Annotated in this window: 49 protein-coding genes, 1 pseudogene and 1 riboswitch (1 of these 51 only partly in view); of the genes and pseudogenes, 28 read left to right on the top strand and 22 right to left on the bottom strand. The window is 73.0% G+C overall.

Annotated features, from left to right (window positions below):
* On the top strand, positions 1-640 hold a 640-nt coding region (locus tag K7854_RS13150; protein WP_226026626.1), incomplete at its 5' end, for a DUF4328 domain-containing protein.
* A 2-nt stretch (positions 641-642) separates the two neighbouring features.
* Here the strand turns inward: K7854_RS13150 and K7854_RS13145 are convergent.
* Positions 643-1,242, bottom strand: a complete 600-nt coding sequence (locus K7854_RS13145; RefSeq protein ID WP_226026625.1) for a TetR/AcrR family transcriptional regulator — start codon at positions 1,240-1,242, stop codon at positions 643-645.
* A gap of 108 nt (positions 1,243-1,350) precedes the next feature.
* Between K7854_RS13145 and K7854_RS13140 the strand changes: the two genes are divergently transcribed.
* The gene (locus tag K7854_RS13140) at positions 1,351-2,445 is read left to right on the top strand and encodes an NAD(P)-dependent alcohol dehydrogenase (RefSeq protein WP_226026624.1); all 1,095 of its coding nucleotides are present in this window, start codon (positions 1,351-1,353) and stop codon (positions 2,443-2,445) included.
* A gap of 9 nt (positions 2,446-2,454) precedes the next feature.
* On the top strand, positions 2,455-3,426 hold the full coding sequence (locus K7854_RS13135) for a bifunctional GNAT family N-acetyltransferase/NUDIX hydrolase (protein ID WP_226026623.1): 972 nt from the start codon (positions 2,455-2,457) through the stop codon (positions 3,424-3,426).
* A 24-nt stretch (positions 3,427-3,450) separates the two neighbouring features.
* On the opposite strand, the gene K7854_RS13130 is transcribed toward K7854_RS13135, so the two are convergent.
* Entirely contained in the window at positions 3,451-4,866 is a 1,416-nt protein-coding gene (locus K7854_RS13130) for a M1 family metallopeptidase (RefSeq protein WP_226026622.1), read from the bottom strand.
* Between the two features lie 77 nt (positions 4,867-4,943).
* A complete protein-coding gene (locus K7854_RS13125; RefSeq protein WP_226026621.1) occupies positions 4,944-5,513 on the bottom strand; it encodes a GlcG/HbpS family heme-binding protein in 570 nt (189 codons plus the stop codon).
* 253 nt (positions 5,514-5,766) lie between these two features.
* Here K7854_RS13125 and K7854_RS13120 point away from each other — a divergent pair, with 253 nt between their 5' ends.
* The gene (locus K7854_RS13120) at positions 5,767-7,023 is read left to right on the top strand and encodes a sensor histidine kinase (RefSeq protein WP_226026620.1); all 1,257 of its coding nucleotides are present in this window, start codon (positions 5,767-5,769) and stop codon (positions 7,021-7,023) included.
* Entirely contained in the window at positions 7,020-7,703 is a 684-nt protein-coding gene (locus K7854_RS13115) for a response regulator (RefSeq protein ID WP_226026619.1), read from the top strand. The genes K7854_RS13120 and K7854_RS13115 overlap by 4 nt, the downstream gene beginning before the upstream one ends.
* Before the next feature lie 100 nt (positions 7,704-7,803).
* Here the strand turns inward: K7854_RS13115 and K7854_RS13110 are convergent, their stop codons facing one another.
* Positions 7,804-8,379, bottom strand: a complete 576-nt coding sequence (locus K7854_RS13110) for a TerD family protein (protein ID WP_030191275.1) — start codon at positions 8,377-8,379, stop codon at positions 7,804-7,806.
* Between the two features lie 157 nt (positions 8,380-8,536).
* On the opposite strand from K7854_RS13110, the gene arfB reads away from it, so the two are divergent.
* Positions 8,537-8,974 (top strand): alternative ribosome rescue aminoacyl-tRNA hydrolase ArfB, encoded by a 438-nt coding sequence (arfB, locus tag K7854_RS13105; RefSeq protein WP_226026618.1) that lies wholly within the window; start codon positions 8,537-8,539, stop codon positions 8,972-8,974.
* Positions 8,975-8,991: 17 nt separating this feature from the next.
* Here the strand turns inward: arfB and K7854_RS13100 are convergent, their stop codons facing one another.
* Positions 8,992-9,462 carry a GNAT family N-acetyltransferase gene (locus K7854_RS13100; RefSeq protein WP_226026617.1) on the bottom strand — a complete coding sequence of 157 codons (471 nt, stop codon included), beginning with the start codon at positions 9,460-9,462 and terminating at the stop codon, positions 8,992-8,994.
* Between the two features lie 177 nt (positions 9,463-9,639).
* The gene (locus K7854_RS13095; protein ID WP_372481028.1) at positions 9,640-10,248 is read right to left on the bottom strand and encodes a flavin reductase family protein; all 609 of its coding nucleotides are present in this window, start codon (positions 10,246-10,248) and stop codon (positions 9,640-9,642) included.
* A gap of 325 nt (positions 10,249-10,573) precedes the next feature.
* Between K7854_RS13095 and cdgB the strand changes: the two are divergent.
* Positions 10,574-12,239: pseudogene (gene cdgB / locus K7854_RS13090) on the top strand (diguanylate cyclase CdgB).
* A gap of 121 nt (positions 12,240-12,360) precedes the next feature.
* Complete coding sequence (locus tag K7854_RS13085) at positions 12,361-13,344, top strand: carbohydrate-binding protein (protein ID WP_226026616.1); 984 nt, start codon at positions 12,361-12,363, stop codon at positions 13,342-13,344.
* Between the two features lie 33 nt (positions 13,345-13,377).
* Here K7854_RS13085 and K7854_RS13080 read toward each other — a convergent pair whose 3' ends face one another.
* The 3 genes from K7854_RS13080 to K7854_RS13070 form a co-directional block, all read right to left on the bottom strand.
* A complete protein-coding gene (locus tag K7854_RS13080; RefSeq protein ID WP_226026633.1) occupies positions 13,378-14,310 on the bottom strand; it encodes a 1-phosphofructokinase family hexose kinase in 933 nt (310 codons plus the stop codon).
* A gap of 167 nt (positions 14,311-14,477) precedes the next feature.
* Positions 14,478-15,623: an N-acetylglucosamine-6-phosphate deacetylase gene (gene nagA / locus K7854_RS13075; protein WP_226026615.1), complete on the bottom strand. Its 1,146-nt coding sequence runs from the start codon at positions 15,621-15,623 to the stop codon at positions 14,478-14,480.
* Positions 15,623-16,567, bottom strand: coding sequence for an ROK family protein (locus K7854_RS13070; RefSeq protein ID WP_372481029.1), 945 nt, complete (start codon positions 16,565-16,567; stop codon positions 15,623-15,625). The genes nagA and K7854_RS13070 overlap by 1 nt, the downstream gene beginning before the upstream one ends.
* 178 nt (positions 16,568-16,745) lie before the next feature.
* Between K7854_RS13070 and K7854_RS13065 the strand changes: the two genes are divergently transcribed.
* The 4 genes from K7854_RS13065 to K7854_RS13050 all read left to right on the top strand — a co-directional run bounded on the left by K7854_RS13065 (position 16,746) and on the right by K7854_RS13050 (position 19,817).
* A complete protein-coding gene (locus K7854_RS13065) occupies positions 16,746-18,011 on the top strand; it encodes an ABC transporter substrate-binding protein (RefSeq protein WP_443732434.1) in 1,266 nt (421 codons plus the stop codon).
* Between the two features lie 36 nt (positions 18,012-18,047).
* Entirely contained in the window at positions 18,048-18,281 is a 234-nt protein-coding gene (locus tag K7854_RS13060) for a DUF3263 domain-containing protein (protein ID WP_197924545.1), read from the top strand.
* Between the two features lie 35 nt (positions 18,282-18,316).
* Complete coding sequence (gene otsB / locus K7854_RS13055) at positions 18,317-19,186, top strand: trehalose-phosphatase (RefSeq protein ID WP_226026613.1); 870 nt, start codon at positions 18,317-18,319, stop codon at positions 19,184-19,186.
* Between the two features lie 136 nt (positions 19,187-19,322).
* The gene (locus K7854_RS13050; protein WP_226026612.1) at positions 19,323-19,817 is read left to right on the top strand and encodes a hypothetical protein; all 495 of its coding nucleotides are present in this window, start codon (positions 19,323-19,325) and stop codon (positions 19,815-19,817) included.
* Positions 19,818-19,836: 19 nt separating this feature from the next.
* On the opposite strand, the gene K7854_RS13045 is transcribed toward K7854_RS13050, so the two are convergent.
* A complete protein-coding gene (locus tag K7854_RS13045) occupies positions 19,837-21,225 on the bottom strand; it encodes an alpha,alpha-trehalose-phosphate synthase (UDP-forming) (protein ID WP_226026611.1) in 1,389 nt (462 codons plus the stop codon).
* Between the two features lie 146 nt (positions 21,226-21,371).
* Between K7854_RS13045 and K7854_RS13040 the strand changes: the two genes are divergently transcribed.
* Positions 21,372-22,088 carry a hypothetical protein gene (locus K7854_RS13040; protein ID WP_226026610.1) on the top strand — a complete coding sequence of 239 codons (717 nt, stop codon included), beginning with the start codon at positions 21,372-21,374 and terminating at the stop codon, positions 22,086-22,088.
* Positions 22,089-22,133: 45 nt separating this feature from the next.
* On the opposite strand, the gene K7854_RS13035 is transcribed toward K7854_RS13040, so the two are convergent.
* Positions 22,134-23,078, bottom strand: coding sequence for a glucosyl-3-phosphoglycerate synthase (locus K7854_RS13035; RefSeq protein WP_226026609.1), 945 nt, complete (start codon positions 23,076-23,078; stop codon positions 22,134-22,136).
* 162 nt (positions 23,079-23,240) lie between these two features.
* Positions 23,241-23,388, top strand: a riboswitch (SAM riboswitch).
* 17 nt (positions 23,389-23,405) lie between these two features.
* Between K7854_RS13035 and thrC the strand changes: the two genes are divergently transcribed.
* The 7 genes from thrC (at position 23,406) to K7854_RS13000 (ending at position 30,792) form a co-directional block, all read left to right on the top strand.
* Positions 23,406-24,698 (top strand): threonine synthase, encoded by a 1,293-nt coding sequence (gene thrC / locus K7854_RS13030; protein ID WP_226026608.1) that lies wholly within the window; start codon positions 23,406-23,408, stop codon positions 24,696-24,698.
* Positions 24,695-24,970, top strand: coding sequence for a MoaD/ThiS family protein (locus K7854_RS13025; RefSeq protein ID WP_061444066.1), 276 nt, complete (start codon positions 24,695-24,697; stop codon positions 24,968-24,970). The genes thrC and K7854_RS13025 overlap by 4 nt, the downstream gene beginning before the upstream one ends.
* Positions 24,971-25,389: 419 nt before the next feature.
* Complete coding sequence (locus K7854_RS13020; protein WP_004929928.1) at positions 25,390-25,593, top strand: cold-shock protein; 204 nt, start codon at positions 25,390-25,392, stop codon at positions 25,591-25,593.
* Between the two features lie 303 nt (positions 25,594-25,896).
* On the top strand, positions 25,897-27,522 hold the full coding sequence (gene groL, locus K7854_RS13015; RefSeq protein WP_061444067.1) for a chaperonin GroEL: 1,626 nt from the start codon (positions 25,897-25,899) through the stop codon (positions 27,520-27,522).
* Between the two features lie 220 nt (positions 27,523-27,742).
* Positions 27,743-28,873, top strand: coding sequence for an NADH:flavin oxidoreductase (locus K7854_RS13010; protein ID WP_226026607.1), 1,131 nt, complete (start codon positions 27,743-27,745; stop codon positions 28,871-28,873).
* Positions 28,874-28,906: 33 nt separating this feature from the next.
* Positions 28,907-30,448 (top strand): carboxylesterase/lipase family protein, encoded by a 1,542-nt coding sequence (locus tag K7854_RS13005; protein WP_226026606.1) that lies wholly within the window; start codon positions 28,907-28,909, stop codon positions 30,446-30,448.
* On the top strand, positions 30,445-30,792 hold the full coding sequence (locus K7854_RS13000; RefSeq protein ID WP_226026605.1) for a hypothetical protein: 348 nt from the start codon (positions 30,445-30,447) through the stop codon (positions 30,790-30,792). The genes K7854_RS13005 and K7854_RS13000 overlap by 4 nt, the downstream gene beginning before the upstream one ends.
* Here K7854_RS13000 and K7854_RS12995 read toward each other — a convergent pair.
* Together K7854_RS12995 and K7854_RS12990 are read right to left on the bottom strand one after the other, a co-directional pair.
* Positions 30,755-31,024, bottom strand: coding sequence for a DUF397 domain-containing protein (locus tag K7854_RS12995; RefSeq protein WP_226026604.1), 270 nt, complete (start codon positions 31,022-31,024; stop codon positions 30,755-30,757). The genes K7854_RS13000 and K7854_RS12995 overlap by 38 nt on opposite strands.
* Positions 31,008-31,847: a helix-turn-helix domain-containing protein gene (locus K7854_RS12990; RefSeq protein ID WP_226026603.1), complete on the bottom strand. Its 840-nt coding sequence runs from the start codon at positions 31,845-31,847 to the stop codon at positions 31,008-31,010. Before K7854_RS12990 ends, K7854_RS12995 begins: the two co-directional genes overlap by 17 nt.
* Before the next feature lie 118 nt (positions 31,848-31,965).
* Between K7854_RS12990 and K7854_RS12985 the strand changes: the two genes are divergently transcribed.
* A complete protein-coding gene (locus K7854_RS12985; protein ID WP_226026602.1) occupies positions 31,966-32,355 on the top strand; it encodes a hypothetical protein in 390 nt (129 codons plus the stop codon).
* Between the two features lie 7 nt (positions 32,356-32,362).
* Here K7854_RS12985 and K7854_RS12980 read toward each other — a convergent pair whose 3' ends face one another.
* Positions 32,363-32,971, bottom strand: coding sequence for a TetR/AcrR family transcriptional regulator (locus tag K7854_RS12980; protein WP_226026601.1), 609 nt, complete (start codon positions 32,969-32,971; stop codon positions 32,363-32,365).
* Positions 32,972-33,067: 96 nt separating this feature from the next.
* On the opposite strand from K7854_RS12980, the gene K7854_RS12975 reads away from it, so the two are divergent.
* A complete protein-coding gene (locus K7854_RS12975) occupies positions 33,068-33,817 on the top strand; it encodes an SDR family NAD(P)-dependent oxidoreductase (protein WP_226026600.1) in 750 nt (249 codons plus the stop codon).
* A 13-nt stretch (positions 33,818-33,830) separates the two neighbouring features.
* On the opposite strand, the gene K7854_RS12970 is transcribed toward K7854_RS12975, so the two are convergent.
* From K7854_RS12970 to K7854_RS12955, 4 genes are all read right to left on the bottom strand, one after another.
* Positions 33,831-34,424 (bottom strand): TetR/AcrR family transcriptional regulator, encoded by a 594-nt coding sequence (locus K7854_RS12970; RefSeq protein WP_226026599.1) that lies wholly within the window; start codon positions 34,422-34,424, stop codon positions 33,831-33,833.
* Position 34,425: 1 nt separating this feature from the next.
* Complete coding sequence (locus K7854_RS12965; RefSeq protein ID WP_226026598.1) at positions 34,426-34,995, bottom strand: hypothetical protein; 570 nt, start codon at positions 34,993-34,995, stop codon at positions 34,426-34,428.
* Positions 34,996-35,064: 69 nt separating this feature from the next.
* A complete protein-coding gene (gene murQ, locus K7854_RS12960) occupies positions 35,065-36,000 on the bottom strand; it encodes an N-acetylmuramic acid 6-phosphate etherase (RefSeq protein WP_226026597.1) in 936 nt (311 codons plus the stop codon).
* A 109-nt stretch (positions 36,001-36,109) separates the two neighbouring features.
* The gene (locus K7854_RS12955; protein ID WP_372481027.1) at positions 36,110-37,072 is read right to left on the bottom strand and encodes a MurR/RpiR family transcriptional regulator; all 963 of its coding nucleotides are present in this window, start codon (positions 37,070-37,072) and stop codon (positions 36,110-36,112) included.
* 55 nt (positions 37,073-37,127) lie between these two features.
* Between K7854_RS12955 and K7854_RS12950 the strand changes: the two genes are divergently transcribed.
* Both K7854_RS12950 and K7854_RS12945 read left to right on the top strand, forming a co-directional pair.
* Entirely contained in the window at positions 37,128-37,505 is a 378-nt protein-coding gene (locus K7854_RS12950; RefSeq protein ID WP_226026596.1) for a DUF8819 family protein, read from the top strand.
* 10 nt (positions 37,506-37,515) lie between these two features.
* Positions 37,516-37,818 carry a DUF4031 domain-containing protein gene (locus K7854_RS12945; RefSeq protein ID WP_226026595.1) on the top strand — a complete coding sequence of 101 codons (303 nt, stop codon included), beginning with the start codon at positions 37,516-37,518 and terminating at the stop codon, positions 37,816-37,818.
* Here the strand turns inward: K7854_RS12945 and K7854_RS12940 are convergent.
* Positions 37,800-38,915 carry a GNAT family N-acetyltransferase gene (locus tag K7854_RS12940; RefSeq protein WP_226026594.1) on the bottom strand — a complete coding sequence of 372 codons (1,116 nt, stop codon included), beginning with the start codon at positions 38,913-38,915 and terminating at the stop codon, positions 37,800-37,802. The two genes, K7854_RS12945 and K7854_RS12940, sit on opposite strands and share 19 nt — an antisense overlap.
* 10 nt (positions 38,916-38,925) lie before the next feature.
* Positions 38,926-39,609, bottom strand: coding sequence for an HD domain-containing protein (locus tag K7854_RS12935; protein WP_226026593.1), 684 nt, complete (start codon positions 39,607-39,609; stop codon positions 38,926-38,928).
* Positions 39,610-39,708: 99 nt separating this feature from the next.
* Here K7854_RS12935 and K7854_RS12930 point away from each other — a divergent pair, with 99 nt between their 5' ends.
* From K7854_RS12930 to K7854_RS12920, 3 genes are all read left to right on the top strand, one after another.
* The gene (locus K7854_RS12930; protein WP_226026592.1) at positions 39,709-40,368 is read left to right on the top strand and encodes a TetR/AcrR family transcriptional regulator; all 660 of its coding nucleotides are present in this window, start codon (positions 39,709-39,711) and stop codon (positions 40,366-40,368) included.
* 9 nt (positions 40,369-40,377) lie between these two features.
* The gene (locus K7854_RS12925; RefSeq protein ID WP_226026591.1) at positions 40,378-41,061 is read left to right on the top strand and encodes a maleylpyruvate isomerase family mycothiol-dependent enzyme; all 684 of its coding nucleotides are present in this window, start codon (positions 40,378-40,380) and stop codon (positions 41,059-41,061) included.
* Positions 41,062-41,146: 85 nt separating this feature from the next.
* Positions 41,147-41,836: a copper homeostasis protein CutC gene (locus K7854_RS12920; protein ID WP_226026590.1), complete on the top strand. Its 690-nt coding sequence runs from the start codon at positions 41,147-41,149 to the stop codon at positions 41,834-41,836.
* 114 nt (positions 41,837-41,950) lie between these two features.
* On the opposite strand, the gene K7854_RS12915 is transcribed toward K7854_RS12920, so the two are convergent.
* Positions 41,951-43,996 carry a HelD family protein gene (locus tag K7854_RS12915; protein WP_226026589.1) on the bottom strand — a complete coding sequence of 682 codons (2,046 nt, stop codon included), beginning with the start codon at positions 43,994-43,996 and terminating at the stop codon, positions 41,951-41,953.
* A gap of 301 nt (positions 43,997-44,297) precedes the next feature.
* Between K7854_RS12915 and K7854_RS12910 the strand changes: the two genes are divergently transcribed.
* The gene (locus tag K7854_RS12910; protein ID WP_007390268.1) at positions 44,298-44,483 is read left to right on the top strand and encodes a hypothetical protein; all 186 of its coding nucleotides are present in this window, start codon (positions 44,298-44,300) and stop codon (positions 44,481-44,483) included.
* An 11-nt stretch (positions 44,484-44,494) separates the two neighbouring features.
* Here K7854_RS12910 and K7854_RS12905 read toward each other — a convergent pair whose 3' ends face one another.
* A protein-coding gene (locus K7854_RS12905; protein ID WP_226026588.1) for a DNA repair helicase XPB crosses the window boundary here: on the bottom strand, positions 44,495-45,636 show its 3' portion. The gene runs 505 nt beyond the window's last position; only the last 1,142 of its 1,647 coding nucleotides appear in the window; the start codon falls outside the window, past its right edge; its stop codon occupies positions 44,495-44,497.

Below are 45,636 nucleotides of genomic sequence, written 5' to 3'. Positions count from 1 at the left end.
GGCGAAGGGGCCGGCCACGGCGCTGAACGTGCTGCTCATCCTGTTCGTCGTGCCGGTGCTGTGCGGTTTCACCGTCCTCCTGACCGTCTACGGCGAGCTGGGCGGGCGGCCCGGTTCCTCGTCCCCCAGGGGCATCGACGACTTCAGGGCGCTGCAGGTGACGGGTTTCCTGGCCGAGGGCCTGGGCCTGCTGGTGCTGCTCGCGGCGGCGGTCGTGTGGGTGTGCTGGTTCCGCCGGATGCGGCAGAACGCCGAGTCGTTCGCGCCGGGCCGCATCCGGTACCGGCCGGGCCTTGCGGTGGGCTCCTGGTTCATCCCGGTCGTCAACTTCTTCCTGCCCAAGCAGATCGCCAACGACATCTGGACGGCGACGACCGGACGCCCGGCGGGTGCCCGACGGTGGCTGATGCACACCTGGTGGTGGCTGTGGGTGGCCCACCTCGCGACGGAGCTGAGCGCCTACAAGACCTGGGACGAGGAGAAGACCGCCGCGGACGCCAGGGAGACCGTCCTCAACGCCCTCGGCGGCGACGTCGTCGCCGTCGTGAGCACCGTGTTCGCCGTGCTCTTCGTCTCCCGGCTCACCAGGCTCCAGGGGGAGCGCGCCGAGGGGAGCGGCGGAGCCGGCCGGGTCCGCTGAGGTCAGGCCGGCGACGTGGCCCGGCGGACCGCGTCGCGGAGCAGGGCGCGGCGGCGTTCGTGCGCCTCCTCGGGCTCGTCGGCGGTCGCCGCGTAGACGTTGCTGACCGGTGACCAGGCCATGGACATGGCGATGACGAGGGCCAGCACGTCGAACGGGTCGCCCGGCCGCACCCGCCCCGCCGCCTGGGCCTCGGCGATGGCCCGGAGCTTGGCGTCGTCGCGGCGGTCGGCGTCCTCGACCAGGTGCCCCGCCGGGCGCCGCTCCAGCCGCGCCCAGGTGGCCAGCCGGATGAGGTCGGGGCGGCGCAGGTACTCGTCGTAGAGGCGCACGGCCCAGTCCGCGAGGTCGTCGGCGTCGATCGGCACGACGTTCACGATGCGGTCCAGCGAGCCGAAGAAGATCGCGTCGAACAGCCCGTCCTTGCTGCCGAAGTACGCGTAGAGCTGCGCCTTGTTGGTGCGGGCGGCGGCCACGATCCGCTCGACGCGCGCCCCGGCGATCCCGTGTTCGGCGAACTCCCGGGTCGCGACGTCCAGGATGCGCCGGTGGGTGGCGGCTCCGCGCGAGGTCAGGGGCTGGTCGGGCGTGCGGTCGGGCATGGCCCCAGGGTATCCCACGGCCAAACAGAACAGTTGGTTTGCCTGACGCCGCGCATGCGTCTACGCTCAAATAGACCGAACAGTCTGTTTGAGGAGCTGGGGAGAACCATGAGGACCACCGTGGGCTGGCAGGCGGAGCCCGGGAACGGCGCCGCGACGACCCCGGCCCTGCGCCGCGCCCCGCTGGAACGGCGCGACCTGCGCCCCGACGACATCGCCGTCCGGGTCGACTACTGCGGCGTCTGTCACACCGACCTGCACGCCGTCCGGGCCCGGGGCGCCGACGGGGGCGGCCCCGACCCCCTCGTGCCGGGCCACGAGTTCACGGGCGTGGTGACCGAGACCGGTACCGGGGTCACCCGCTTCCGGGCCGGGGACCCGGTCGCGGTCGGCAACATCGTCGACTCCTGCGGCACCTGCGCCATGTGCCGGACGGGCCGGGAGAACTTCTGCCACGCCTTCCCCACCCTGACCTACGGCGGCACCGACCGCGTCGACGGATCGGCCACCCTCGGCGGCTACAGCCGCGAGTACGTGCTCGGCGAGCGGTTCGCGTACGCCCTCCCCGCCGGCCTGGACCCGGCGGCCGCGGCACCGCTGCTGTGCGCGGGGATCACCGTCTGGGAGCCGCTGCGCGCCCTGGGCGCCGGACCCGGCACCAGCGTCGCCGTGGCCGGTCTCGGCGGACTCGGCCACCTCGCCGTGAAGTTCGCCGTCGCGCTCGGCGCCGACACCACGGTGATCAGCCGGTCGCCGGACAAGGCGGAGGACGCCCGCCGCCTGGGCGCCCGCGGGTTCGTCGTCTCCACGGACCCCGGGCAACTGGCCGCCGCCCGCGACCGGTTCGACATCCTCGTCGACACCGTCTCCGTCCCGCACGACCTCGGCCCCTACCTCCGCCTGGTCGCCGTGGACGGCACCCTCAGCCACCTCGGACACCTCGGGCCGCTCACCCTGGACACCCTCGACCTGCTCATCGGCCGCAAGAAGCTCAGCTCGGCCGGCAGCGGCGGCCGCACGGGCACCGCCGAGATGCTGGCCTTCTGCGCCGCGCACGGCATCACCGCCGACATCGAACTCCTCCCCTCCGCCCGGGTGAACGAGGCCCTCGACCGCCTGGACCGGGGCGACGTCCGCCACCGCTTCGTCCTCGACCTCTCCGACCTGGACCGGCCCGGGCCGCAGGCCCCGGCGGCTCGATAGGTTGCCCCGGTGATCCTCACCCCGCTGCCCCTCACCCCCGACCACGACATCCCGGGACCGGTGCTCACCGAACTCACCGCCCTCTACGCCTCCCAGCGCGTCTTCCACGCGCTCAGCGGCGACTTCCCCGATCCGGACGACATCCGTCCGGAGCAGGTGGCGGCCGCGCTCGCCGACGAGCTGGCGCGGCCCGGCGCCGAGGTGCTGCTCGCCAGGGACGCGGGGCGGCTGGTCGGGCTCGCGGTGACGCTCGCCCGGCACCCCGACCGGTCCGACCCGGACCCGTGGATCGGGCTGCTGATGGTCGACGCCGGGCTGACCCGGCAGGGACGCGGCAGGAAGCTCGCCTCCCTCGTCGAGGACCACCTCCGGGCCGCGGGCCGCACCGCGGTACGGCTGGCCGTCCTGGACGGCAACACCGCCGGGCTCGCCTTCTGGACCGCCCTCGGCTACACCGTCCTGGACCACCGCCGCGACCTCGGCGCCGACCGCCCGTGCACGGTGCTGCGCAGGGAACTGCCCAGCGACCGGCCGCGCACCCCGCGCCGCGCCGCCCGCGTCGCCGTACTCGACCCCGAGGGCGCGGTCTTCCTGCTGCGCTACGACAACGTCGAGGTCGGCGTGCACTGGGCGATGCCCGGCGGCGGCCTGGAGGCCGACGAGAACCCCCGCGAGGGCGCCCTGCGCGAGGTGCGCGAGGAGACCGGCTGGACCGACCTGGAACCCGGCCCGCTGCTCTGCACCTGGGAACACGACTTCACCCACCTGGGCGTGGGCCCCGTCCGCCAGTACGAGCACGTCTACGTCGCCCGCGGCCCCCGCCGCGAGCCCACCGGCCCCGACCTCGCCGCCGCGCACGCCGCCGATGGCATCCTCACCTGGCGCTGGTGGACCCCGGCCGAACTCGCCACCGCGCCCGAGCCGTTGTGGCCGCCGGACCTGGCCCTGCTGCTGGAGACCTTCGGGGCCGGCGAAGGGTGAGGCGGCGGTGGCCGCGCGGCCGGCTCACGGGGAGTCCGGTCTGCCGTCCCCGCGCAGCCAGTCCGCCCAGATCTCCGAGAAGTCCTCGTCCGGCGCCGACTTCTCCACGTACGCGGTGAAGTCCGCGGTGTCCGCGTTGCCGTGGCGGTGGGCGGCGGCCCAGCCGGTCAGCAGGTCCCAGAAGGCGTCGTCGCCGACCGTCTGGCGGATCTTGTGCAGGACCATCGCGCCGCGCTGGTAGACCGGGCTGTCGGAGATGTGCGCCGCGTCGGGCGGGTCGGCGGGCGGGAACGCCCAGATCGACTCGTTCGCGGCGGCGTCCTCGTAGTACGTCCCGTCGTAGAGGGCCTCGAAGGTCTCCTCGGCGGAGTCGCCGCCGTGGTCCTCCTCCCACAGCCATTCGGCGTAGGTGGCGAAGCCCTCGTTGAGCCACATGTCCCGCCAGGTCTTCGGGCTGACCGAGTTCCCGTACCACTGGTGGGCGAGTTCGTGGACGAGCAGCACGGTGTCCGGGGCGCCCGGGAAGTAGGGCCGGTTCTGGGTCTCCAGGGCGTACCCGGCGTCCTCGTCGCGGTCGACGATCGCGCCGGTGGAGGAGAAGGGGTAGGGGCCGAAGTTCTCCTGCGCCCAGTCCATGATCTCGGGGATCTGCTTCAGGACCTTCCGGCTCGCGTCGGCCTGCGTCGGGTCGACGGCCGTGTACACCGGTAGGCCGTCCTCCGTGGTGGAGCGGTCGGTCTCCCACTCGCCGACGGCGACGGTGACGACATGGCTCGCCATCGGCTCGGCGGTGTGCCAGGTGAACGTCGTCCGGCCGTCCCGGGTCCGCTCCTCGCGCAACTCGCCGTTGGAGACCACGCCGAGGCCCTTGGGCACGGTCATCGCCAGGTCGTACGTCGCCTTGTCGGAGGGGTGGTGGCTGCCCGGGAACCAGGCCATCGAGCCCGTCGGTTCACCCAGTGCGACCGCACCGTCGGCGGTGGGCAGCCAGCCCTCCTCGGAGTCGTCGGGGTCGGTGATCGTCTCCGGCTCGCCGGAGTACCGGACGGTCACGCGGAACGTCTCCCCGTCGTTCAGCTCCTCGGCCGGGCGGACGGTCAGTTCCTGTCCGGCCCGGTTGAAGCGGGCGTCCCGGCCCTCGACCGTGACCCCCTCGACGTCCAGGCCCTTGAGGTCGAGGTCGAAGGCGGACAGGTCGCGGGTCGCGCGAGCGGTGATCGTCGCGCTGCCGGTGAGGTGACCGGCCTCGGCGTCGGTGCCGGGGTCGTAGTCCAGGGTCAGGTCGTAGTGGCCGATGTCGTAGCCGCCGTTGCCCGCCTTGGGGAAGTACGGGTCGCGTACGCCCGAGCCGCCGGGGGTGCCGTCGACCGCGCCACCGCCACTGCATGCCGCGAGGGCGAGGACGGTGGCGGCGGCTACGAGCAGACGGGAGGTGCGCACCTCGTGATCCTATGGGGTGTTTCACGTGAAACGCCCGCTGGGAGCGGCTGTTGGGACCCGGAGGGCGCCAGGGGTGCCTAGTTCAGCGCCGCCGCACCGGCCCGGGCGAACTTCTCGTCCAGGGTGCCGGACGGCGCACCCGCGACCCCGATACCGGCGATCGGCGCCTTGCCCGCGGTGACCGGGACTCCGCCGCCCAGGAACAGCGTGCCGGGGATGTCCTTCAGGTTCGGGGCGTTCTCCAGCCGGCCCTCCAGCTCGCTGGTCGGGGCGTTCCAGGAGACGGCCGTGTACGCCTTCCGCTCGGCCGACTCGTAGGACTGCGGCCCGGCGCCGTCCCCGCGCATGGTGAGGATGGTGTTGCCGTTGCGGTCCACGACCGCGACCGTGACCCGCTGGCCCTCCTGCTCGGCGGCCTTCAGCGCGGCCCGCGCGGCCTCGGTGGCGGCGTCGGCGGTCAGGTGCGTGGAGGTGGTGGTGTCGCGCTTGCCGGCCGCGGCGGCGGGGGCGGCGGACACCGCGGAGTCCTGGGCGGCCTCGGGCGCGGAGGCGTTCGCGGCCACCGTGCCGAAGGTGCCGGCGGCGACGGCGGCGAGCACGGCACCGCCGGTGGCGAGCCGGGCGCGGCGGGAGAGGGTCTTCTTCATGGTGGTCTGCTCCTCGCAGTGGTGAGGGGGGCGGTTCGTCGCTCTCCACCCTCCGTCCCGCACCGGGGGCGCACCGTCGCCGTTCCGGCTGCCGGTGGGTGACGGAACGGGCGACGGCGGGGTCGTCCGATCGGTTGACCCACGGGACCTCCGAAGAGGGCACCATGGGAGTGTTCGCGCAGCTCAGCGAAGTTCTGCGGCAGCTTGGAGAGCAGCGCGCCGACAGAGACGGTCGTAAGGAGGCGGGTGACGGATGCCGAAGCCGTACGACCACCCGGACACCCGGTGGCTCGGGGCCGTCATGCACGTGGCGTTCTTCCTGCTGCTCGGCGGCGCCCTGGCCCGCTTCCTGCTGCGCCACCCCGGGGAGCCCCGCACCCCGTGGATCCTCGCCCTGTCCCTCGCGCTCGCCGTGCTGCACCTGCTCGGACCCGTGCTGAGCGGGCCGGAGCCGTCGTCCGGTCCCGCTCTCCCGCCCGCCCGGCGGCGCCTGGCCTGGCTGGGCCCGGTCGTCGTGGTGTGGATGGTGCTGGTCGTGCTGGCGCCCAGCTTCGCCTGGTGCGCGGTGCCCCTCTTCTACACCGGACTGCGCACCCTGCCCGCCCGGGCGGCGCTGGTCCTGGTGACCGTCCTGACGGCGTTCGTGGTCGCCGCGCAGCTGCGGCTCGCCGGGAGCTTCGACCCCAACCTGCTGCTCGCCCCGCCCGCCGTCGCCGCCCTCGCCACCGCCGTGTTCCTGCACACCGAACGGCAGGCGGCCCGGCAGCGCGCCCTGATCGACGATCTGATCCGCACCCGGCGCGAACTCGCCGCCTCCGAACGCCGCGCGGGCACCCTCGCCGAGCGCCAGCGGCTCTCCATGGAGATCCACGACAGTCTCGCCCAGGGCCTGTCCAGCCAGCGGATGCTGCTCCAGGCCGCCGAGCGGGTCTGGGAGTCCGACCAGGACAAGGCCCGCACCCACGTCCGGGGCGCCGCCACCGTCGCCGAGCACAACCTGGCCGAGGCCCGCCGCTTCGTCCACGACCTGGCCCCGGCCGACCTCGCCCGCGGCGGCGGCCTGGAGGCGGCGCTGCGGGCCCTGGCCGCGCGGGAGTCCGGCGACCACCTCACCGTCCGCGTCCACGTCGACGACGGCGCCCGCGTCCCGGCGCTGCCCGACCGCGTCCAGTCGGCGCTGCTGCGCATCGCCCAGGGAGCGCTGTCCAACGTCCGCGAGCACGCGGGCGCGTCCACCGCCGTGCTCAGTCTCACCCTCCTCGACGACGAGGTCGTCCTGGACGTCACCGACGACGGCCACGGCTTCGACCCGGCCGAGCCGTCCGGCGCCCCCGCCGGGCTGCGCGGACACGGCCTGCCCGCCATGCAGGCCCGGTTGCGCCAGCTCGGCGGCACCCTGACCGTCGAGTCCGCACCCGGCGAGGGCACCGCCCTGTCCGCCGCCGTGCCCCTGGACCCGCCCCGAACCGACCCGCCGGCCCCGGCCGACCCGCAGGAGGCACCCCGATGACCGACCCGGCAGACGGCGGGCCCGACCCCGTGCGCATCCTGGTCTGCGACGACCACGTGGTCGTACGCGCCGGGCTGCTCGCCCTGCTCGACAGCGCCCCCGGCATCGAGGTGGTCGGCGAGGCGGGCACCGGCGAGGAAGCGCTCGCGCTCGCCGCCCGGCTGGCGCCGGACGTCGTGCTGATGGACCTTCAGCTCGGCGCGGGCATCGACGGCGTGGAGACCACCCGCCGCCTCACCGCGGACACCGGCACCACGGGCACCGGCACCACGGGCACCGGCCGTGCGCCGCACGTCCTCGTCCTGACCACGTACGACACCGACGCCGACATCACCCGCGCCATCGAGGCGGGCGCGACCGGCTACCTGCTGAAGGCCGAACGCCCCGAGGAGCTGTTCGCGGCCATCCACGCCGCCGCCCGGGGCCGTACGGCGCTGTCCGGGCCGGTCGCCGGCCGGGTCATGGCCAACCTGCGCAGGCCGCGCCCCGCCCTCACCGACCGCGAGCGCGACATCCTGGCCCAGCTCGCCACCGGACTGGGAAACCGGGAGATCGCCCGCGCCCTGTTCATCAGCGAGGCCACGGTGAAGACGCATCTGCGCCGCATCTACGACAAGCTCGGCGTCGACACCCGCGCGGGCGCGGTCGCGGTGGCGAAGGAACAGCGCCTGCTGCCCTGACGGGACGTGCCGGGACGTACCGGGACGTGCCGGGACGTACGAAGGCCCCCCGGCCGGACGTCCGGGGGGCCTTCGCGTCGCGGCGAAGCGACGGGGAACGTCAGACGTTCACGCCGAAGTCCTGGGCGATGCCCACCAGGCCCGAGGCGTAGCCCTGGCCGACGGCGCGGAACTTCCACTCGGCGCCGTTGCGGTACAGCTCGCCGAAGACCATGGCGGTCTCGGTGGCCGCGTCCTCGGACAGGTCGTAGCGGGCGATCTCGGCGCCGCCGGCCTGGTTGACGATGCGGATGTAGGCGTTGCGCACCTGGCCGAAGTTCTGCGAGCGGTTCTCGGCGTCGTAGATCGAGACCGGGAAGACGATCTTGTCGATGTCGGCCGGGAGACCGGCCAGGTTGACGTTGATCGCCTCGTCGTCGCCGGCGCCCTCGCCGGTGCGGTTGTCACCGGTGTGGACGATCGTGTTGTCCGGCGTCTGCTTGTTGTTGAAGAAGACGAAGTGGGCGTCGGAGTAGACCTTGCCCTGCGTGTTGACCGCGATCGCGGAGGCGTCGAGGTCGAAGTCGGTGCCGGTGGTGGTGCGGACGTCCCAGCCGAGCCCCACGGTGACTTCGGTCAGGCCCGGAGCCTCCTTGGTGAGCGAGACGTTGCCACCCTTGGACAGGCTTACAGCCATTGTTGGGAGTCCCTTCCCTCGTTTACGTACGGCAAGAAAGCTACAGCTACCACCATGAACGTCGAGAGGGGTCCACAAGGTTCCGCCTCTCTTTACTTTCTTTACCTGGAGCGTGATCAGGATATTCGGGTGACGCGGGCCGCTCGCGGGCGGGAACATGGAGGACATGTCCGGTCCCCATGTCATACGCGGCTCCGTCTCCCTGCCCGAGGCCGAGCTGGTCTGGCGTTTCTCGCGCTCCTCGGGGCCCGGCGGACAGCACGTCAACACCACGGACACGGCGGTGGAGCTGCGCTTCGACCTGGCGCGCACCGACGCCCTGCCCGAGGTCTGGAAGCAGCGGGCGCTGGAGCGGCTGGCCGGGCGGCTGACCGACGGGGTCGTCACCGTCCGCGCCTCCGAGCACCGCTCCCAGTGGCGCAACCGCGAGGCCGCCGCCGTGCGCCTGGCCGCCCTCCTCGCCGAGGCCACCGCGCCGCCGCCCAGGCCGCGCAGGCCGACCCGCATCCCGCGCGGCATCAACGAACGCCGGCTGCGGGAGAAGAAGCAGCGCTCGGAGACCAAGCGGGGGCGCTCCGCGCGCGGCTGGGACTGACCGGGCGGGGCCTTGCCTCAGTCCAGCGCCAGCACGCCGACCGTCTCCGCCTCGGCCTTCTCCCCGTTGGGGCGGAAGCCGAGGCGCAGGTAGAAGTCCTCGGGGCCGTGCTCGCCGGGGTGCCAGGTGACGAAGCACTCCGTGCCGCCGCGGCGCCGGATCTCGGCGGCCACCGACTCCACGGCGAAGCGGCCGTAGCCCCGGCCCTGCTCCCCGGCGGCGATGTTCAGCCGCCACAGTCCGGAGCGCAGCGCGCTGCCGTCGTCGTACCAGTCGATGCCGAAGAAGCCCATGAGGAAGCCGACGGGGCGGTCGCCGTCGAGGATCAGGCGCGGCCAGGCCGTCTCGGGGTGGACGTAGGCCTCGGCGAGGGACTTCACCACCGGGTCGACGGCGAACTCCTGCTCGGGGTGCACCCGTAGGGCGAGGGCGGCCTCGATGTTCGCGGGTGTGATCTTCTCCAGGCGGAGCCCGGTGCCGGTCGTCATGCGCGCACCCTAGGCGGGCGCCCCCGCGCCGGGCGAGCCGGATTCCGCTGAGCCCAGCTGTCCGGTGCCGGGCGGGCGGGCCGGATTCGCTCAGCCCAGCTGTCCGGTGCCGGGCCGGGTGATCCGGATTCGCTCTGCCCAGCCGTCCGGTGCCGGGCCGGGCGAGCCGGGTTCCGCTCAGCCCAGCTGTCGGTACCGGCCCCGGAAGTAGGTCAGCGGGCCGCCGTCCGCGCTGGGCAGCGCGGCGGTCAGGACCCGGCCGATCACGAGGGTGTGGTCGCCGGCCGGCACCCGCTGCTCGGTGCGGCACTCCAGGGTCGCCAGGGCGCCGCCCGCCAGGGGCGCCCCGGTCGCCTCGCCCCGTACGTAGGGGATGTCCGCGAACAGCAGGCGGTCGCTGACCCGGCCCTTCATCGCGAAGCGGCCCGCGATGTGCCGCTGGCTCTCGGCGAGCACGGAGACCGCCCACAGGGGCTGCTCGTCCAGCAGGTCGTCCATGCGGGAGCCCTCGCGCAGGCTGACCAGGACCAGCGGCGGGTCCAGGGAGACCGACATGAAGGCGGTGGCCGTCATGCCGACGTCCTCGCCGCGCGGCGCCAGCGGGTCGTCGGGGTCCAGCGGCGGCTCCTGCGCGGTCACCAGGACCACGCCCGAGGCCAGCCGGGACATGGCGGCACGGAACTCCTCGTTGCTCACCCCCTCAGCATGCCCGGAGGCGGACGGGGGCAACGGGGTAGCGGGGGCGGCGGGAGCCCCGGGATACGTGAGAGGCGGAGTGTTCGGCACCCCGTCACGCTAATCTCCGGGGCGTGGGCGGGGCATCGGCCCCCGGTCCGAACCGGGACCTAGGACCACGGAAGGAGACGTGCGCATTCCCACAAACTTTGCGATCGGTAAACGCACCGGGAAAACACAGAAACCCCACTCAATTGTTCATGTTTCGCTGTGACTTGAGTCACAAGAAGCGGTAATTGTTGACCCTGTGTACCGAGTGCGGAGCGCACTGTGATTCAGTGGCGGGGAACCTGCAAGAGCACGATCCAGGGCACCATCAGTAAAGGCGCCGAAGAGCACCCTTGATTCACTGCGAGGTCTCGGGGGGAGGGCGAGCATGGAGACCGACTCGGAGCCCTATGTCCGCCTGGCGTCCCTGCGGCAACTGCACCAGGCCATGGCCGACATGAACAAGGCCCGCAGCCTGGCCGACACCCTGCAGGCCGTCGCCGACGGCGTCGTCCAGGCCCTCGGGTACGAGCTGGCGTGTGTCAACCTGGTCGGCCCCGACGGCGATCTCGTCGTCGCCGCCTTCGCCGGGAACCCGGCCGCCGAGGCGCTCATCACCGGCCGCTCGGGCTCCCGCGCGTCCTGGGACCGGCGCCTGAACATGGGCGAGCAGTGGGGCGACCTGATCTTCATACCCCACACCGAGGGCTGGGTCCTCGACGACGACGACGTCCCGCAGTGGTACACCGACGGGCCCGCGCCCCGCTTCGAGGACGAGTGGCACCCCTCGGACCGGCTCTTCGCCCCGATGTACGCCCCCGGCCCGCAGGGCGGCGGCAGCAGCGGCGAGCTGATCGGCGTGCTGTCCGTGGACCGGCCGCGCAACGGCCGCCGCCCCGGCGCCTGGGGGCCGCGAGGCTTTGCAGATGTATGCGTTCCAGGCCGCCATCGCGATCAGCAACGCCCGGCTCCGCTCCAACATGCAGCGCGCCCTGGTCCGCCTGGAACGCGACCAGCAGGCGCTCAGGGCCAGCGAGGAGAGCTTCCGCCAGGCCTTCGAGTACGCCCCCTCCGGCATGGCCATCGCCGAGATGGGCGGCGACCAGCACGGCCGCATCCTGCGCACCAACGACGCGCTGTGCCGCCTGCTGGGCCGCCGCGCCTCCGCGATGCGCCGCTACGCCTTCTCCGACCTCGTGCACCCCGAGGACATCGGCACCCTGCTGCGCACCTCCGCCGAGGGCGGCCGGGCCGAGCTGCGCCTGGGCCGCCGCGACGGCACCTACGTCTGGGTCTCGCTGCGCAACAGCGTGGTGGCCGACGCCGCCGACGGGCCGCGTTTCCTGCTCACCCACGTCGAGGACATAGAGGAGCGCAAGCGCCGCGAGCTGCAGCTCGCCCACCGCGCCTCCCACGACTCCCTGACCGGCCTGCCGAACAGCGCCGAGCTGCGCTCCCGGCTGGCCGCCCGGCTGTGCCAGCGCCCGCAGTCCCCGCACGCCGGCGTGGCCGACGCCATGGACGCCGCCTACGGGCACTCCGCCGTGTTCGACTCCGGCGGCCACACCTTCGACTTCGGCGCCGCCGTGGAGCCGTACGGCGCCTTCGACCACCATGTGCACGCCGTGGCCCCCGAGGACGGGCGCGACGACGGCACCAAGGGGCTCGCGGTCCTCTTCTGCGACCTGGACGGCTTCAAGTCGATCAACGACCGGTTCGGGCACAACGCGGGCGACGCCGTGCTGATCGAGGTCGCCCGGCGGCTCAGCGGCGGCGTCCGCGACGGCGACACCGTCGCCCGGCTCGGCGGCGACGAGTTCGTGATCCTCGCCAACGGACTGGGCCGGGCCGACGCCCAGGACCTCGCCGTACGGCTGCGCAACGAGATCATCCAGCCGATCCGGGCCGAGGGCCGGGCGGTCCGGGTGGGCGCCAGCTTCGGCATCGGCTGGGCCCACTGCGGCATGACGGCGGACGAAGTGTTGAAGTCGGCTGACGAGCGGATGTACGTCGAGAAACGATCTCGTCCCAAACAGCACCGCCGAGCCGGATGATCAGCAGGTCAGTGCGCTGATGCGGTCTGAGTCACCCGTTTGGGTCAGTGGGAGCGGGTAGGCTCGCTCTCTCACACACCCGTACCGCACCACGCACCGCATCTGGTTAGGAGACCTAGGGATGACGCCCGGCAACAACGGCGCGAGCACGCCCGAGGACGACGACCCCTTCGGCTACCTCTACGCCGACGGGCAGGCCAACGGGGCCCAGCCGCCGTCCGGTGGCTACGGCTACCCGAACTCGGTCAACCGGGTGCGTCCCGTCGGGACACGGCAGTACGGGGCACCGCAGGGCCAGGCCGCCCCGCCCCAGCAGGGCGCCTACGGGCAGCCGCAGGGGGCGTACGGCCAGCCGCAGGGGGCGTACGGGCAGCCGAACGCGCACTACGCCGCGCCGGAGACCCTCCCCGGCGGTGGCGGCCCCGGGGCCCCGCAGCAGCCGTCGGGACACGGCGGGGGCGGCGGACGCCGCGGCCCGAACACCAAGGGTCTGCTGATCGGCGCGGTGGCGGTGGTCGCCGCCGTGGTCATCGGCATCGCCGTGGCCATGACGAGCAGCGGCTCCGACGACGACAAGGGCGGCACCGAGGCGGGCGGCGACCCCGCCCCCACCCAGTCCGCGAGCACCGAGCCGAGCCCGTCGGCGAGCGACGACGCGGAGAAGGAGGAGGCCGAGCTGCCCTCCGTCGACGCGAAGGCGATGCGGCTGGCCGGTTCGGCCTCCCTCGCCTCGGACGTGGAGGGCGCCCAGTCGGACGGCGGCGTCTACGTGGCCAACCTGAACCAGCCGGGTGCCTCGGTCACCTGGACGGTGGACGGCATCCCCGAGGACGGCCTCTACACCCTCTTCACCACCTACAGCGCGGCCGGCGAGGACCAGTCGATGACCCTCACGGTCAACGGCAAGGAGTTCGGCAGCAAGCTGAACCTGGGCAACTTCGCGGGCGCCAAGGACAACGACTTCGCCAAGGGCTGGACCAAGACCTACGCCTGGCCCACCCTCAACAAGGGCACCAACACCATCACGCTGTCCTGCGCCGACGGCGACAAGTGCAACGTCCTGCTGGACCAGTTCTCCCTGAAGAAGGGCCAGGTCAAGGACTAGCCCGCGCGCGGCGGACCGGGTGGCCGCGGCGGGTCAGGCCGCGCCCGCCTCCGCGGTCACCGCGACCCCGCGCCCGAGCAGCTCCTCGTACGCCGCCCGGTCGAACTCGCCCGCCACCGGCGCCAGCACCGTCGCCGCCGACAGGGCGACCGCGCGGGCCAGCCGGTCCGGCCAGGACAGGTGCTCCACCAGGCCGGAGAGCAGGCCCGCCACCGCGGAGTCGCCCGCGCCGGTCGGATTGCCCCGGACCTGGGCCGGCGGGGCGGCGCGCCAGCGGCCCTCCGGGGTCACCGCGAGCAGCCCCTCGGCGCCCAGCGAGGCGACCACCGAGCCGGCCCCGCGGCGCCGGGCGGCCTGCGCGGCCCGCAGCGGCTCGTGCGAGCCGGTCAGCTCGGCCAGCTCGTCGGCGTTCGGCTTGATCAGGTCGGGGCGGGCGGCAAGACCCCGGCGCAGCGGCTCCCCGCTGGTGTCCAGCAGCACCGGCACGCCCGCGGCCCGCGCGGCCCGCACCAGCCCGGCGTAGGCGCCCACCGGGACGCCCGGCGGCAGGCTGCCGCACAGGGCCACCGCGGCGGCGCCGGTCAGCAGGTCCGCGTACGCCTCCTGGAAGGCGTTCCACTCGGCGGGTGCCACGGCCGGGCCCGGCTCGTTGAGCTGGGTGGTGTCGCCGGTGCGGTCGTCGACGACGGCGACGGTGCGCCGGGTCGCCCCCGTGACCCGGACCAGTGCGTCGGTCACCCCGGGCACGCCGGTCAGCCCCGCGCGCACGACGCCGCCGGTGGTGCCGCCCGCGAAGCCGGTGACCGTCACCTCGTGCCCGAGGGCCGCCAGCACCCGGGCCACGTTCAGCCCCTTGCCGCCGGGGCGCTCGGTCACCTCGGTCACCCGGTGCGAGGCGTGCGGCCTGAGGCCCGGGACGCGGTAGGTGATGTCGAGCGCGGTGTTGAGAGTGACGGTGAGGATCACCGTGCCGACCTCCCCCGATCGTGTGCGGCTGGGCGTGCCCGCGGAGCTGTGCTCCACGACACGATCATGCCAAAAGGCGGGCGGTCGGCCCAGCCCCCGGGTCGGCCGTCGTGCCCGGACCGGGACCGGGCCGCTCCGGCCGGCCCCGGAGCGGACTCGGGGACGGCTCAGGCCAGTTGGGGCTCGACCACCCACGCGCCCCGGCGCATCACGCCCACCAGGTCGAAGGCGTCGTCCAGGACCACCAGGTCGGCGTCCTTGCCCGGTTCCAGGGAGCCGATCCGGTCGTCGAGGCCCAGCAGCCGCGCGGGGTTGGCGGAGATCGCGGCGACGACGTCCCCGACGGGCAGCCGGTCCACCGTCACCGCCCGCTTGAAGGCGCGGTCCAGGGTGAGCGTGGAGCCGGCGATCGAGCCGCCCTCCACCAGCCGGGCCACCCCGTCCGCGACCTCGACCTCCAGCGGGCCGAGCAGGTAGCGGCCGTCGCCGAAACCGGCCGCGTCCATCGCGTCGGTGATGAAGGCGACCCGGGCGGCACCCGCGTGGTGGAAGGCCAGCTGGAGCGCGGCCGGGTGCAGGTGCGTGCCGTCGTTGATCAGCTCGACGGTGATCCGCTCGTCCTCCAGCAGCGCCGTGATCGGGCCCGGGGCGCGGTGGCCGACCGGCGGCATCGCGTTGAACAGGTGGGTGGCGACGGTGGCGCCCGCGTCGATGGCCTGAACCGTCTGCTCGTAGCTCGCGTCGGTGTGCCCGACGGCCGCGATCACGCCGTGCTCGACCAGCAGCCGAACGGAGTCCAGGCCGCCGGGCAGCTCGGTCGCCAGCGTCATCATCTTCGCGTGGCCGTGCGCCGCGTCGACCAGCTTGCGCACCTCGGCCGGGTCCGGGGCGCGCAGCAGCTGCTCGTCGTGCGCGCCCTTGCGGCACGGGGAGATGAACGGCCCCTCGAAGTGGATGCCGGCGATGTCGCCCTGCTGGGCCAGCTCGGCGAGCACCCCGGCCCGCCGGGCGAGGAAGTCCAGCTCACCGGTGACGGCGGAGGCGACCGTCGTGGTGGTGCCGTGCCTGCGGTGGGTCTCGACGCCCTGGAGGATCTCCTCGGGCGTACCGCTGGTGAAGGAGGCGCCGCCGCCGCCGTGGTTGTGGATGTCGACGAAGCCGGGGACCACCCAGTGGCCCGTCAGGTCGACGGTCTCGGCCTCGGGGGAAGCCGTGTCCGCGATCCGCGTGCCGTCGACGATCACGCGGCCGTCGTCCACGGTCCCGGTGGGCAGTACCACCCGGGCACCGGCGAGAACCTTGCTTGGGGCCATCAGGTGGTTACCTCCGGGTCAGTCGCGGCCGTGGCGGCCGGGGAAGCTGTGGGAGCCGCAGAAGCGGTGTCGAGCAGGTCCCAGGCCATCAGCCCGGCACCCAGGCAGCCGGCGGTGTCCCCGAGTGCGGCGGGGACGATCTCCGGCAGTTTCTGGAAGGTGACGCGCTGCCGGACGGCGTCCCGCAGCGGTGAGAACAAGGTTTCCCCCGCCTCGGCGAGGCCGCCACCGATGATCAGGACGCGTGGGTCCAGCAGGGTGAGCGCGGTGACCAGCCCGTCGGCGAGCGCGTCCACGGCGTCCCGCCACACGGCGAGCGCGCGGGCGTCCCCGGACTCGACGGCCTTGGCGCAGTCGGCGGCGTCCGCCGCCGGGTCGCCCGAGGCCTCGGCCCACGCCTGGCTGACCGCCGACGCGGACGCGAACCGCTCCAGGCAGCCGCGCTGTCCGCACGGGCAGGGGATGCCGCCGGGACGCACGACGACGTGGCCGATCTCGCCCGCGAAGCCGTGGGCGCCCGCCTCGACCCGGCCGTCGATGCCGATGGCGCCCGCGATCCCGGTGCCCAGCGGCACGAACAGGAACCGGTCGGCCCCCTGTCCGGCGCCGATCCGGCCCTCGGCGAGCCCGCCGGTGCGCACGTCGTGGCCGAGGGCGACCGGGATACCGCCGAGCCGCTCGCCGAGCAGCGTCCGCAGCGGTACGTCGCGCCAGCCGAGGTTGGCCGCGTACACGGCGACGCCCCGCTCGGCGTCGACGATGCCGGGAACGGCGACGCCGGCGGCGCCGGCCGGCTCGCCGAACCGTTCCGCGCCCAACGCGCGCAGTTCGGCGGCGAAGTCCAGGATGCCCGCGACGACCGCCTCCGGTCCCCGCTCGCGACCGGTGGCCCGGCGTGCCTGGTGCAGCAGTTCGCCCCCAGGTCCCGCCAGGGCGGCCTTCATCCCGGTGCCGCCCACATCGAGGGCGATGACATGTCTCACGGGGACAGTGTGGCCCGTACACCCGGGAGAGGTCTAGTCCACTGTGGTGGTGTAGACCTTAATCCGGTAAGCGAACGCGCGAACGAGCAGTGAACACCGCGCAGTGAACGACGAGTCGTCGGCAGGGTTGGGGAACAGGGTGCAGCGGCGTAGGACAGGAACGATCGCGGTGGTGTCCGCACTGGGCATGACGGCGGTCCTCGGCGGCTGCGGCCTCACCGGCGACTCCGACGGGGTGACCCTGAAGCTCGTCGCCGCCGACTACGGCGACAGCAAGGACAACAGCTCCCAGAAGTACTGGGACGAGCTGGTCAAGTCCTACGAGGCGCAGCACCCCGACGTGCAGGTGGACGTCACCGTGTACTCGTGGAACGACGTCGACCGCAAGGTCCGCGAGATGGTCGAGGCGGGCAAGGCGCCCGACATGGCGCAGATCGGCGCCTACTCCGACTACGCGGACAAGGGCCTGCTCTACCGGGCCGACGACGTGCTCTCCATCCCGGTGCAGGCCGACTTCGTCTCCCAGCTGGCCGGCGCGGGCCAGGTCAACGGCGTGCAGTACGGCCTGCCCTTCGCGGCCTCCACGCGCGTGCTCTTCTACAACAAGACCCTCTTCGACCAGGCCGGGGTCGAGCCCCCCAAGTCCTGGGACGACCTCGCCGACGCCGCCGAGGCGCTCAAGGCCAAGGGCGTGAAGTACCCGTACGCCCTGCCGCTGGGCCCCGAGGAGGCGCCGGCCGAGACGATGCAGTGGATGCTCAGCGGCGGGGGCGGCTACACCGACGACGTCGGCACCTACTCCGTCGACTCCCCGCAGAACGTCACCACCTTCACCTGGCTGCGCGACGAACTGGTCGGCAAGGGCCTCACCGGGCCCGTCGCCCCCGGCAAGCTCAACCGCGCCGACGCATTCGCGGCCTTCGCCAACGGCGACGTGGGCATGCTCAACGGCCACCCCTCGCTGATGAAGATGGCCTCCGACAAGGGGGTGAAGTACGGCATGGTCACCACGCCGGGCATCGACGGCGAGAGCAAGAACACCCTCGGCGTCTCCGACTGGATGACCGCCTTCAAGAAGAACGGCCACCAGGACGAGGTCGGCGACTTCCTGGACTTCGTCTACAGCGAGGAGAACGTCCTCGACTTCTCCCGCGAGTACGGCCTGCTCCCGGTGACCACGTCGGCCTCTCAGACGATGAGCACCGCGGCGGAGGACGAGAAGCTCAAGCCGTTCCTGGACGAGCTGCTGCTCTCCCAGCTGTACCCGGTCGGCAAGACCTCCTGGGCCTCGGTCAGCGCGGACGTCAAGAAGCACATCGGCGCGGCGGTCGCCACCGGCGGCAGCCCCAAGGGAGTCCTCGGCCAGATCCAGGCCACGGCGATGCGGGCGGGCAGCGCGGAGTAGGGCCGGTTGTCGGTGGCGGGCGTTACGGTGCCGTACATGGACCCGGGAGAGCTGGCCGAGCGGGAGCGCCGCATCCTCGCGCTGGAGCGCCGTGGCTTCTCCGGCCCCGGCGCCAAGGAGCGCGCCGTCCGCGAGGAGCTGGGCCTGGCCCCCGTCCGCTACTACCAGCTGCTCAACGCCCTCCTGGACGACCCACGGGCCCTGGCCGCCGACCCGGTGACGGTCAACCGCCTGCGCCGGGTGCGCGAGTCCCGCCGCGCGGAGCGCTGAGGTTGCCTGCCGCCTTCGCGGGATAGGTTCGCGGTATGGGCAGCCATCAGGACTCCATCCGGAACGACTCCCCACCGCCCCTGCCGACACCCGTGACGGCGGCCGGGCGCGCGGGGCTCGACGCGCTCCTCGCGGACCCCGGGCGCGCGGTGGTCGCGCTCGACTTCGACGGCACGCTCGCCCCGATCGTGCCCGACCCCGACCGCGCCCGCGCCCACCCCGAGGCGGTACCGGCGCTCGCCGCCCTGGCCCCGAAGGTCGCCTCGATCGCCGTGATCACCGGCCGCCCCGCCGAGGTCGCCGTCCACCACGGCGGCTTCGCGGGCGTCCCCGGCCTGGACCGCCTCGTCGTCCTCGGCCACTACGGCGCCGAGCGCTGGGACGCCGCCACCGGCACCCTCGCCACGCCCGCACCGCACCCCGGCGTCGCCGCCGTCCGCGCCGAGCTGCCGGGCCTCCTGGAGCGCTCCGGAGCGGCGCAGGGCACCTGGACGGAGGACAAGGGGCACGCGGTCGCCGTCCACACCCGCCGCGCCCCCGATCCGCAGGCCGCCTTCGAGGCCCTGCGCGCCCCCCTCGCCGACCTGGCCGCCCGGCACGGCCTGATCGTCGAACCGGGCCGCATGGTCCTGGAGCTGCGCCCGCCCGGCATGGACAAGGGCGCGGCCCTGCGCGGGTACGTCCACTCCCTCGACGCCGCCAGCGTCCTCTTCGCCGGCGACGACCTCGGCGACCTCCCGGCCTACGCGGCCGTCGACACCCTCCGCGCCGAGGGCACCCCGGGCCTGCTGGTCTGCAGCGGCAGCGACGAGGTGACGGAACTGAGGAAGCGCGCGGACGTGGAAGTGCCCGGCCCGGCCGGGGTGGTGGCCCTGCTTACGGCCCTCGCGCACCGGCTGTCCTGAGACAACGTCACGGACGGTTCCGCCGACTGTCACAGGCGTGTCCGGGCCCGGCCGGCGGGGCAACGCGGTCCGCCGCACCACGGTCTTGCACGCCGTAAAGCCCGCTCAGTGGCCCACGACCGTGGAGGAACCCGTCATGTCCGCTCGGAAGACCCCGATGCTCGCCCTCGCCGCCGTGGCCCTCGGCCTGGCGCTGACCGCCTGCGGCAACGGCGGCGACGGCGGCAGCAGCGACGACGCCGCGCCCGCCACCCCCGCCGCCACCGCGACCGCCAACTCCAACGAGACCGCGGCGAGCACCGCACCGTCCGCCCCCGCCGCCGACGCCACCGGCGGCACCTCCTCGGACACCCCGCAGAGCACGCGGCCGGACCAGGGGACGGGCGAGAAGTGCACCGACCAGGTGAACTACGCCGGTGACCCGCGGTCGAACGCCGAGATCAACTCGATCGGCGAGGAGACCGGCACCTGCCCGCCGGTCCAGTCGGGCGGCACGCAGTCCGGCACCCCGAAGGAGGACGGGGTGAAGTGCACCGACCAGGTGAACTACGCCGGTGACCCGCGGTCCAACGCCGAGATCAACTCCATCGGCGAGGAGACCGGCACCTGCCCGCCGGTCCAGGACAAGTAGCCCCCGCCCCGGCCGCCCCTCAGCCCCGCAGCGCGTCCAGCTGCTCCAGGAACCAGCGCGCCGGGGGCAGCGCGGTGCCGGCGGCCGCCAGCCGCTTGGAGCGCTCGGCCCGTTCCCCGGCCGGCAGGCCGAGCGCCTCGTGCAGCGCGTCCGCCGTCCCGACCACGTCGTACGGGTTCACCACCAGCGCGTCCTCGCCCAGCTCCTCGTACGCGCCGGCCTCCCGCGACAGCACCAGCGCGCAGCCCCGGTCGGAGACGACCGGCACCTCCTTCGCGACCAGGTTCATCCCGTCCCGCACGGGGTTGACGAGCGCCACGTCCGCCAGCCGGTACGCCGCCAGCGACCGCGCGAAGTCGTCCTTCAGGTTCAGCACGACCGGCGTCCAGCCCGGCGTGCCGAACTCCTCGTTGACCGCTTCCGCGACCTGCCGCACCTCGGCCGTGTAGTCCCGGTACACGGCGAGGTCCTGCCGCGAGGGGTAGGCGAACGCGACGTGCACGACCCGCTCGCGCCACTCGGGCCGCCGTGCCAGCAGCTCCCGGTAGGCCAGCAGCCCGCGCACGATGTTCTTGGACAGCTCGGTCCGGTCCACCCGCACGATCGTGCGGCGGCCCTCCCCGATCTCCGCCCGCAGCTCCGCCATCCGCTCCTCGACGTCGGCCTCGTGCGACCGCTTGCGCAGGAAGTCCCCGTCGGCGCCCAGCCCGTGCACGCCGATCTCCGTGCCGCCGAGCCCGCCCAGCACGGCGTCGCAGCAGGCGGTGAACGCGTCGGCCCAGCGCCGGGTGAGGAATCCGAGCCGGTCGGCGCCCAGCATCCCGCGCAGCACCTGCTCGGCGATGTCGTCCGGCAGCAGCCGGAAGTAGTCGACCGGCGCCCACGGCGTGTGCGAGAAGTGGCCGATCCTGAGGTCCGGCCGCAGCTCGCGCAGCATCCCCGGCACCAGCGTCAGGTGGTAGTCCTGCACGATCGCGACCGCGCCCTCGGCCGCCTCCTCGGCCAGCGCCTCGGCGAAGGCCCGGTTGTACGCCTCGTAGGAGGCCCACTGGCGCCGGAACTCCGCGTCGAAGACCGGCTCCAGGGGCGTCTGGTAGAGCATGTGGTGCACGAACCACAGCACCGAGTTGGCGATGCCGTTGTAGGCGTCCGCGTGCACGTCGGCCGGTACGTCCAGCATCCGTACGCCGTCCTCGCCGACCCCGCGCCGCACCGCCTCGCGGTCGCCGTCGCCCAGCGCCGAGCACACCCACAGCGCACCCGCGTCGGGCCCGATGGCCGACAGCCCCGAGACCAGCCCGCCCCCGCCCCGTTTGGCGTTGAGCGACCCGTCCTCGCGCACCTCGTACGAGACGGGCCCCCGGTTGGAGGCGACCAGCACCTGAGCAGCACCGAAGCTTGAAGCCATACGCCTCAACCTAGCCCGGCCCCCCACGCCTCAAACGTCGCCCCGCGTCACCTCGGCGACGATTCGGTCACGCCGCTTGTGCAGAAACTGTGAACTGGTTGAGGATATGCGGTGCACATTTCAACTTTCTGGGGGGCGGGCGCAGCATGCCCATACGCACACGGCACCGGCGCACGAGCAGACTCGCGGCCACGGCGGCACTGATCGCGGCCTCCGCGCTGGCCCTGGCCGGCTGCGGCGACGATGACCCGGGCACGAAGGCGGCACCCGCCACGACCACCCCGGCGGCCACGGCCACGCCGAGCGGCAGCCCCACCCCCGAGGCGAGTCCCGCCGCCGAGAGCCCGACGCCCACCCCGACCCCGACCGCCGTCACCCTGCCGGACCTCACCGGCGGCAGCATCTCGGCGGCCGTCGGCGCCGCCGAGAAGGCCCACGTCGGTTACACCGTGCTGCTCCAGGGCACCGGCCGGCAGGCCTCCTCCTGGGGCAGCGGCGAGAAGGTCTGCGAGCAGAGCGGCGGACCCGGTGCCGTGACGTTCACCGTCCCGCGCGACGGCCGCGACTGCGCCGGGCGTCTGCTGCACACTCCGGAGCCGACCCCCCAGCCGTCGAAGACGCGGGACAGTGGCACGGGCGGCAGCACCGGCGGCGGCAGCACGGGCGGCAGCACCGGCGGCTCCGGGGGCGGCGGCACCGGCGGCTGCGAGCTGACCAGCCCGGCGGGCAACTGCTACGCCGACGGCCAGTTCTGCGCCCAGAAGCACCGGGGCATGAGCACCCACGGCCGCGGCGGCGAGTACCTGACCTGCGAGCGGGACTCCGACGGCAGGTGGCGCTGGTCGGACGGCGTCCCCGGCTGACCCTCCCGGGGCAGGCCTGCCCGGCCACCCTCCGGGCAGGCCCGGCTAGGCCACCCTCCGGGCCGCGTACTCCGCGATCTCCGTCATCGGGGGCCGTTCCTCGGTGTCCACGGCGTAGGTGCGCGGCTCGAAGCCGTCGACGCCCCGCTCGAACTGGGTGAGGGCGGGCCGCACCAGGTGGCCGCGGGCCAGCCGCAGCTGTGCGGTGCGGTAGATCGCGGCGGCCATCCGGCCCAGCGCCCGCCCGTCCTGGTGGCGGTGGACGCGCACCCCGACGTCGACCTGCGCGAGCGCGTCCAGGCCCACCAGGTGCAGGGCGTCGACCAGCATGCCCAGTTCGACGCCGTAGCCGACCGGGAAGGGCAGCCGTTCCAGCAGGGAGCGGCGGGCCGCGTACTCGCCGCCCAGCGGCTGGACGAAACCGGCCAGCTGCGGCCAGTGCATGTTGAGCAGCGGGCGGGCCATCAGCTCCGTGACCCGCCCGCCCTGGCCGGGAGCGGCGCCGAGCGGCCGGTCGTACATGGCCTTGACCAGGTGCACGTCCGGGTCGGTGAGCAGCGGGCCGACGATCCCGGAGACGAAGTCGGCGGAGAACTCGCGCAGGTCGGCGTCGACGAAGCAGACGATGTCCCCGCCGGTGACCAGCAGCGAACGCCACAGCACCTCGCCCTTGCCCGGCACGGCGGGGATGCGGGGGAGGATCGCGTCGCGGTGCACCACCCGGGCGCCGGCCGCCGCGGCCACCTCCGCCGTGCGGTCGCTCGACCCGGAGTCCACGACCACGATCTCGTCGACGAGCGGGACCCCGAGCACCAGCTCCCGCCGGATCACCGCGACGATGTCGCCGACCGTCGCCTCCTCGTCCAGGGCGGGGAGCACCACGCTGACCGACTGCCCGGTGGCGTGCTTGGCGGACAGAAGGTGCTGGAGCGGCCGGTCCCCGGCGGACCAGGAGCGTGCGTTCAGCCAGCGCTCGACTTCTTCCAGCACGTCCGGTGGTCTCCTTCGTGATCCGTTGTGATCCGTTGTGATCCATCTCGCGGTACGGACGACTATCTCAACCGTCCGGGCCGTCGGTTACAGTCTTGAACAACGCGTGGGACCACCGCATGCCGGGGTCGCCGCGTGTACCAGCGCAAAACAACTTCACACCGCTCATCCAGAGGGGCAGAGGGATACGGCCCGATGAAGCCCCGGCAACCCTCCAGTCGGTTCTTGTCACACGGACGTGGCGAGGCTCCCGGCTAGGGAAGGTGCCAAATCCGTCTCACGGCGAGATGCGTCGTGAGGAAGATGAGGAGAAAGGGCCTCGCCTCCATGGCTGTGCAGACTGCCGAAACCGCCGCGAACTCCACCGACGCCACCGTCGACCTCGGCCCCGCCGCCGCCCTGAGCTGCCGCGAGTGCGGCCACAAGGTCCCGCTCGGACCGGTCTTCGCCTGCGAGGAGTGTTTCGGCCCCCTGGAGATCGCCTACGACTTCTCCGGCCACGACACCGAGGAGCTGCGCAAGCGGATCGAGGCGGGCCCCGCGAACATCTGGCGCTACGCCCCCCTGCTGCCCGTCCCGGCCGACGTCGCCACCAAGCCGAACATCAACCCCGGCTGGACCAAGCTCGTCAAGGCCGACAACCTCGCCCGCGAGCTGGGCGTCACCGGCGGCCTGTACGTCAAGGACGACTCCGGCAACCCCACGCACTCCTTCAAGGACCGCGTCGTCGCCCAGGCCATCGAGGCCGCCCGCGCCTTCGGCTTCACCACCCTGTCCTGCTCCTCCACCGGCAACCTCGCCGGTGCCGTCGGCGCCGCCGCCGCCCGCGCCGGCTTCCGCTCCTGCGTGTTCATCCCGCACGATCTGGAGCAGGGCAAGGTCGTCATGGCCGCGGTCTACGGCGGCGAGCTGGTCGGCATCGAGGGCAACTACGACGACGTGAACCGCTTCTGCTCCGAGCTGATCGGCGACCCGGCCGGCGAGGGCTGGGGCTTCGTCAACGTCAACCTGCGCCCCTACTACGCCGAGGGCTCCAAGACCCTCGCCTACGAGATCTGCGAGCAGCTCGGCTGGCGGCTGCCCGACCAGATCGTCGTGCCGATCGCCTCCGGCTCCCAGCTGACGAAGATCGACAAGGGGCTGAAGGAGCTGATCCAGCTCGGTCTGGTCGAGGACAAGCCGTACAAGATCTTCGGCGCGCAGGCCGAGGGCTGCTCGCCGGTCTCCACGGCGTTCAAGGCCGGGCACGACGTGGTCCGCCCGCAGAAGCCGAACACCATCGCCAAGTCGCTGGCCATCGGCAACCCGGCCGACGGCCCCTACGTCCTCGACATCGCCCGCCGCACCGGCGGCGCCGTGGAGGACGTGACCGACGAGCAGGTCGTGGACGCGATCAAGCTGCTCGCCCGCACGGAGGGCATCTTCGCGGAGACGGCGGGCGGCGTGACCGTCGGCGTCACGAAGAAGCTGATCGAGAACGGCGTGCTGGACCCGTCGCTCACCACGGTCGTCCTGAACACCGGTGACGGCCTGAAGACCCTCGACGCGGTGGCCGGCACCGGCCTGACCGCGACGATCCGACCCAACCTGGACTCCTTCCGAGAGGCTGGCCTCGCATGAGCGTGACCGTTCGTATCCCGACCATCCTGCGCACCTACACCGGCGGCAAGGCCGAGGTCAGCGCCGAGGGGGCCAACCTCGGGGAGGTCATCTCCGACCTGGAGAAGAACCACACCGGCATCGCCGCCCGCGTCCTGGACGACCAGGGCAAGCTGCGCCGCTTCGTCAACGTCTACGTCAACGACGACGACGTCCGCTTCGAGCAGGGCCTGGAGACCGCGACGCCGGACGGCGCGGGCGTCTCGATCATCCCTGCGGTCGCCGGCGGCTGAAGCGGTAGCAGATACACCTTGTAGTGCGTATTGCCCTCTCCGTAAGAGAAACGGAGGGGGCAATTCCATGTGGTTGAGCGCGGTAGAGTTGGGGAACGCGCTCCCGATCGGCACAACGGGAACCGTTAATTCCTGCCGCCCGCCCGACAAGAAGCAGCCAAACTGCGAGCGTAATCTGCGGCTTTTGTTCCCTTTGCGTGACCCGACTTGACCCGAATTCAGGCGAATTCTCGCCACATTCCGGACCGGGTGCGTCCAGATTTCTCGTCCGATTGACCTGTTGCAGACGGCAGTTGGACAGATACATTCAGCCGCGGTCGACGCGTTCCGGCGCACGCCCCCAGTCGTGAGGGGGCGAGGTCTGACCCGGGTCCGCGAAGTGTGGATCTGTGCAAGGGCCAGTAATAGGGGAGTTAGGCATGGCTCAGGGCACCGTCAAGTGGTTCAACGCGGAGAAGGGGTACGGCTTCATCGCGGTCGACGGTGGTGCGGATGTTTTCGTCCACTACAGCGCGATTCAGATGGACGGCTACCGCACCCTCGAAGAAGGCCAGCGGGTCGAGTTCGAGATCTCGCAGGGTCAGAAGGGCCCGCAGGCCGACATGGTTCGCCTCAGCGCCTGAGACGCGCGGCCACCGCAGCACCCGGTCTTCATCCGAAGGGCCCGTACCCGCTGGGTACGGGCCCTTCGGCCTGTTCGCGGGCGGCTGACGGCAGGGCCCGATCCCCGAGAGGCGCTTGCACTCGACCATGCCGAGTGCTAATCATTGGCGTTAGCACTCTGAAGGTGAGAGTGACAACGAAGGACCGGGTCGGTGAGGCCCGCAGGCCGGGTGGGGAAGGAACCACAAGGCAGGCGAGCCGTCCGTCGCGGGCGCGGGCGCGGTCCGAAGGAATCACCCCCAGTCCTGGAGGGACCACTTCACATGGCCAAGATCATCGCGTTCGACGAGGAGGCGCGGCGCGGCCTCGAGCGCGGCATGAACCAGCTCGCGGACGCCGTCAAGGTGACGCTCGGCCCCAAGGGCCGCAACGTCGTCCTCGAGAAGAAGTGGGGCGCCCCCACGATCACCAACGATGGTGTCTCCATCGCCAAGGAGATCGAGCTCGAGGACCCGTACGAGAAGATCGGCGCCGAGCTGGTCAAGGAAGTCGCCAAGAAGACGGACGACGTCGCCGGTGACGGTACGACCACCGCGACCGTCCTCGCCCAGGCCCTGGTCAAGGAAGGCCTGCGCAACGTCGCGGCCGGTGCCAACCCGATGGCCCTCAAGCGCGGTATCGAGAAGGCCGTCGAGGCCGTCTCCGCCGCCCTGCTGGAGCAGGCCAAGGACGTCGAGACCAAGGAGCAGATCGCTTCCACGGCCTCCATCTCCGCCGCCGACACCCAGATCGGCGAGCTGATCGCCGAGGCCATGGACAAGGTCGGCAAGGAAGGCGTCATCACCGTCGAGGAGTCCCAGACCTTCGGTCTGGAGCTGGAGCTCACCGAGGGTATGCGCTTCGACAAGGGCTACATCTCGGCGTACTTCGCCACCGACATGGAGCGTATGGAGGCGTCGCTCGACGACCCGTACATCCTGATCGCCAACTCCAAGATCGGCAACGTCAAGGACCTGCTGCCGCTCCTGGAGAAGGTCATGCAGTCGGGCAAGCCGCTGCTGATCATCGCCGAGGACGTCGAGGGCGAGGCCCTGTCGACCCTGGTCGTCAACAAGATCCGCGGCACCTTCAAGTCCGTCGCCGTCAAGGCCCCGGGCTTCGGCGACCGCCGCAAGGCCATGCTCGGCGACATCGCCATCCTCACGGGCGGCGAGGTCATCTCCGAGGAGGTCGGCCTCAAGCTGGAGAACGCCACGCTGGACCTGCTGGGCAGCGCGCGCAAGGTCGTCATCACCAAGGACGAGACCACGATCGTGGACGGCGCCGGCTCGGCCGACCAGGTCCAGGGCCGCGTCAACCAGATCCGCGCCGAGATCGAGAACAGCGACTCGGACTACGACCGCGAGAAGCTCCAGGAGCGTCTGGCGAAGCTGGCCGGCGGCGTGGCCGTCATCAAGGCCGGTGCCGCCACCGAGGTCGAGCTGAAGGAGCGCAAGCACCGCATCGAGGACGCCGTCCGCAACGCGAAGGCGGCCGTCGAGGAGGGCATCGTCGCCGGTGGTGGCGTGGCCCTGCTCCAGGCCTCCCAGGTCTTCGAGAAGCTGGAGCTGACGGGTGACGAGGCGACCGGCGCCAACGCCGTGAAGCTCGCCCTGGAGGCCCCGCTGAAGCAGATCGCCGTCAACGGCGGTCTCGAGGGCGGCGTCGTCGTGGAGAAGGTCCGCAACCTGACCGTCGGCCACGGCCTGAACGCCGCCTCCGGTGAGTACGTCGACATGATCGCCGAGGGCATCATCGACCCGGCGAAGGTGACCCGCTCTGCCCTGCAGAACGCCGCCTCCATCGCCGCGCTGTTCCTCACCACCGAGGCCGTCATCGCCGACAAGCCGGAGAAGGCCGCTCCGGCGGGCGCCCCGGGCGGCATGCCGGGCGGTGACATGGACTTCTGATCGACCGGTTCCGGTTGATCGACCGTCCAGCACGGACCGAGGGCGGCACTCCCCGACAGGGGGGTGCCGCCCTCGGGCGTCTTCCGGCCGCGTCCCTGGCTGTGGTCAGGGTCACATCGGTGCGTCGGGCGGAATGGCCCGGCGGGGCTGCCCCGTTCCCGTTGGAGTGCGGTGCATGCACACGCACATACCGACAGGTACCCATCTCAGGAGCCCCCACGTGACCGTCACCCCCGCCGAGGCCGCCACCCGCGCCGCCCAACTCCTCGCCCGCCCGGCCACCATCAACGGCCTCACCGTGCCCAACCGCATCGCGATGGCGCCGATGACCCGGATGTTCTCCCCGGGCGGCATCCCCGGCGAGGACGTGGTCTCCTACTACGCCCGCCGCGCCGCCGCCGGAGTGGGACTGATCGTCACCGAGGGCACCTACGTCGGCCACGACTCGGCCGGCCAGAGCGACCGCGTCCCGCGCTTCCACGGCGCGGAGCAGCTCGCCGGGTGGGCGAAGGTCGCCGAGGCGGTGCACGCGGGCGGCGGCACGATCGTGCCGCAGCTGTGGCACATCGGCATGGTCCGCAAGGCCGGGGACCAGCCCTTCCCGGACGCCCCCGCCGTCGGCCCGTCCGGCCTGCGCATCGGCGAGGACGAGCCCACCGGGAAGGCCATGACCCAGCGCGACCTGGACGACGTCATCGGCGCCTTCGCAGAGGCCGCCGCGGCCGCCGAGCGCATCGGCTTCGACGGTGTGGAGATCCACGGCGCCCACGGCTACCTCGTCGACCAGTTCCTGTGGTCCGGCACCAACCGCCGCACCGACGCCTACGGCGGCGACCCGGTCGCCCGGACGAAGTTCGCCGCCGAGATCGTGGCCGCCGTACGGGAGACGGTCTCCGCCGACTTCCCGGTGATCTTCCGCTACTCGCAGTGGAAGCAGGAGGCCTACGACGCCCGCCTCGCCGAGACCCCCGAGGAGCTGGAGGCCATCCTCACCCCGCTCGCCGCGTCCGGGGTCGACGCCTTCCACGCCTCCACCCGCCGCTACTGGCTGCCCGAGTTCGAGGACTCGGACCTCAACCTCGCCGGCTGGACCAAGAAGCTCACCGGCAAGACCGCCATCACCGTCGGCTCGGTCGGCCTCGACGGCGACTTCACCAAGGCCTTCCAGGGCGAGGGCGCCCCCGTCCGCGGCCTCGACAACCTCCTCGACCGCCTGGAGCGCGACGAGTTCGACCTCGTCGCCGTCGGCCGTGCGCTGCTCCACGACCCGCGGTGGGCCGAGAAGGTCCTCGGCGGCCGCTTCGACGAACTCGCCCCGTACGACGCCGCTTCGCTGAAGACCCTCAGCTGACCGCGGTGCGCACCACGGCGTAGGGTCCGGAGGATGACGATCCCTGGACCTGCCGAGTCAGTGGAACCCGTGGTGCGCACCTCCTCCGGCGCGGTGCGCGGCCGGACCGAGGACGGCCTGGCCGTCTTCCGCGGCATCCCCTTCGCCCAGCCCCCGGTGGGGGACGCCCGCTTCTCCGCCCCGCGCCGCCCCCGCCCCTGGGACGGCATACGCGACGCGTACGCCTTCGGCCCGCCGCCCCCGCAGGACCTCGGCCCCGCGGGCCCGGCCGGCATCCCGGACGCCCCCGAGGGCGACGACTGGCTGACGGTCAACGTCTGGACCCCCGCGCCCGACCCGGCCGCCCACCGCCCGGTCATGGTCTGGATCTACGGCGGCGCCTACAAGATGGGCCACTCCGGGAACCCCGGCTACGACGCCCGCCGCATCGCCGCCGACGGCGACCTCGTCGTCGTCACCCTCAACTACCGCATCGGCATGGAGGGTTTCGCCCACATCGAGGGCGCCCCCGCCAACCGGGGCCTGCTCGACCAGATCGCGGCGCTGGCCTGGGTGCAGGAGAACATCGCCGCGTTCGGCGGCGACCCCGGGCAGGTCACGGTCTTCGGCGAGTCGGCCGGCGCCGGTTCCGTGGCCTCGCTGCTGGCGATGCCCCGCGCGGCCGGACTCTTCCGGCGGGCCGTCGCCCAGAGCGTGCCGGGCACGTTCTTCTCCCCGGAACTCGCCGCCGACATCGGTACCGCCCTCGCCGCCGAGCTGGGCCTGCGCCCGACCGTGGAAGACCTCGCGGAGGTCACCCCGGACCAGCTCGTCAAGGCGGGCCAGGCCCTCGCCCCGAAGATGCCCGGCAACGTCGCCCGCTGGGGGCAGGCGGCGCCCACGGTCACCCCGTACGCGCCCGTCGTGGACGGCGAGTTCCTGCCGGTCACGCCCTGGCAGGCGCTGGCCTCCGGCGCCGCTCGCGACGTCGACCTGATCGTCGGTCACAACCGCGACGAGAACCGGCTGTTCACCGCGATGTCGGGCAAGCTCGGCCAGATCGGCGAGGACCGCGCGACCGCCGCCCTGCGCCTGTACGCGCCCGGGGGCGAGGCCGCCTACCGCGCCGCGTTCCCGCAGGCGTCGCCCAACGACCTCTACGAACGCATCCAGACCGACTGGCTGTTCGCCATCCCCTCCCTGCGCCTGGCCGAGGCCCACCTCGCGGGCGGCGGCCGGTCCCACGTCTACGAACTCACCTGGTCCGCCCCCGCCTTCGACGGCGCCCTGGGCGCCTGCCACGCCCTGGACATCCCGCTCCTCTTCGGCACCTTCCAGGGGGGCCTCGCGCAGTTCCAGTTCGGCGGCGCGGAGCCGTCCGAGGAGGCGCTGGCCCTGTCCGCCCGCTTCCGCGCCGCCTGGACGGACTTCGCCCGCACCGGCGACCCGGGCTGGCCCGCGTACGACACGCAGCAGCGTCTCGTGCGGGTCTTCGACGCCGAGCCGACCGTCGCGCCGTACCCGGAGGAGACCTCCCGGCGCCTGTGGGAGGGATACGAGTTCACGCCGCTGCCACTGGTGGGGCAGGAGGCGTGAGCTTCCGGGGCCTCCTGCTCGGCCTGTTCGCCGTGCCGGTCGTCGTCGGCGGGTACTTCCTCACCCAGGCGGCGACCGCCGACGGCACCCCCCAGTGCGACGGCATCATCGAGGAGTACGGCGACCAGGAGCGCTCCGGGCCCATGAAGCCGGGGGAGACGTGCGACCTGTACGACTTCGCCGACGGCCGCTCGGCGGGCACGCGGACGTACGAGCAGCAGCGGAAGGCGCAGGACGCGGACGCGGGGCGGGACTACTGGACCGGCGGCCTGTGGCTGGCGTACGGCGTGGCGGGGCTGACGGTGGTCACCGTCCACCTGGGCCTGAAACGCCGCCGCGGCTGACTCCGTCGACGAAGACCGACCATGCCTCGGCGCGGAAGCGGAGGGTGGGCCCTCCGGGGTTCTTCGAGTCCCGGACCGGGACGTCGGTCATGCCGGTGGCGACTTCGAGGCAGTTGCCACCGCTCCCGCCGCTGTACGCCGACTTGCGCCAGCGAGCGACCTCCAGGCAGTTGTCGCCGCTTCCGCCGCTGTAACTGGACTTGTACCAGTCGTACTCAGGGGTGGTCTCCATGCGCGTAATTCTGCGCCAGCTTCTCGATCAAGGACAGGGAGTTGGCCGGCGAGAGCGCGGCGACCATGAGGAGTTCGTAGTAGAAGCGGTAGCGCCCCACGGTGGCGGGATCGTCGTCGACCCGGCCGGTGCCGACGCCTTCGAGGTAGACCAGCGAAGGGGCGTCCGCGAAGTCCATCAGTTTCACGCACCCCTGCATGGCCGGATGTGCTCCCGCCTCGAAGGGCAGTACCTGCACGATGACCCGGTTCTCTCGCATCAGGCGCGCGAGATGGAGCAGAGCCTCCGCCATCACCTCGGGGCCGCCGGTCGAGCGACGCAAGGCTGACTCGTCAATGACCGCAAACAACATGGGTCTTGTTGGATCGGCGAGCATGCGGGCCCGCTCCATCCGCGCGGTCACCAGCCCGTCGATCACGGCGTCAGCCGCAGTCGGCTGGTAGGCGCGGCAGACGGCCCGCGCGTAGGCGGGCGTCTGCAGGAGGCCGGGGATCAGCATCGACGCATACTCCTTGATCTCACTGGCCGACCCCTCCGCCTCCGCCGCCTCCGCGAAGTGCTCCGGATACTTGGACTTGGCCGACGCCGCGCAGTTGCGCCGGAAGAAATCCTCCGTGCCCAGGACGTCGTCCAGTAGCCGTGCGTACTCCGGCTGCATCCGGCGCGTGCCGGACTCCAGCTGTCCGATGAACGAACCGCTGACGAACAGCCGCGCGCCCAACTCCTCCTGGCTCAGGCCGGACTTCTCGCGGGCGTGGCGCAGCTCGGCGCCCAGGAGGGCGCGGGGGGACGAGGACGGGTCGAGGTCTTTCGGTCCTGGCATGGTGACGGAACTCCCGGTCGCACAGCAGGGGTTGTTGGAGCGCCCTGTATGGCCAGGTTAGGGGCGGAACGGACACGCTGTGTCGCGAATCACGAACTCAGCGTGGAGGTGAGGAAGGGTGCGGTCGACCGAGGAAGTCGTCGAATCCCTGCGTCAGGCCCTCGTGGGCGCCGGTGTCGTACTGCCGTCCCTGTGCGTCGATCCGGTGACCGGTGCGAGTGACGAGCCGTTCGCCCTGGTCGACCTGGGGCGGTGCAACGTACGGGTCGCGGAGCGGCTGGCGTCGGTGGTGCGGGGCGAGCGGCCGGCCGTCGGCACGCATGCCGTGGACGCGAGGGACGGGCGGGTGGGGGAGGTGATGGGGCACGTGGGCGGCAGGGTGCAGCTGCGGCCGGTCGCCGGGGGCCGGGAGTGGGACTGCCCGCGGGCGTCGGTGACCGTGGCGAAGCCGGAGGAGGTGCTGAAGGCGCGGCTGCGCAGGACGAATCACGAGAGCGTGCGGCCCTAGGGGCGGGTCAGGCGGGTGGCCAGTTGTGCAGGGCCGCGTCGGCCACCCGCTGGAGGTCTTCCCGGGCGGCGCCCCCGGTGGCCTGTACGGAGATGCCGTTGGCGAAGGTCATGAGGTAGCGGGCGACGTGCAGCGGGTCGGTGCCGGGTGGGAGGTCCCCGTCATCGACGGCCCGCGCGAACCGGTCGCGGAGTTGGGTGACGCCCCCTTCGCGCCAGTCGGCGAGCAGGTCACGGGCGGGGCGCCCCGTCTCCCCGGCGGCGAGGGAGCCCTGGACGCCCAGGCATCCGGCCGGGCAGTCGGGGCGGGTGCTGACCTCCACGGCGCCGCTCAGGAACGCGGTGGCCACTTCGCGGGCGGTGGGCTTGCGCACGGCGCGGGCGACGTAGGAGGCGGGGCCTTCCTCGTAGCGTTCGAGCGCCTTGCGGAACAGGTCCTCCTTGTTACCGAAGGCCGCGTACATGCTGGTGCGGGTGATGCCCATGGCGCTGGTGAGGTCGGTGAGGCTGGCGCCCTCGTAGCCCTGCTCCCAGAAGACCCGCATGGCCTTCTCCAGGGCCTCGTCGGCGTCGAAGCCCCTCGGCCGGCCGATCGGTCCCTTCCGTCGCGTCTCCATGGTCCTCAGTCTACGCCTTACGTATCGATCGGTACGGATGTGCTACGGTCGCTTTCAGTACCGATCGGTACTGAATATCATCGGAGGTCATTCACCATGGGACAGCTCGAAGGCAGGACCGCCGTCGTCACCGGCGGCGGCACCGGGATCGGTCTGGCCAGCGCGGTGCGGCTGGCGGACGAGGGTGCGCACGTGTTCATCACCGGGCGGCGCAAGGCGGCGCTGGACGCGGCCGTGGAGATCATCGGCGCGGAGCGGGTCACGGCGGTGGCCGGTGACGTCTCGGACCCGGCCGACGTGGACCGGCTCTACGAAGCGGTCCGTGCCCGCGGTCGGGGCCTCGACGTGGTCTTCGCCAACGCGGCGACCGCCGCGCTGGTGCCGCTGGAGGAGATCACCGAGGAGCAGATCGACGAGATCTTCGGCGTCAACGTGCGGGGCACGCTCTTCACCGTGCAGAAGGCGCTGCCGCTGCTCAACGACGGCGCCTCGGTGATCCTCAACGCCTCCACCGCCGCCGACAATGGCGCGGAGGCGTTCAGCCTGTACGCCGCTTCCAAGGCCGCCGTCCGGACCTTCGCGCGGGGCTGGGCCAACGAACTCAAGGGCCGCGGCGTCCGGGTCAACGCGATCTCCCCGGGCCCCGTCGACACCCCCGGGATCACCAACCTCTTCAACGGGTCGGACCTGCCCGCCGTCCACACCAAGCTCGCCGGGGACACCGCGATCGGGCGGATGGGGCGCCCCGAGGAGGTCGCCGCGGTGGTGGCCTTCCTCGCCTCGGACCAGAGCGGCTTCGTCCTCGGCGCCAACTGGTACGTCGACGGCGGCGAGAACCAGATCTGACCCGGTGGCGGGATCAGTCCCGGGCCGGTCCGTCCGGCGCCACGATGCGCTCGACCGCCGCCGTCACCAGCCGGTCGCGCTCCTCCTCGGTGAACACGTCCGGCAGGGTGAGCCGTTCGACGATCAGCCAGTTCAGGGCGAGCATGAGCAGCTTGACGGCCGTGGCGTCGCCGGGGAGGCCGGACGCCTCGTGGTGGGCGACGTTGGCGGCGACGTCCTCGCGGACGCGTTCGGTCAGCACCGCGCGCAGCTCGGGGCGCCGGGTGGCCTCCAGGCGCAGCTCCAGCAGGGCGAGGTAGCCGGTGCGGAACGAGGCGACGCGGTCGACCAGTTCGCGCATCAACTGCACGTAGGTGTCACGGTCGCGCGGGGCCGTGCGCTGGCGGGCGAGGGCGGCCTCGCCGGGGTGCAGGCGCTCGTAGACCCGGGCGCCCGCCTGGGTGAGCAGGTCGTCGCGGTTGGCGAAGTAGTTGGACGCGGTGCCGGGCGGGACGGCCGCCTCCGTGTCCACGGCCCGGAAGGTCAGGCCCCGGGCGCCCTGCGCGGCCAGCACCTCGATCGCGGCGTCGACGAGGGCCGCGCGCCGCTGGTCGTTCCGTCTCACCACGTCAGACGCCGCCCATCGGCTCGATGTCCACCCGTACCGGCGTGCCCCACACCCGCAGCACCTCGTAGTCCGTGAACTCGTGGACGAGGCGGTAGGCCATCGCGGCGTGCGGGCCGCGCAGTTGGGCGGCGATGTACAGCTCGGCCTCGCGCCGGTCGCGGCGCGGGGTGCCGCACAGCTGCCACGTCTGGCCGGTCCACTGCTCGGGCAGCCAGCGCTGCTGGGGCTGCGGCCGGTCGCCCCGTACGCCGTAGCGGGACTGGACCGGCTCGGCGGGCCGGGCCGGCAGCGGTCCGCCGCTGTACTCGGCGCGGCGGGCCGTGCGGCGGCGGGTCTCGCACAGCAGGCACAGGTCGGGCGCGGCCTGGTCGACCGGCCCGTTCGGGTGCTCCGGGCAGCGGGTGCTGGGGGCCGCCGTGGTGACGCTCTCCTCCAGCTGGTCCAGCGCACGCTTCAGGTCCGCGCGGACCTCGTGCAGCTTGGCCTGCGGGGTGTCGGCGGTCAGGGCCTCGCCGTGCTCACCGAGGAGGCGCAGGGCGCGGCCCAGGGCGGTCAGCTGGGCGTGGTTCATGTCCTTCAGAATCGCACACGGCGCGGACCGCCCCGGGCCCCCGGCCGGGCCCGGTGGCGGTGCGGCCGGTCACCCGAGCGCCGCCGCCAGCGCCGCCCGCAGATGACCGCCGGACTCCACCAGCAGCCGGGCGGCCGTCGGGCCGTCCACGTCGGCCAGCAGGACCAGGATCGCGTGCTTGACCTCGCCGTCGGTCGCCGCCAGGGCACGCTCGATGTCGTCGTCGGCGGCACCGGTGGCGAGCGCGACGATGCGGCGCGAGCGGGCCCGCAGCTTCTCGTTGGAGGCGCGCACGTCCACCATCAGGTTCCCGTACGTCTTGCCGAGCCGGATCATCGTGATCGTCGACAGCATGTTCAGGACCAGCTTCTGCGCCGTGCCCGCCTTCAGCCGCGTCGAGCCGGTGAGCAGCTCGGGCCCGGTGACCACCTCGATGCCGTGCTCGGCGGCGGCGGCCAGGGCGCTGCCCCGGTTGCAGGCGAGGCCGACGGTCAGGGCACCCAGCGAGCGTGCGTGCTCGACGGCACCGACGGCGTACGGGGTGCGCCCGGAGGCGGAGACGCCGACCACCGTGTCGTCGGCGGTCAGCGCGAGGGCGTCCAGGTCGGCGCGGGCCAGCTCGGGGGAGTCCTCGGCGCCCTCGACGGAGGTGACCATGGCGTCCGGGCCGCCCGCGATCAGGCCGACGACCTGCCCGGGCGCGGTGTTGAAGGTGGGCGGGCACTCGGAGGCGTCCAGCACGCCGAGCCGCCCCGCCGTACCGGCGCCCGCGTAGACCAGCCGCCCGCCGCGCGCCATCCGGGCGGCCACGGCGTCGATGGCGGCGGCGATCTCGGGCAGCCGCTCGGCCACGGCGGCGGCCACGGCGGCGTCCTCGCCGTTCATCAGGCGGGTGATGTCGAGCGTCGGCAACTGATCGATCTCGGCCAGCTCCGACCGGAACGCCTCGGTGGCCAAGGTCTCCAACTGGGAACGCAGATCGGGGTGATGGGGGGTGGAGGTCATGAGGGTATGGCTCTTTCCAGTGACTTGTAGATGCCGGGCAGTGCGAGGCTCCAAGGGGCGCGGGGAACTGCGCGACCAGCCACAACGGGCCCGCAGCCGCCCACGGCGATCACCTGCCGCGATCCGCGCGGAGCGCCCCGTGCCGATGCGCCAACGCCTCGTACGACGCCGCCAAGGCCGGCGCAGCCGACTCGTAGATCCGCTGCGCCACCCCCACGAACAGGCAGTCCACCACCAGCAGCTGGCTGGTCCGGGACGACATCGCCGCCGGCCGCAGCTCGCTCTCCCGGGCGGTGGACGTGGTCAGCACGTGGTCGGCGTACTGGGTGACGGAGCTGTCGGGGCGCCCGGTGACGGCGATGGTCGTCGCGCCGCGCTCGAAGGCGACCCGCAGCGGTTCGATGACGTCCCCGGTCGAGCCGGAGTGCGTGATCGCCACGGCCACGTCACCCGCGCGCAGCTGCACCGCGTTGGTGACGGCGAGGTGCGGGTCGCCCGGCGCGTGGGCTATGAGCCCTATGCGCAGCATCTTCTGGGTGAGATCCTGGGCGACCAGGTTGGAGGCGCCGATGCCGTACACGTCGGTGCGCCGGGCGGCGGCCAGTGCGGCGACGGCCGCGCCGAGCTGGACGGTGTCCAGACCGGCGGCCGTGTCCGCGAGGGTCTGCTGCTCGTCGTAGGCCAGCTTGGCGACCACGTCGGCGATCGGGTCGTCGACCGCGATGTCGGTGGTGATGGCGGGCGCGCGGCCGGACTGCTGCTGGGCGGCCAGCCCGGCGAGGGCGAGGCGCAGGTCCCGGTAGCCGGGGTAGCCGAGCAGCCGGGCGGTGCGTACGACGGTCGCCTCGCTGGTGCCGGTCAGCTCGGCCAGGCCGGTGACCGTGAGGGCGGCGCAGCCGGCCGGGTCGCCCGCGACGGCCTCGGCGACCCGCTGCATGGACCGGGTCATCGACGGGGCCAGGGTGCGGACCTTGGCCGCGAGGGCGGCGGGCGCGGGCGGTGCGCTTCCGCCGCCGGTGGCGCGGCGGCCCCCGGGGACGTGGGCGAAAGTTTCCTTCACTTCATCGGTCACTCATGAAAGATATTTTCGTTTCGGTCCGCGGGTCAAGAGTGCGCACAATGGGTGCATGAACCCCATCAGCCCCCTGGAGCAGGCGCTGCACGCCGCACGCGCCCTCGTGCTCGCCGACCTGGTGGCGGGCGAGGTCGCCGAACCGGACGTGGTCTCGCTGGTCGAGGAGTCCGTCGCGCAGCGGCGCTGGTGGGTCGAGCAGTGGCCGGAGGGCGCGGAGTTCGTGGCCGGGCTGGTCGCGCAGGACGTGCAGGACGCCCTGCTGGAGCGGTACGGCCGCTGGCCGCTGTGCCCGGTGTGCGGCTCCGGCGACCCGCACGCGCTGGACGTCGAGCCGGAGCTGGGGCCCGACCCGCACTGGGTGTGCGGCAAGGCGGGCGTGAAGGTCGCGGCGGTCGGCTCGCTGGGCGCGGCCACCGGCGGTGCCCCGTGAGGACCCACCGGTGACGCTCTACATCGACCCGCCGACCTGGCCGGGCCACGGCCGGCTCTGGTCCCACCTGGTCAGCGACGTCTCCTACGCCGAACTGCACGCCTTCGCCGAGGCCCTGGGCGTGCCGCGCCGCGCCTTCGAACGCGACCACTACGACCTGCCCGCCCACCGGTACGCCGACGCGGTGTCCGCCGGGGCGCTGGAGGTCAGCAGCCGCGAGGTGGTGCGGCTGCTGCACGCGGCGGGACTGCGCCGCCGCAAGGGGGCCTCCCGGTCCGCCGCCGCCCCGGGTGCTCAGCGGCGCAGCTCGTAGACGAACTGCCCGGCGCCCTCCGCGCCCGCCTCGCCCTCCGCTTCGTCCCCGGCGATCCGGGTGAACCCGGCACGGGCGATGACGGCCTGCGACGCGGTGTTCTCCGGCTCGGTCGTCGCGCGCACGGACGTGACCGCCTCCCGCCCCAGCGCCCACCCGGACAGCGCGCGCAGCCCCTCGGTCGCGTAGCCGTGGCCCCGGGCCGCCTCGACCAGGTCGTAGCCGATCTCCACCCGGCCCTTCTCGTCCGGCACCCCGTGGAAGCCGATGCCGCCGACCGCGCGGCCGTCCTCGCGCCGGACCAGGACGAAGACCCCCCACACCGGGCGGTGGACCCCCGTCTCGTAGGCCTTCACCAGCATTCCGGCGGCGTCTCGGGTGCCCTGGTAGGGCTCGCCCCCGGCCCATGCGAAGCCGCCGTCGCCGCCCGCGGCGAGGTCCATGGCGGCGGCGGGCGTGACGCCCTGGAGGGTGAGCCGTCCGGCCGGGATCACCAGGTTGTTGCGCCAGCGCCACTCGGTGACCGGGGCCCGGCCGGGCAGGTCGCCGCGGCCGGTGGCCCACAGCAGGGTGCGCCAGGGGTCGGTGTCGGGCCTCACGTGCGGGAAGAGCCGGGCGAGGAGGTCCGCGCACCGCTCGGCGGGCGGTTCGTAGGCCAGCCCGAGCCCTTCGGCGATGTCGTGCGTGTGCAGGAACACCTCGGTGATCCCCATCGCGGCGAAGCCCTCGCGGTCCGCGCTGCGGAAGGGGTACGGGTGGAAGGCCCGGACTTCGCGCGGGGTGGTGCGGAGGGTGGCGGCGAGCAGCGCGCCGGTCGTCTCGACGACGTGGAGGACGCCCTCGTTGTCGGCGGGATCCAAGCCGTCGTCGGTGCCGTCCAAGGTGATCTCGAAAGGCACGTACGCCTCGGTGGCGCGTCCGGCGAGCTGGCCGGCGTAGGCGATGAGGTCGCCCGCGATGTGCTCCGCCGTGTAGCGGCAGCTCCACTCCAGCCGTCCGGCCCGTGCCGCCTCCCAGTCCCGGTCCGTCGCCGTCCGCAGCAGCGCGACGGCGTCCGCCACGGCCTCTTCCACCTGTTCCCCGCCCAATGTCCGCATGCCGGGCAGGCTAGACGTCCGGGGTGTCGGGGAGCGACAGCATTTCCAGTTCGCCGGTGAGGTTGTGGCGGGCGGTCGCCTCCCACTCCCGTCGTCCGTGCGGGGTGTGGAACAGGGTGGGCAGGTCCAGAAGTTGGCGCAGGATCGCGGACCGGCCCTCGCGGAAGGCCTCGTTCGGCACGAAGTGGTACTCCTCGCGGACGGCCGCCGTGTACGCCGCGTACGCCGACGGCGGCGAGGCGAGCACCGCCAGGTCCGCGTCGCACAGCACCTGCCCGTCGCGGTCGTCCTCGGCCGGGGCGTGCGTGACGGTGAGCCGCACCAGCCGGGCCACCTCGGCGGTCTTCGCCGCCGACACCCCGGCCTCGGGCAGGGCGCGTTCGGCGAGCCGGGCCGAGCGCTCCTCGTTCTCGGACCGGTCCGGCCGGTAGACCGCGTCGTGGAACCACGCGGCGAGGCGCACCACGTCCACGTCGTCGGCGTGCTCGGCCAGGACGTCGACGTGGTCCAGGACCGCCGTGAGGTGCGCCAGGGTGTGGTAGCGCCGCTGGGGCTCCTGCCAGCGGGTCAGCAGGTCGTCGGCGTACAGTGCGGGGTCGGGGCCGGGGGCGGCGGTTCCGGGCGCGGCACCCGGGGCGGTGGCTCCCGCCAGGGTGCGGACGAAGCGGGAGCGCAGGGCGTCGAGGTCGGCCATGGGGCGCATTCTCCCAGATAATGTTCGTGATAACTTCTAACTGAAGTGCATACTTTCCCGGCGGGCGGGCCGGGCGGACCCGAAAGGCGGCGGCGGACCATGGCGGAGGCGCGCACCAGCACCCCGCGGGAGCGGTACCGCACCCAGGTGCGCGCGGAGATCAAGGAACACGCGTGGGAGCAGATCGCCACGGCGGGCGCCTCCGCGCTCTCCCTCAACGCGATCTCCAAGCGGATGGGCATGAGCGGACCCGCGCTCTACCGCTACTTCGACGGCCGCGACGAACTGATCACCGAACTCATCCGGGACGCCTACCGCAGCCAGGCCGACACCTTCCGGGCCGCCGCCGAGGCCGGTGCCGACCTGGCCGGACTCGCCCACGCCCTGCGCACCTGGGCCCTGGAGGACCCGCAGCGCTACTTCCTCATCTTCGGCACCCCCGTCCCCGGCTACCGGGCGCCCGACGACATCACCGAGATCGCCGCCGAGATCATGACGGTCATCGTCGACGCCTGTGCCGCGCTGCCGTCCGAACCGACGCCGGACGGCGCCGCCGAGGCGTTCGACACCCACCTGGAGACCCACCGGCAGTGGGCGCGCGACCACCCGGCGTCCCCCGCCGCCCTGCGCCGGGCCCTGTCCTTCTGGACCCGGATGCACGGCGTCCTGTCCCTGGAACTGGCGGGTCAGTTCACCGGTATGGGTTTCGACCCGGCTCTTCTCTACGCGGCCGAACTGGAAGGCCTGCTCGGGCCCTAACGTGGAGCCATGACGACTCCCGCAGACCTGCACGACGTACGCGACCCCGAACGGCCCGGCCGGCTGCTGACCCTCGAACGCGACGAGCTGGTGCCCCTGTTGCGCTCCCGCGCGGACGCCGATTTCGCGCTGCCGGTGGCCGCGTGTCCGGGCTGGACGGTGCGCGACGTGCTGGCGCACTGCTCCAGCGCCCTGATCCGGGTGGTGGAGCAGCGCTTCGAGAAGGGCGTCTTCTCGCCCGAGTCCAACGACCGCGACATCGCCGAACGCGCCGACTGGAGCAACGCCCGGATCGTCGACGAACTGGAACGCGGCATGACCGAGGCCGGCCCGGTGATCGCCCGGGCGGGCGGGGTGCTGGACCCCGTCGCACTGGGCGAGTGGGTGCACGGCGGTGACGTACGGGTGGCCTTCGGCGAGCCTGGGGCGTACGCGGGGCGCGGGCTGCCGGAGGCGCTCACGCTGCTCGGCACGATCACCCGGGCGCGCGGTCACGTGCCGCTCCACGCCGACCTGGACGACCTGGACGAGCCGCTGAAGCTGGGCGAGGCGAGCGGTGAGCGGCCGCCGGGCCGCTACATCGGCGACGGCCCCACCCTCGTACGGCTCTACGCGGGCCGCCCCCTGGACGGGGCGGCGGGGTACGAGCTGGCCGGGGTGGAGGCGAAGGAGCTGAACATCTTCGGCGGCTGAGCGGCGACGCGGGGACCCGGGCCTGCCGTCGGGCGCGTAGTCTTGGATTGGACTAGACCTGTAGCAGGCCGACGAATGGGGTCCCATGAGCAAGCGTGCAGTCCTGGAGGTGATCGCCCTCGACGTCGAGGACGCGGTCGCCGCCCAGGCCGGAGGCGCGGATCGCCTCGAACTGGTCACCGACATGGCGGCCGACGGACTCACCCCGTCGGCCGCCACCGTCGCCGCGATCCGTGCCGCCGTCGACATCGACGTACGGGTGATGCTGCGGCTCGCGGACGGGTTCGCCGCCGGTGACGTCGAGCGTCTGGCACGCGTCGCCGACGAGATGCGGGAGGCCGGGGCCACGCAGTTCGTGCTGGGGTTCCTCGACGCGGAGGGCGACGTGGACCTCGGCGCGGTGGAGCGGATCGCCGAGGTGCTGGACGGATGCCGGTGGACCTTCCACCGCGCGATCGACCGCGCCGCGAACCGGGACGCGCTGCGCAAGCAGCTCGCGGACTTCCCGGGCCTGGACACCTACCTGACGGCCGGGGCGGCCGGTGGCGTGGACGACGGCCTGACCGTGCTGGTCGCGGAGGCGCGGCGGCGGGGGGAGCCGGGGTACGAGCAGCAGCTGCTGGTCGGCGGCGGGCTGCGGCTGGACCACGTACCGGGGCTGCTGGACGCGGGGATCGACGGGTTCCACATCGGCGGGGCGGCGAGGCCCTCCGGGTGGGCGGGACCGGTGACGGCGGACGCGGTGCTGGAGTGGCGGCGGGTTCTGGGGGAGTAACAGCCCTGTCAGCTGCGGGCAGTCGTGCCGCTGGGGCGGCACGGGTGGGCGCAGCGGCACCCGCCAGCGCCGGTCGGCGACACCGCACGTACCTCAGCGCACGACTGCCCGCAACTAAGTGAGCTGCGGCGGCAGGTCCGTCGCGTGGGTGACGATGAGGCCCGAGACCGCTCGGGTCAGGGCCACGTACAGGCGGCGCAGTCCCGTCCGTTCGTCCGGCTCGCCGTCGACCACCGCCCGCGGCTCGTCCAGGACCACGTAGTCGTACTCCAGGCCCTTGGCCAGCGAGGCCGGGACCAGGGTGAGGCGGGTGGCGTGGGTGGTCTCCTCGCCGGGGCCCACGTGGCCGATCCCGGCCGCCGCCAGGGCCTTTGCCAGCTGAGGCACCCGCGCGTCCGCGGCGATCAGGCCGACCGAACCCTCCCGCTCCAGCAGCTCACGGCAGGCCGCCACCACGTCGGCCGCCCCGCCCGGGGCCGTACGGATGTCGAAGAAGCCCGGGTTCTCGCGGATCGACGCCACCGGCGTCAGCCCCGGCGCGATGTGCGGCAGCAGTCGCGACGCGTACGCGATGACGTCCGTCGGCACACGGAAACCGGCGGTCAGCTCCTCGACCACCGCCTCGCCCTTGCCCAGGTGCCCCAGCGCCTCCGCCCAGCTCCGGGTCGCCCACGGCGTGGTGCCCTGCGCCAGGTCGCCGAGGACGGTCGCCGAGCCGGTGGTGCAGCGCCGGCCCACCGCGCGGTACTGCATGGGGGACAGGTCCTGCGCCTCGTCGAGGACCACGTGCCCGAGGGAGTGGGTGCGCTCGATCAGGTCGGTCGCCTCGTCGATCAGCACGGCGTCGGCCGGTGACCACCTGGCCGACTTCACCGAGCGGGCCGGCTTCGCCCACAGCACCGCCTTCTGCTCCTCCTCGGTGAGGATCCCCGCGGCGTGCTCGGCGAGGAAGTCCGCGTCGGTGAGCAGCCGCAGCACCAGCTTCGCCGGGTCGACCTGCGGCCAGACCGACTTCACCAGCGCCTTCACGGCCGCGTTGCGCGCCACCGCGTTCTGCACCCGGTCGTCCGGCGCCTCGCCGGCCCGCTCCATCTGCACCAGCACGGCGTGCGCGATCCGCTGCGGCAGCGCCTCGCGGGCGGCGCCGTAGCGGATGTCCCGGGCGAGCAGCTCGCGGACGATCTCCTCCAGCTCGTACACCGGCACCCGCCAGCGGCGCGAGCCGCGCACCACGACGACGCCCTCGGCGGGCGGGGTGACGTGGGAGTAGAGGGCCCGGCGCAGCACCTCCGCCATCCGGGCGTCGCCCTTGACCACCGCCGTCGCCGCCTCGTCCGTGCCGCGCACCTCGACGTGGGCCACCAGGTCGTCGACGGTGGCCTGGCGGACCGTCAGCTCGCCGAGCGCCGGGAGCACCTGCTCGATGTAGTGCAGGAAGGACCGGTTGGGGCCGATGACCAGCGTGCCGGTGCGGGCCAGCCGCTCGCGGTGCGCGTACAGGAGGTAGGCCACCCGGTGCAGGCCGACGGCGGTCTTCCCGGTGCCGGGGCCGCCCTGCACGCAGACCGAGCCTGCCAGCCCGGCGCGCACGATCTCGTCCTGCTCGGGCTGGATCGTCGCCACGATGTCCCGCATCGGCCCGACGCGGGGCCGCTCGATCTCCTGCTGGAGCAGCCTGCTGGTGGTCGCCGCCTCGGCCGGGTCGAGCAGGTGCTCGTCCTCGTACGCGGTCAGGTCACCGCCGGTGTAGCCGAAGCGGCGGCGCAGCGAGACGTCCTGCGGGTCCTTCTTCGACGCCCGGTAGAACGGCTGGGAGACCGGCGCCCGCCAGTCGATCACCATCGGGTCGCCGTCCGCGTCGTGCACGTGCCGCCGCCCCACGTAGAACCGCTCGCCCTCCCCGCCCTCGGCCTGCTCGGCGCCGGGGGCGTGCAGGTAGTCGAGCCGGCCGAAGAACAGCGGGGTCTCGCTGAGGTCGGCGAGCGCCTTGATGCGCTGCTCGATCTGCGCCTCCAGGACGGCGGCGTTGACCCAGTTCGCCGTCACGTCGGTGATGTCGAGGGACTCCACGTCCTCGCGCATGGCGCGCAGCGCGGAACGGGACGCGGCGAGGTGGGAGCGCTCTTTGGAGAGGGAGTCGTCGTGGACGGGCGTGGACAAGGGGGTGCCTCCGGATGACCTGCGGTACGACCTGCGGTGTGGTGGGCGCGGTTTGCGCGCGGGGAACCGGCCGGTTTCCGTCCGGTCGGCGGCGCTCCGTGGGGAGGCGGGCAAGAGCGGAGATTGTAGGGGAGCGGGCGCGGCACGGGCCAACCGTTTTTCCCCGCCCCGTGGGCGACCCCTAGGGGATCACGTCATCCGCGCTGGGGGATGCGCTCCCTCCAGGGTCGTAGTGGAGGCGGGGCGGGGTTGGGTCCGTAGACCGATGCCGGTCGGGGGGCGGCAGTCGCACCATGGAGACATGAGCGCAGCAACCATCTCCCCCGCCCCGGCACCGGGCCGCGCGTCCGGTGCCACGCCCGTGGCCGGCAGCCACCGGCACCGGCTCGGCGACGCCGTGCGCGCCGTGCGGGTGTTCGCGGGCGCCGCCTTCGACGTCGTCATCCTCGGCGAGTACGGCGAGGAGGCCGGCGTCCGCCGTCGCTGAGACCGGCGGTCTCAGCCCTCCTCCGCCAGTACCTCGTCCGCGTCCATGATCCGGTAGGCGTAGCCCTGTTCCGCCAGGAAGCGCTGGCGGTGGGCGGCGAAGTCCTGGTCCAGGGTGTCGCGGGCGACGACCGAGTAGAAGTGCGCCTGGTGGCCGTCGGCCTTGGGCCGCAGCACCCGGCCGAGCCGCTGGGCCTCCTCCTGCCGGGACCCGAAGGTGCCCGACACCTGGATGGCGACCGTCGCCTCCGGCAGGTCGATCGAGAAGTTCGCGACCTTCGACACGACCAGCACGCTGATCTCGCCCTGCCGGAAGGACTCGAAGAGCTTCTCCCGCTGGGCGTTGGACGTCTCGCCCTTGATGACCGGCGCGCCCAGGTGCTCGCCCAGTTCGTCGAGCTGGTCGATGTACTGGCCGATGACGAGGATCTGCTGCCCGGCGAACCGCCGCACGATCGCCTCCGTCACCTTCCGCTTGGTGTCGGTCGTCGCGCAGAAGCGGTACTTCTCCTCCGTCTCGGCGGTGGCGTACGCGAGCCGCTCGGAGTCGGTGAGGTTGACCCGGACCTCGACGCAGTCGGCGGGCGCGATGTAGCCCTGCGCCTCGATCTCCTTCCACGGCGCGTCGAACCGCTTCGGCCCGATGAGGGAGAACACGTCCGACTCGCGGCCGTCCTCGCGGACGAGCGTCGCGGTCAGGCCGAGACGGCGGCGCGCCTGGAGATCCGCCGTGAACTTGAAGACCGGCGCGGGCAGCAGGTGCACCTCGTCGTAGACGATCAGGCCCCAGTCCCGGGAGTCGAACAGCTCCAGGTGCGGGTAGACGCCCTTCCGCCGGGTCGTCAGCACCTGGTACGTGGCGATGGTGACCGGCCGGATCTCCTTGCGGGTGCCGCTGTACTCGCCGATCTCGTCCTCGGTCAGCGAGGTGCGCTTCACCAGCTCGTGCTTCCACTGCCGGGCGGAGACGGTGTTGGTGACCAGGATCAGCGTCGTCGACCTGGCCTGCGCCATCGCACCGGCCCCGACCAGCGTCTTGCCCGCGCCGCAGGGGAGCACGACGACGCCGCTGCCGCCGTGCCAGAAGTTCTCCACCGCCTGCTTCTGGTACGGGCGCAGCGCCCACCCGTCCTCGGCCAGCTCGATCGGGTGCG

The sequence above is a fragment of the Streptomyces hyderabadensis genome (assembly GCF_020404845.1).
Lineage (GTDB): Bacteria > Actinomycetota > Actinomycetes > Streptomycetales > Streptomycetaceae > Streptomyces > Streptomyces hyderabadensis.
This window is presented reverse-complemented; position numbering and strand designations above follow the sequence as displayed.

Excerpts from the sequence above, each read along its gene's own strand:
- K7854_RS12930 (WP_226026592.1), top strand. The coding sequence starts at position 39,709 with ATGGCGGAGGCGCGCACCAGCACCCCGCGGGAGCGGTACCGCACCCAG.
- K7854_RS13110 (WP_030191275.1), bottom strand. The coding sequence starts at position 8,379 with ATGGCTGTAAGCCTGTCCAAGGGTGGCAACGTCTCGCTCACCAAGGAG.
- arfB (WP_226026618.1), top strand. The coding sequence starts at position 8,537 with ATGGAGGACATGTCCGGTCCCCATGTCATACGCGGCTCCGTCTCCCTG.
- K7854_RS12965 (WP_226026598.1), bottom strand. The coding sequence starts at position 34,995 with ATGAACCACGCCCAGCTGACCGCCCTGGGCCGCGCCCTGCGCCTCCTC.
- K7854_RS13050 (WP_226026612.1), top strand. The coding sequence starts at position 19,323 with ATGTCCGCTCGGAAGACCCCGATGCTCGCCCTCGCCGCCGTGGCCCTC.
- K7854_RS12925 (WP_226026591.1), top strand. The coding sequence starts at position 40,378 with ATGACGACTCCCGCAGACCTGCACGACGTACGCGACCCCGAACGGCCC.
- K7854_RS12910 (WP_007390268.1), top strand. The coding sequence starts at position 44,298 with ATGAGCGCAGCAACCATCTCCCCCGCCCCGGCACCGGGCCGCGCGTCC.
- K7854_RS12995 (WP_226026604.1), bottom strand. The coding sequence starts at position 31,024 with ATGGAGACCACCCCTGAGTACGACTGGTACAAGTCCAGTTACAGCGGC.
- K7854_RS13020 (WP_004929928.1), top strand. The coding sequence starts at position 25,390 with ATGGCTCAGGGCACCGTCAAGTGGTTCAACGCGGAGAAGGGGTACGGC.
- K7854_RS13115 (WP_226026619.1), top strand. The coding sequence starts at position 7,020 with ATGACCGACCCGGCAGACGGCGGGCCCGACCCCGTGCGCATCCTGGTC.
- K7854_RS13025 (WP_061444066.1), top strand. The coding sequence starts at position 24,695 with ATGAGCGTGACCGTTCGTATCCCGACCATCCTGCGCACCTACACCGGC.
- K7854_RS13100 (WP_226026617.1), bottom strand. The coding sequence starts at position 9,462 with ATGACGACCGGCACCGGGCTCCGCCTGGAGAAGATCACACCCGCGAAC.
- K7854_RS12990 (WP_226026603.1), bottom strand. The coding sequence starts at position 31,847 with ATGCCAGGACCGAAAGACCTCGACCCGTCCTCGTCCCCCCGCGCCCTC.
- groL (WP_061444067.1), top strand. The coding sequence starts at position 25,897 with ATGGCCAAGATCATCGCGTTCGACGAGGAGGCGCGGCGCGGCCTCGAG.
- murQ (WP_226026597.1), bottom strand. The coding sequence starts at position 36,000 with ATGACCTCCACCCCCCATCACCCCGATCTGCGTTCCCAGTTGGAGACC.
- K7854_RS13125 (WP_226026621.1), bottom strand. The coding sequence starts at position 5,513 with ATGAAGAAGACCCTCTCCCGCCGCGCCCGGCTCGCCACCGGCGGTGCC.
- K7854_RS13005 (WP_226026606.1), top strand. The coding sequence starts at position 28,907 with ATGACGATCCCTGGACCTGCCGAGTCAGTGGAACCCGTGGTGCGCACC.
- K7854_RS13040 (WP_226026610.1), top strand. The coding sequence starts at position 21,372 with ATGCCCATACGCACACGGCACCGGCGCACGAGCAGACTCGCGGCCACG.
- K7854_RS12920 (WP_226026590.1), top strand. The coding sequence starts at position 41,147 with ATGAGCAAGCGTGCAGTCCTGGAGGTGATCGCCCTCGACGTCGAGGAC.
- K7854_RS13085 (WP_226026616.1), top strand. The coding sequence starts at position 12,361 with ATGACGCCCGGCAACAACGGCGCGAGCACGCCCGAGGACGACGACCCC.
- K7854_RS13145 (WP_226026625.1), bottom strand. The coding sequence starts at position 1,242 with ATGCCCGACCGCACGCCCGACCAGCCCCTGACCTCGCGCGGAGCCGCC.
- K7854_RS12935 (WP_226026593.1), bottom strand. The coding sequence starts at position 39,609 with ATGGCCGACCTCGACGCCCTGCGCTCCCGCTTCGTCCGCACCCTGGCG.
- nagA (WP_226026615.1), bottom strand. The coding sequence starts at position 15,623 with ATGGCCCCAAGCAAGGTTCTCGCCGGTGCCCGGGTGGTACTGCCCACC.
- K7854_RS13120 (WP_226026620.1), top strand. The coding sequence starts at position 5,767 with ATGCCGAAGCCGTACGACCACCCGGACACCCGGTGGCTCGGGGCCGTC.
- K7854_RS13140 (WP_226026624.1), top strand. The coding sequence starts at position 1,351 with ATGAGGACCACCGTGGGCTGGCAGGCGGAGCCCGGGAACGGCGCCGCG.
- K7854_RS13045 (WP_226026611.1), bottom strand. The coding sequence starts at position 21,225 with ATGGCTTCAAGCTTCGGTGCTGCTCAGGTGCTGGTCGCCTCCAACCGG.
- otsB (WP_226026613.1), top strand. The coding sequence starts at position 18,317 with ATGGGCAGCCATCAGGACTCCATCCGGAACGACTCCCCACCGCCCCTG.
- thrC (WP_226026608.1), top strand. The coding sequence starts at position 23,406 with ATGGCTGTGCAGACTGCCGAAACCGCCGCGAACTCCACCGACGCCACC.
- K7854_RS13070 (WP_372481029.1), bottom strand. The coding sequence starts at position 16,567 with ATGAAGGCCGCCCTGGCGGGACCTGGGGGCGAACTGCTGCACCAGGCA.
- K7854_RS12980 (WP_226026601.1), bottom strand. The coding sequence starts at position 32,971 with ATGGAGACGCGACGGAAGGGACCGATCGGCCGGCCGAGGGGCTTCGAC.
- K7854_RS12950 (WP_226026596.1), top strand. The coding sequence starts at position 37,128 with ATGAACCCCATCAGCCCCCTGGAGCAGGCGCTGCACGCCGCACGCGCC.
- K7854_RS12975 (WP_226026600.1), top strand. The coding sequence starts at position 33,068 with ATGGGACAGCTCGAAGGCAGGACCGCCGTCGTCACCGGCGGCGGCACC.
- K7854_RS13060 (WP_197924545.1), top strand. The coding sequence starts at position 18,048 with ATGGACCCGGGAGAGCTGGCCGAGCGGGAGCGCCGCATCCTCGCGCTG.
- K7854_RS12940 (WP_226026594.1), bottom strand. The coding sequence starts at position 38,915 with ATGCGGACATTGGGCGGGGAACAGGTGGAAGAGGCCGTGGCGGACGCC.